Annotated in this window: 46 protein-coding genes and 1 pseudogene (2 of these 47 running past the window's edge); 30 read left to right on the top strand and 17 right to left on the bottom strand. The window is 64.1% G+C overall.

What is annotated here, in order from left to right:
* The 5 genes from D1Y84_RS06850 to D1Y84_RS06830 form a co-directional block, all read left to right on the top strand.
* A protein-coding gene (locus tag D1Y84_RS06850) for a hypothetical protein (RefSeq protein WP_124847853.1) crosses the window boundary here: on the top strand, positions 1–555 show its 3' portion. Its footprint begins 117 nt before the window's first position; only the last 555 of its 672 coding nucleotides appear in the window; its start codon lies off the left edge, out of view; it ends in the stop codon at positions 553–555.
* Between the two features lie 120 nt (positions 556–675).
* Complete coding sequence (locus D1Y84_RS06845; RefSeq protein WP_148092684.1) at positions 676–1353, top strand: zinc ribbon domain-containing protein; 678 nt, start codon at positions 676–678, stop codon at positions 1351–1353.
* A 112-nt stretch (positions 1354–1465) separates the two neighbouring features.
* The gene (gene pyrR / locus D1Y84_RS06840) at positions 1466–2068 is read left to right on the top strand and encodes a bifunctional pyr operon transcriptional regulator/uracil phosphoribosyltransferase PyrR (protein WP_124847851.1); all 603 of its coding nucleotides are present in this window, start codon (positions 1466–1468) and stop codon (positions 2066–2068) included.
* Positions 2069–2083: 15 nt separating this feature from the next.
* Positions 2084–3082, top strand: a complete 999-nt coding sequence (locus D1Y84_RS06835; RefSeq protein WP_233581210.1) for an aspartate carbamoyltransferase catalytic subunit — start codon at positions 2084–2086, stop codon at positions 3080–3082.
* Entirely contained in the window at positions 3079–4458 is a 1380-nt protein-coding gene (locus D1Y84_RS06830) for a dihydroorotase family protein (protein WP_233581208.1), read from the top strand. Before D1Y84_RS06835 ends, D1Y84_RS06830 begins: the two co-directional genes overlap by 4 nt.
* Positions 4459–4496: 38 nt before the next feature.
* On the opposite strand, the gene D1Y84_RS06825 is transcribed toward D1Y84_RS06830, so the two are convergent.
* Positions 4497–5027, bottom strand: coding sequence for a DUF1003 domain-containing protein (locus D1Y84_RS06825; RefSeq protein WP_124847850.1), 531 nt, complete (start codon positions 5025–5027; stop codon positions 4497–4499).
* Between the two features lie 62 nt (positions 5028–5089).
* On the opposite strand from D1Y84_RS06825, the gene D1Y84_RS06820 reads away from it, so the two are divergent.
* Complete coding sequence (locus tag D1Y84_RS06820; RefSeq protein WP_124847849.1) at positions 5090–6418, top strand: MFS transporter; 1329 nt, start codon at positions 5090–5092, stop codon at positions 6416–6418.
* 84 nt (positions 6419–6502) lie between these two features.
* On the opposite strand, the gene D1Y84_RS06815 is transcribed toward D1Y84_RS06820, so the two are convergent.
* The 5 genes from D1Y84_RS06815 to D1Y84_RS06795 form a co-directional block, all read right to left on the bottom strand.
* The gene (locus tag D1Y84_RS06815; RefSeq protein ID WP_124847848.1) at positions 6503–9319 is read right to left on the bottom strand and encodes a phosphoenolpyruvate carboxylase; all 2817 of its coding nucleotides are present in this window, start codon (positions 9317–9319) and stop codon (positions 6503–6505) included.
* Positions 9320–9427: 108 nt separating this feature from the next.
* Positions 9428–9883 (bottom strand): hypothetical protein, encoded by a 456-nt coding sequence (locus D1Y84_RS06810; protein WP_124847847.1) that lies wholly within the window; start codon positions 9881–9883, stop codon positions 9428–9430.
* 74 nt (positions 9884–9957) lie between these two features.
* A complete protein-coding gene (locus tag D1Y84_RS06805; protein WP_124847846.1) occupies positions 9958–11922 on the bottom strand; it encodes an ABC-F family ATP-binding cassette domain-containing protein in 1965 nt (654 codons plus the stop codon).
* Positions 11923–11977: 55 nt separating this feature from the next.
* On the bottom strand, positions 11978–12988 hold the full coding sequence (locus tag D1Y84_RS06800) for a PfkB family carbohydrate kinase (RefSeq protein WP_124847845.1): 1011 nt from the start codon (positions 12986–12988) through the stop codon (positions 11978–11980).
* A 66-nt stretch (positions 12989–13054) separates the two neighbouring features.
* Positions 13055–14842, bottom strand: coding sequence for a trehalase family glycosidase (locus D1Y84_RS06795; RefSeq protein WP_124847844.1), 1788 nt, complete (start codon positions 14840–14842; stop codon positions 13055–13057).
* A 115-nt stretch (positions 14843–14957) separates the two neighbouring features.
* Between D1Y84_RS06795 and trpC the strand changes: the two genes are divergently transcribed.
* The 12 genes from trpC (at position 14958) to D1Y84_RS06735 (ending at position 26900) form a co-directional block, all read left to right on the top strand.
* The gene (gene trpC / locus D1Y84_RS06790; protein WP_124847843.1) at positions 14958–15749 is read left to right on the top strand and encodes an indole-3-glycerol phosphate synthase TrpC; all 792 of its coding nucleotides are present in this window, start codon (positions 14958–14960) and stop codon (positions 15747–15749) included.
* Positions 15750–15764: 15 nt separating this feature from the next.
* Entirely contained in the window at positions 15765–16490 is a 726-nt protein-coding gene (locus D1Y84_RS06785) for a phosphoribosylanthranilate isomerase (RefSeq protein ID WP_124847842.1), read from the top strand.
* A gap of 144 nt (positions 16491–16634) precedes the next feature.
* Positions 16635–17729 carry a metallophosphoesterase gene (locus tag D1Y84_RS06780; protein ID WP_124847841.1) on the top strand — a complete coding sequence of 365 codons (1095 nt, stop codon included), beginning with the start codon at positions 16635–16637 and terminating at the stop codon, positions 17727–17729.
* 328 nt (positions 17730–18057) lie between these two features.
* Positions 18058–18762: a hypothetical protein gene (locus D1Y84_RS06775; RefSeq protein ID WP_124847840.1), complete on the top strand. Its 705-nt coding sequence runs from the start codon at positions 18058–18060 to the stop codon at positions 18760–18762.
* Between the two features lie 162 nt (positions 18763–18924).
* On the top strand, positions 18925–20190 hold the full coding sequence (gene trpB, locus D1Y84_RS06770) for a tryptophan synthase subunit beta (RefSeq protein ID WP_124847839.1): 1266 nt from the start codon (positions 18925–18927) through the stop codon (positions 20188–20190).
* A gap of 6 nt (positions 20191–20196) precedes the next feature.
* On the top strand, positions 20197–21027 hold the full coding sequence (trpA, locus tag D1Y84_RS06765) for a tryptophan synthase subunit alpha (RefSeq protein ID WP_124849976.1): 831 nt from the start codon (positions 20197–20199) through the stop codon (positions 21025–21027).
* Between the two features lie 70 nt (positions 21028–21097).
* Positions 21098–21439 (top strand): chorismate mutase, encoded by a 342-nt coding sequence (locus D1Y84_RS06760; protein WP_124847838.1) that lies wholly within the window; start codon positions 21098–21100, stop codon positions 21437–21439.
* Positions 21436–22455, top strand: a complete 1020-nt coding sequence (aroF, locus tag D1Y84_RS06755; protein WP_124847837.1) for a 3-deoxy-7-phosphoheptulonate synthase — start codon at positions 21436–21438, stop codon at positions 22453–22455. The genes D1Y84_RS06760 and aroF overlap by 4 nt, the downstream gene beginning before the upstream one ends.
* A gap of 78 nt (positions 22456–22533) precedes the next feature.
* Positions 22534–23496: a prephenate dehydrogenase/arogenate dehydrogenase family protein gene (locus tag D1Y84_RS06750; protein ID WP_124847836.1), complete on the top strand. Its 963-nt coding sequence runs from the start codon at positions 22534–22536 to the stop codon at positions 23494–23496.
* Positions 23497–23547: 51 nt separating this feature from the next.
* Positions 23548–25488, top strand: coding sequence for a glycoside hydrolase family 2 protein (locus D1Y84_RS06745; RefSeq protein WP_158615356.1), 1941 nt, complete (start codon positions 23548–23550; stop codon positions 25486–25488).
* Between the two features lie 36 nt (positions 25489–25524).
* Complete coding sequence (gene add / locus D1Y84_RS06740; RefSeq protein WP_124847834.1) at positions 25525–26556, top strand: adenosine deaminase; 1032 nt, start codon at positions 25525–25527, stop codon at positions 26554–26556.
* Between the two features lie 86 nt (positions 26557–26642).
* Entirely contained in the window at positions 26643–26900 is a 258-nt protein-coding gene (locus D1Y84_RS06735; protein WP_124847833.1) for a hypothetical protein, read from the top strand.
* A gap of 91 nt (positions 26901–26991) precedes the next feature.
* Here D1Y84_RS06735 and bamA read toward each other — a convergent pair whose 3' ends face one another.
* The gene (gene bamA, locus D1Y84_RS06730; protein WP_124847832.1) at positions 26992–29817 is read right to left on the bottom strand and encodes an outer membrane protein assembly factor BamA; all 2826 of its coding nucleotides are present in this window, start codon (positions 29815–29817) and stop codon (positions 26992–26994) included.
* 440 nt (positions 29818–30257) lie between these two features.
* On the opposite strand from bamA, the pseudogene D1Y84_RS18885 reads away from it, so the two are divergent.
* The 3 genes and pseudogenes from D1Y84_RS18885 to D1Y84_RS06720 all read left to right on the top strand — a co-directional run.
* A pseudogene (locus tag D1Y84_RS18885) lies at positions 30258–30392 on the top strand (NAD(P)H-dependent oxidoreductase); the annotation flags it as partial.
* Between the two features lie 26 nt (positions 30393–30418).
* The gene (locus D1Y84_RS06725; RefSeq protein ID WP_199726370.1) at positions 30419–30877 is read left to right on the top strand and encodes an FMN-dependent NADH-azoreductase; all 459 of its coding nucleotides are present in this window, start codon (positions 30419–30421) and stop codon (positions 30875–30877) included.
* 134 nt (positions 30878–31011) lie between these two features.
* Complete coding sequence (locus D1Y84_RS06720) at positions 31012–32238, top strand: endo-1,4-beta-xylanase (RefSeq protein WP_233581206.1); 1227 nt, start codon at positions 31012–31014, stop codon at positions 32236–32238.
* Positions 32239–32363: 125 nt separating this feature from the next.
* On the opposite strand, the gene D1Y84_RS06715 is transcribed toward D1Y84_RS06720, so the two are convergent.
* Positions 32364–35282 (bottom strand): aconitate hydratase, encoded by a 2919-nt coding sequence (locus D1Y84_RS06715; protein WP_124847831.1) that lies wholly within the window; start codon positions 35280–35282, stop codon positions 32364–32366.
* Between the two features lie 309 nt (positions 35283–35591).
* Between D1Y84_RS06715 and D1Y84_RS06710 the strand changes: the two genes are divergently transcribed.
* On the top strand, positions 35592–36950 hold the full coding sequence (locus tag D1Y84_RS06710) for a glycoside hydrolase family 18 protein (RefSeq protein ID WP_124847830.1): 1359 nt from the start codon (positions 35592–35594) through the stop codon (positions 36948–36950).
* 23 nt (positions 36951–36973) lie between these two features.
* On the opposite strand, the gene D1Y84_RS06705 is transcribed toward D1Y84_RS06710, so the two are convergent.
* The gene (locus D1Y84_RS06705) at positions 36974–38305 is read right to left on the bottom strand and encodes an Nramp family divalent metal transporter (RefSeq protein WP_233581205.1); all 1332 of its coding nucleotides are present in this window, start codon (positions 38303–38305) and stop codon (positions 36974–36976) included.
* A 75-nt stretch (positions 38306–38380) separates the two neighbouring features.
* Between D1Y84_RS06705 and D1Y84_RS06700 the strand changes: the two genes are divergently transcribed.
* From D1Y84_RS06700 to D1Y84_RS06690, 3 genes are all read left to right on the top strand, one after another.
* Entirely contained in the window at positions 38381–38953 is a 573-nt protein-coding gene (locus D1Y84_RS06700) for an HAD family hydrolase (RefSeq protein WP_124847829.1), read from the top strand.
* A 63-nt stretch (positions 38954–39016) separates the two neighbouring features.
* Entirely contained in the window at positions 39017–40318 is a 1302-nt protein-coding gene (purD, locus tag D1Y84_RS06695; RefSeq protein ID WP_124847828.1) for a phosphoribosylamine--glycine ligase, read from the top strand.
* Positions 40319–40372: 54 nt separating this feature from the next.
* Positions 40373–41122, top strand: a complete 750-nt coding sequence (locus D1Y84_RS06690) for a dienelactone hydrolase family protein (protein WP_124847827.1) — start codon at positions 40373–40375, stop codon at positions 41120–41122.
* A 98-nt stretch (positions 41123–41220) separates the two neighbouring features.
* Here the strand turns inward: D1Y84_RS06690 and D1Y84_RS06685 are convergent, their stop codons facing one another.
* The 3 genes from D1Y84_RS06685 to D1Y84_RS06675 form a co-directional block, all read right to left on the bottom strand.
* On the bottom strand, positions 41221–41964 hold the full coding sequence (locus D1Y84_RS06685; RefSeq protein ID WP_158615355.1) for a Crp/Fnr family transcriptional regulator: 744 nt from the start codon (positions 41962–41964) through the stop codon (positions 41221–41223).
* Between the two features lie 175 nt (positions 41965–42139).
* Complete coding sequence (gene gatB, locus D1Y84_RS06680; RefSeq protein WP_124847825.1) at positions 42140–43606, bottom strand: Asp-tRNA(Asn)/Glu-tRNA(Gln) amidotransferase subunit GatB; 1467 nt, start codon at positions 43604–43606, stop codon at positions 42140–42142.
* A gap of 31 nt (positions 43607–43637) precedes the next feature.
* Positions 43638–44918 carry a carbohydrate porin gene (locus tag D1Y84_RS06675; protein WP_158615354.1) on the bottom strand — a complete coding sequence of 427 codons (1281 nt, stop codon included), beginning with the start codon at positions 44916–44918 and terminating at the stop codon, positions 43638–43640.
* A 361-nt stretch (positions 44919–45279) separates the two neighbouring features.
* On the opposite strand from D1Y84_RS06675, the gene mfd reads away from it, so the two are divergent.
* Entirely contained in the window at positions 45280–48837 is a 3558-nt protein-coding gene (gene mfd / locus D1Y84_RS06670) for a transcription-repair coupling factor (RefSeq protein ID WP_124847823.1), read from the top strand.
* Here mfd and D1Y84_RS06665 read toward each other — a convergent pair whose 3' ends face one another.
* Genes D1Y84_RS06665 through D1Y84_RS06655 form a run of 3 tightly spaced genes read right to left on the bottom strand, consistent with a single transcriptional unit; the run spans position 48838 to position 50603 of the window.
* Entirely contained in the window at positions 48838–49404 is a 567-nt protein-coding gene (locus D1Y84_RS06665; protein ID WP_124847822.1) for a hypothetical protein, read from the bottom strand. It lies immediately after the preceding gene.
* A 10-nt stretch (positions 49405–49414) separates the two neighbouring features.
* Positions 49415–50047 carry a hypothetical protein gene (locus D1Y84_RS06660; protein ID WP_124847821.1) on the bottom strand — a complete coding sequence of 211 codons (633 nt, stop codon included), beginning with the start codon at positions 50045–50047 and terminating at the stop codon, positions 49415–49417.
* Positions 50037–50603 (bottom strand): RNA polymerase sigma factor, encoded by a 567-nt coding sequence (locus D1Y84_RS06655; RefSeq protein WP_124847820.1) that lies wholly within the window; start codon positions 50601–50603, stop codon positions 50037–50039. Before D1Y84_RS06655 ends, D1Y84_RS06660 begins: the two co-directional genes overlap by 11 nt.
* A gap of 111 nt (positions 50604–50714) precedes the next feature.
* Here D1Y84_RS06655 and D1Y84_RS06650 point away from each other — a divergent pair, with 111 nt between their 5' ends.
* From D1Y84_RS06650 to galU, 4 genes are all read left to right on the top strand, one after another.
* Positions 50715–51830, top strand: a complete 1116-nt coding sequence (locus tag D1Y84_RS06650) for a DHH family phosphoesterase (protein ID WP_124847819.1) — start codon at positions 50715–50717, stop codon at positions 51828–51830.
* Positions 51831–52067: 237 nt separating this feature from the next.
* Positions 52068–53225, top strand: coding sequence for a UV DNA damage repair endonuclease UvsE (uvsE, locus tag D1Y84_RS06645; RefSeq protein ID WP_199726369.1), 1158 nt, complete (start codon positions 52068–52070; stop codon positions 53223–53225).
* 273 nt (positions 53226–53498) lie between these two features.
* Positions 53499–55247, top strand: coding sequence for a DUF885 domain-containing protein (locus tag D1Y84_RS06640; RefSeq protein ID WP_124847817.1), 1749 nt, complete (start codon positions 53499–53501; stop codon positions 55245–55247).
* A gap of 100 nt (positions 55248–55347) precedes the next feature.
* Positions 55348–56223 (top strand): UTP--glucose-1-phosphate uridylyltransferase GalU, encoded by an 876-nt coding sequence (gene galU, locus D1Y84_RS06635; RefSeq protein ID WP_124847816.1) that lies wholly within the window; start codon positions 55348–55350, stop codon positions 56221–56223.
* 72 nt (positions 56224–56295) lie between these two features.
* Here the strand turns inward: galU and D1Y84_RS06630 are convergent, their stop codons facing one another.
* Complete coding sequence (locus D1Y84_RS06630) at positions 56296–57342, bottom strand: NAD(P)-dependent alcohol dehydrogenase (protein WP_124847815.1); 1047 nt, start codon at positions 57340–57342, stop codon at positions 56296–56298.
* Positions 57343–57419: 77 nt separating this feature from the next.
* Positions 57420–57671: the end of an amino acid permease gene (locus D1Y84_RS06625; protein WP_124847814.1), read on the bottom strand. 1317 nt of this gene lie beyond the right edge of the window; the window shows 252 of its 1569 coding nt (coding positions 1318–1569); its start codon lies beyond the right edge, outside the window — the gene reads right to left on this strand; its stop codon occupies positions 57420–57422.

Below are 57671 nucleotides of genomic sequence, written 5' to 3'. Positions count from 1 at the left end.
GATGGCAAGGAAAAGGACGTGTCCATCCATGTGCCTTTTGGCGGCGTCGAGGTCCACAAGGACAATTCGCGTGGCACGGTGGACGTGGGGCTGCCAATTTATCCCGGCGCCATGCCCGAAGACGACCCCGACGAGAACCACAAGTCCGTTGATGTGCGACTGGGCTTCGGTCCCTGGCAGATGCGTGTGCAGACAGCGAACTACCAGTCGAGCGATGCACAGTCCAAAGTGCAGGACTTCTACACCAAATCGCTGAGCCAGTATGGAGATGTGCTGGTGTGCCAGGGCAAAGTCGCGGTCGGCAAGGTGCACCGCACTTCGGCAGGGCTCACCTGCAGCGACAAGAACGAGTCGGAGCACACGCATGTGAGCAGTGACAGCGATCTTGAGCTGAAAGCAGGCTCGGAGCGCCGGCAGCATATCGTGGCGTTTCGACATGCCGGTGGCGAGGGTACCCACTTCGCGCTGGTCGCGCTGTCGCTTCCCACGGATAGCTCCAGTTCCGATCACATGCTCAGTCGGGACAGCTCAAGCAACCGGGATGCCGAGGAATAGACGGCTCTGGACCTGGCTCCGGACCTGCGTCTGATGGCGATGCGCCACATGTGGATGGGCGGCGCGCGCGGTCTCCGCAGCCCTGATGCGGGAGCCATGTGTCAGACTGGAAGCACCTGCATGATGCGCCTGTGCCACAACTGCCGCAACGCTGTACCGGAACACGCGGCGTTCTGCCCGGAATGTGGAGCGCCGCAGCTCCGGGTTCCCGGGCCGGAGTCGCGCGAAGCCGAAACTGAGACGCCGGGCGGCGATGCACCGGCACGCCTGACGGGCGATATCGCCTGGCCTGCCGCGGTGCAGTCGGCTGCCATCTACGCTGTACCCGCAGGGCTGCTGCTTTCCTTCGTGGCGATTCCATTGGTGGACATGGCCTGGGTAGTGCTGGGCGCAATGTGGACGCTGCGCCGCTACCGTCGCCGAGTGCCCAAGGCGCCCGCGCTGACGCCGCAGCTGGGCGGCCGGATCGGCCTGGTGCTCGGATTGTTTGCCGCGCTGATTACCATGGCGATCCAGGCCCTGGGGCTGCTGAGCGCACGCTTTGTGCTGCACCAGGGGCCATCGCTCGACGCACAGGTGCGCACCGAGATGCAGAGCCGCCTGGACCAGATGGTGGCGATGTACCCCGATACGTTTGCGCAGTTGCCGGAGATGCGGCACTTCTGGCTTTCGGCGGAAGGGCAGGGTGCGGTGCTGCTGGTGGGCGCTGCCACTTCGCTGGCCTCGATCCTGTTCTTTGCGTGGCTGGGCGGCCGCCTGTGGGTGCGTTTCGGCTCTGGGCGCAAGGTCGCAGGCTAGCCGCGAACTAGCCGCGGGCGGGCTGAAGCCCCGTGCACCGGGGCTTCAGGATCGTTCCGGAGCGCTGCTATTCTGGTGCCACGCTCGCAAAGAAAGCCGACGGACCCCACTTATGACCGACACTGTGCAGCAGACCGCCCCCGCCAGGCTTCGCGAAAAAGGCCGCATCCTTTCGCCCTCCGAGATTGAACGAACGCTGGTTCGTCTGGCCCACCAGGTGGTGGAGCGAAACCACGGAGGCGCCAACCTCGGACTGGTCGGCATCAAGCGGCGCGGTGTGCCGCTGGCGAAGCGTCTGGCCGTGCTGATCGAGCAGATCGAGAAGCAGCCGGTGGATGTGGGCGCGCTCGATATCGAGTTTTATCGCGACGACCTTTCGACCCACGATGTGCGCCCGGTCGTGCACCCCGCCGAGATCGGCTTTGACGTTACCGGACGCAACATCATCCTGGTGGATGACGTGCTCTATACCGGCCGCACCACGCGCGCGGCGCTCGATGCCCTGTTTCATCACGGGCGGCCCAACCGCGTGCAGTTGTTAGTGTTGATTGATCGCGGGCACCGCGAGCTGCCGGTCGAGGCCGGTTTCGTGGGCCGCGTGGTGCAGACATCGCGTCAGGAGATCATCGAGGTCAAGCTGCGCGAGATCGACGGCGAGGAGCAGGTGCTGATCGTGGAGCGCGTGCCGGACGACGTCGCCCCGGCGGGGGCGTAGCCGTTGACCGGGACGATGGCAGGTTCGGGGCTTGCCGGAGCGGGCATGCCGGGCGGCTTTGCGCACGACCCGCTGCCGGGTTCGCTGCTGCGCATTGAGGATCTTGGGCTGGCGGATATCAGCGAGATTCTTGCGCTTGCCTCGGAACTGGAATCGGAGGATCCACTGCGGCGCGCGTTTCGCCTCGCCAAGCGCCGTGTGGCGTTGTTGTTTTACGAGTCCAGCACGCGCACCCGCACCTCGTTTGAGCTGGCGGCCAAGGCGCTGGGTGCAGACACCACCCTGATCAGTTCCAAGTCATCCAGCATTGAAAAGGGCGAGTCGCTCAAGGACACCGGGTTGACGCTGCGCGCTTTGGGTGCCGAGGCGATCATTCTCCGGAACTCGTTCTCCGGTGCGCCCTGGCTGCTGGAGCGTGCCACCGGCCTGCCGGTTTTGAATGCAGGCGACGGCATGCACCAGCACCCCTCGCAGGCGCTGCTGGACCTGCGCACCATGCTGCGCGTTCTGCGTGGCGGCACCACGGACATTACCGAAGACCTCCTCGAAGGCGTGACGATCACGATCTGTGGCGACATCCTGCACAGCCGCGTGGCGCGCTCCAACGCACTGCTGCTGCCGCGGCTGGGTGCACGTGTGCTGCTGTGCGGGCCGGCGCAGCTTCTGCCGGAAATCGCGGCCTCGCTTGGCGAAGGCATCGCCATCGAGCGTGACCTGGACCGCGCACTGGCGCAGTCCGACGTGGTGATGATGCTGCGCATCCAGGCGGAGCGGCTTGCCGGGCTACATATCGACCTTGAAGCATACCGAACGGGCTTTCAGCTCAACGAGGACCGCATGGAGAAGTACCCTGCACTGTGGCTGATGCATCCTGGCCCGATGATTCGTGGGCTCGAGATCGCTGACGCCGCGGCCGATGGCCCACGCTCGCTGATCGAGGAGCAGGTGCGACACGGCCTGGCGGTGCGGATGGCGCTGGTTGCGCGCGCGCTGGGCGCGGGGAGCCTCCAGTGAGCGAGGCTACCTCGGTAGCAAATGGCGCACCCGTCGAGGCATGGCTGCTTCAGGGCGGCCGTCTCGTGGACCCTTCGACTGCAACAGATATGCCGCAGGACCTGCTGCTGGTCGCAGGCCAGGTACTCGCGGTGGCAGACCCAGGCACGCTGTCTGCAGCGGCTGCCGAGCACGGTGCGGCGACGCTGGACTGCGCGGGCCTGATCGTTGCGCCGGGGCTGATCGACATCCACGTACACCTGCGCGAGCCGGGCCAGACCTGGAAGGAAACGATTGCGAGCGGCACCCGGGCAGCGGCGGCAGGTGGTTTCACCACGGTGGTCGCGATGCCCAACACTGTGCCCGTGATCGATACGCCCGCATGGGCGAGCTGGCTGCAGGCGCCGGAGCGTGGCGCGGCGATCTCGGTGCTGCCGATGGCGGCGGCGACGGTCGGCAGCATGGGCGAAACACTGACCGACTATGCTGCCCTGCGCGCAGCCGGTGCGGTCGGCGTGACTGACGACGGCAAACCGATCGGCGTGGCCGGCGTGGGCGACCGCATCATGCGCGATGCGCTGGAGCTGGCCGCACGCTGCGGGCTGCCTGTGTCACAGCATGCCGAGGACACCCGCATGACCAGGGGAGCCTCGATGAACGCGGGTGCGCTGGCGTTCCGCATGGGGCTGCGCGGCATGTCGGTGGAGTCGGAGCGGAGCCTGGTGGAGCGGGATATCGCGCTGGTGCGGCAGGTGAGCCGATCGCTTGCGGGCGAAGGCTTCACGCCACACCTGCACGTGCAGCACATTTCGACCCGGGACGCACTGGAGCTGGTACGCGGGGCGAAACAGGAAGGCCTCCACGTGACCTGCGAGGTGATGCCGCACCACTTCGCGCTCAACGAGAGCGCGCTGGCCGGCTACAACACCTTCGCCAAGATGAACCCGCCGCTGCGTTCCGAAGCAGACCGGCTGGCGATGCTGGAAGGGCTGCTCGACGGCACGGTGGACTGCATTGCCACGGACCATGCGCCGCACGCTGCCTTTGAGAAGGAGCAGGAGTTCGAGAAAGCCCCCAACGGCATCACTGGGCTCGAAACCGCGCTGGGGTTGTCACTGCGCATCCTGCACGGGGAGCACGGCATGCCGCTGGCAAAGGTGCTCGCGCTGCTCAGCTGGGCTCCGGCGCAGCTCCTCGCGCTTGCGGGGCGCGGCACGCTCGCGGCAGGCGCCCGGGCAGATGTGGTGGTATTCGACCCGGCAGCGACCTGGCACTTCAATGCCAGGGCAGCACTGAGTAAGTCAAAGAACTCCCCGTTCGATGGCTGGGCCATGCAGGGCAGGGTGCGCTGGACCCTCTGCGGCGGACAGATTGTTTTCGAGCAGGGGCCTGCCTAAAGCAGTTCGCCACGCCGGCGCTGCGTGTGCTCCACCCTTCAGCGCCGCGAGGGCAGGTCTGTCATGATGCGCTCGGCCAGAGTGCCAACCGAAGTCACCTGGCTCATCTCGGAAAGATCGCCGTCGTTGACGGCCTCGCTGATCTCGAGCTTGACGCACACGGCCCGCAACAACTGCAGGGCCTTGGTCAGTTCCTTCTCGGTAAGCAGGTCGATCTGGAGGTTGAGGTGGTCGCGGTGGTCCGTGGCGCCCTGCATGTGGTTCTGCTTGAGCAACACAAAGATGGTCAGCATCACGGCTTCAATCGAGACACACAGGCTCAGGATCGGGAACGGGCGCGGGTCGAACGCGGGCACGCCGGTGATGCGGTGGGTGTTGATCAACAGCCAGCTGCCATACCAGACCACGTGCAGCCCAATGGCAAGCTTGGTGCCGAACAGGGTGCCGATGCTGGCGGCCAGCCGGTCCAACCCACTTTTGGAAGCTTCGCGGTGCTGCTCCATCTCGGCGATGGACCGGATGTTGCGTTCGACCGACCCGCTGACTTTTTCCTTGTTTTCGAGGCCCATGGTGTTTCGATGCGGGCATTTCTCCGGCGGCAAGGGGGTTGGGCAGCGCACAATGGAGAGGTATGTCCGACGGTTCCACTTCTCTCAGCCCTTCCGTAAGCAGCACCGCCGCGTTTGGCTCCCGCGATTTCCGGTTGTACCAGGCAGCGCGCTGCGCCGTGGTGATCGGCGCCGAGGCGCAGGCGCTCGCGGTGGCCTGGCAGGTGTACCAGATCACGCATCGCGCCATCGACCTTGGTTTCACGGGCTTGGCGTTGTTTTTGCCTGGGCTGCTGTTTCTGCTGCCCGCAGGCCACGTGGCCGACCGCTTTGACCGCCGCTCCGTGGTGCTGGTGTGCTATTCGCTGCAGGTGGTGTGCACCATCATTCTGTTGGTGTTTGCCTGGACCGGCCTTGCGCAGGTGTGGCCGATCTACCTGGTGCTCTTTTTCATTGGCTTCGGCCGGGCGTTCAGCGGACCGGCGTCCTCCGCGCTGATCCCCCACCTGGTGCCGCAGGAGCACTTCGTCAACGCCGTGACCTGGGGCGCCACCATCTTCCAGATCGCGACGATCTCCGGCCCGACCATCGGCGGTTTTCTGTACACCATGTCCCCGTGGGGCGGCCAGGCAGCGCACCTGGCGGGCGGTGGTGTCGTGTACGTGTTCACGCTGGCATCGTTGATCTGGTACCTGGTGCTGATCTCGATGCTGCATGTGCGCATCGGGCGCATGGAGAAAAAAGCGGTCTCAAAGGACGTGCTGCTGGCCGGCGTGCACTACGTGTTCAAGACCCCGGTGCTGCTTGGCTCGATCACGCTTGACCTGTTCGCGGTGCTGCTGGGTGGCGCTGTGGCGCTGCTGCCCATCTTCGCTGGAAGCATTCTCCACATTGGTCCGCGCGGCCTGGGCCTGCTGCGGGCGGCGCCCGGCGTGGGCGCGCTGGCGGTATCGCTCTGGCTTACGTTTCACCCCATGCGTCGCGGGGCAGGTGTGCGGATGCTCGCGTGCGTGGCGCTGTTCGGCGCTGCCACGATCGCATTCGGCCTTTCACACTCGCTGTACCTGTCGCTGGCAGCCCTGCTGATCACGGGCAGCGCCGACATGGTTTCGGTGGTGATCCGCTCCTCGATCCTGCAGCTGGCGACGCCGCCCGAGATGCGGGGACGTGTCTCGGCCGTGAACTCGCTGTTCCTGGGCGCGTCCAATGAGCTGGGCGAGTTCGAGAGCGGCCTCACCGCGCAATGGTTCGGAGCGGTGCGCGCCGTGGTGCTGGGCGGGGTCGGCTCGCTCATGGTCACCGGGCTGTGGGCCGTGTTCTTCCCCGCGCTCCGGCAGGTCGACTCGCTGACGGCCGAGGCGCTGCTGCCGGCACAGGTGGAAGAGAACGCGGAAGAGACGTTCCAGTTGTAGAAGCCCGGGCCGCATGGGCTGCTTTCGACGGCTGCTTTCAGAACCAGCCCTGCCTCGACCAGCCCCGCCCGCTGGCAGCGAGCATCAGCCCGTGGTGCGCAGCCCGGCCGAAATGCCGTTGATGGTGCCGGCGATCGCGCGGTTCACTTCAGGGGTATCCTCGCCGGCGCGCTTGCGGCGCAGCAGGTCGACCTGGATCAGCGAGAGCGGGTCCACGTACGGGTTGCGCAGGCGGATCGACCGCGCCAACACTGCGTTGGTCGCCAGCAGCTCGGTCTGCGCCGTGACCGCGAGCACCATTTCAAGCGTGCGCTTGTACTCGGCCGTGAACTTTTCGAACACGCGCGTGCGGGCCTCCACGTCGGGCATGAGCGATGCGTACAGCGACGCGATGCCGAGGTCAGCCTTGGCGAGGCCAACCTCGACGTTGCGGATCAGGTCGATGAACAGGGGGAACTCGCGCATCATGGAGCGCAGCAGTTCCGCGCCACCCGGCCGCTTGCTGTACTCGGTGAGCGCATGGCCCACCCCGAACCACGCCGGGATCAGCAGGCGGCTCTGGGTCCAGCCAAACACCCACGGAATCGCCCGAAGGCTTTCAAACGAGCGCTTGCCGCCGCGTCGCGCCGGCCGTGAGCCGATCTTGGCGTGCTCCAGCTCGGCCATCGGCGTGGCCTGCTCAAAGAAGTCGAAGACCTCCGGATCTTCCAGGATGTGCTCGCGGTAGAACGCGAGCGCGGTGGTGGACAGGGTGTCGAAGCACTCTTCCCACTCGGGCGGCAGCTCGCCGGTGAAGTGGCCGCCGGCCTTGAGGTTGGGGCGTGCCAGCGCATCGAGCGAGGCCGCGATCATCAGCTCGAGGTTGCGCTCGGCCAGCACCGTATCGCCGTACTTCCAGTTGAGCACTTCGCCCTGCTCGGTGATGCGGATGCCGCCGTCGAACGAGTCGAGCGGTTGTGCGTAGATGGCGCGGTGCGTCGGGCCTCCGCCGCGTCCCACGGTGCCGCCGCGACCGTGAAACAGGCGCAGCGTGATGCCGCAGGCGTGCGCAACCTGGTGCAGGGCACGGTGCGCGCGGAAGATCTCCCACGTGCTTGAAAGCATGCCGCCGTCCTTGTTGCCGTCGGAGTAGCCGAGCATGACCTCCTGCACGTTGCCCCAGCTCGCGAGCAGCTTACGATAGTCGGGATCGGACCACAGCGTGCGGCAAACCTCGGGCGCGTTGCGAAGATCTTCCATCGATTCGAACAGAGGCACGGGCATGAGCCCGGGGTCGCGCTCGGAAGCCATGGGATTGATGCCGGAGAAGCGCGCCAGCCAGAGCACGGCAAGGCTGTCTTCGCGGGTGGCCGCGCCCGAAATCACATAGGTGCGGATTGCCTCGGGGATCGCGCTGCGCTTGACCTCGGCGATGGCCTGGAACGTGTTGAGCACGTCCAGCGTCTGCGCGCTCAGCGCGGAAGGTACGCTGTCGCGCGCGCCTTCCCCGCAGCCGGCAATCTCGTCCAGCGCCTTGGCATGGAAGCGCGCGTGTTGACGGACATCGAGCGTGTGCAGGTGCAGCCCGAAGGTGCGCGCGAGCAGCAGCAGGGGATCGACGAAAACCGCAGCGAGCCGCTCGCCATGGTTCTCGATCAGGCTGGTGCGCATCAGGCGCAGGTCGTCGACCAGCTCATGCGCACCGGCATAGGCAGGCAGCGCGGTAAGTGCTGCTTCAAGCGAGCCGGGCTCGCCGGCCGGCAGGCCGAGAGTGTTAGCAAGGCGCGCGCCGATGCAGGCTGCGAAGCGGCGGTAGTTTTCAAACTCGAACGAAGCCGCAAACCGGTCGCCGGAGTTCTGCAGGACCCGCAGGTATCCTTCCACGCGCGCAAGCAAGGCTGCGCTCACGGGCACCTGCTGCGAGGAGGTGGTCAGCAGGCTGATCAGGCGTTCCACGCCGTGCTGGTACTGCGTCAGCAGGCGCAGGCGGGCATCGCGGATCGCATTAATCGTAACGGATGGTGTGACAAACGGATTGCCGTCGCGGTCTCCGCCGATCCACGAGCCGAAGCGCAGCAGCAGCGGAATGTCGTTGAGCGCGATGGTGATGCCGTACTCACTCTCCAGCGCGCCCGCCAGTTCCACGTACAGCGGTGCAAGTGTTGCGAAGATCGAAACCTCGTAGTAGTCGAGGCCCATCTTGATCTCGTCGGACACAGAAGGCTGGCGGCTGCGTACCTCGTCGGTCTGCCACAGCGCCGTGATCTCGGCGGTGAGCTCGGCCTGCAGGCTGCGCAGCTCTTCGTCGGAAAGCGGAATGCTGTCGAGCGACTGCAGCAGCTCGGCCATGCGGCGTCGCTTGAACAGCACGGAGCGACGCGCGATCTCGGTCGGGTGCGCGGTGAACACCGGCGTGATGGCGATCTTGCCAAGCTGGTGCAAGGCTTCGTCCGGGGAGATGCCGGCCGCACGCATGGCGCGCAGTGTGCCGCGTAGCGAACCACGCTGGGCCGCGGCAGCCCCGCTGATCTGCGCAGCCGTGCGGCGGCGCTTGCGGTGGTTGGTTTCGGCGAGGTTGGTCAGCTCGAAATAAAAGGCGAACGCGCGGGTGAGCTGGTACAGCTGCTCCACGGGAAGCTGGCTGATGCGCAGCACGGTGCCCTGCATGCGCTGCTCGGCGGCATGCAACTCGCCGGCTACCTGTTCTTCGCGTCGGCGAATCGCGCTGCGTCGCAGCTCTTCCACCTGCTCAAACAGCTCGGGGCCAGCCTGCTCGCGCAGCACCTCGCCCAGCAGCATGCCGAGCAGGCGCACATCGCGACGAAGCGGAGCCTCTTTTTCTTCGGGTGCCTGTGACTCGAGTTCGGCCAGGCGGGCGGTCCAGCTATCCGGTTTCCAAAGGGGCGGCGCAAGAGTTCCCATGCCTGATTATGCCTCAGCAGGTGGGGCGGCAAGAGGCGTAGCCGGGCAGCTCGGCATCGGCTTGCGCATCCTCCAGCGCCCACGCGACCCCGGCGCTGCGCGCCGCCGCTAGGCAGGCCTGGTGGCCACGTCTTCGGTCGCGGTGCGTTTGCTGAGCGCCTGCAACATGCCGTCGACCCGGTCGCGCGCCGGACGGGAGCGCTCCACCAGCGCTTCTGTCTTGGCCAGGTAGGTGGGCATGCGTTCGCGCAGCGCGGGCAGAAGCGGCAACATCTTGGAATAGATGAAGAACGGCTCGGCATTGCAGTCCACGAAAAGATCGGCGGACAAGGCGCCATGCAGCACAAACGAGATGGCCATGTCCCAGTACGAGCTGACCTGCCGGATGTAGTTATTCTCGAGCGATTGCGCCGCGCCGAAAATGGCAAACACATCCTCGGCCGACTTGGGCCAGAACTGCTGCGTCACCCATGCACGCGCGGCGCGAAGGCCTTCTTCGGTGCGCAGTTCGTAGAGTTTCAGGATGAGTTGAGCTTCTTCGGTGGTGGCGAGTGAGGTGGTCATGGGGCTCCTGTCGGTCCCGCGATTCTACAGGGCATCGCCCGCAAAGACTGTGCAGCGGCGCGGGAGCCCGGCGCTTACGCGCCCTGCTCCTCAAGCTGCAGCATCAGCTCCTCCCACTCACTGCCGAGCGATGCATGCTCGGCACGAAGCCGGTCGAGCTGCGCGGCGAGGCGCTGGGTCTCTTCGGCGGAGGAGTAGTTGCCGAGCTGGCCCTCGGTAACGGTGATGGCTGCTTCACAACGCGGGATCTCTTCCTCCACGGCTTGCAGGCGCTCCTGCATCTGGCGCAGCTTGATGGGGTTGAGCTTCTTGGCGGGCTTTGCCTCCGCCGCCAGCACGGTAGCCGGGGGCGGGGTCGACGGGAGCAACGGCTTCACCAGTTCGCTCGGTGGCCCGGCCGGGACGACATGTGCGCCTGCGCTTGCCGGTGTGGTGACCACTGCCTTGCGGTACAGGTAGTCCTCGTAGTTGCCGGGGTACACGTGCACGTGGCCCTCTTCCACCTCGAAGACCCGCGTGGCCGCACCATCGATGAAGTAGCGATCGTGCGAAACAAAGATCACGGTGCCCTGGAAGTGCTGCACTGCCTCAAGCAGCACATCCTTGGCGCGCATATCCAGGTGGTTGGTGGGCTCGTCGAGCAGCAGGAAGTTCGCCGGGCTCACCAGGATCTTGGCCAGCGCGTAGCGGTTGCGCTCGCCGCCCGAGAGCACGCCCAACGGCTTGTACACGTCATCGCCGGTGAACAGGAAGCAGCCCAGCAGACCGCGCAGGTCGGCATCGGCCACACGCGGCGCAATGCCGCTGATGTCGTCGAGCATGCGCGCCGCCGGGTCGAGCACCTTGTACTGATCCTGCGCAAAGAACTCGGGCAGGACGTTGTGGCCGAGCTTGAGCGTGCCCGCGTTTGGCGGCTCCAGCCCGCTCAGCAGGCGCACCAATGTGGACTTGCCCGCACCGTTCGCGCCAACCAGCGCAATGCGGTCGCCGCGCTCAATGGTGAAGTCCACGCCGCGCAGGATCTGCTTTGTGCCGTAGCTCTTGTGCAGCGCCTGCACCTCGACCACGGTGCGGCCGGAGGCCTGCGGCTGCGGAAAGGAAAAGTGGATCGCTGACTCTTCCTCGGGGATCACGATGCGCTCGATCTTGTCGAGCTCCTTGATGCGGCTCTGCACCTGCTTGGCCTTGGTGGCCTGGTAGCGGAAGCGGTTGATGAAGGCTTCAAGGTCTTCGATCCGTTCGCGCTGGTTCTTATACGCAGCTTCAAGCTGGGCGCGGCGATCGATGCGCTGCTGCTCGTACTTGGCGTAGTTGCCGGTGTAGAAGTGCAGTTGCTTGTTCCACACCTCCACGATCTTGGTCACCGTTGTATCGATGAAGTAGCGATCGTGCGAGATCAGGATGAAGCCCTTGGGGTAGGTGCGCAGGTAGGTTTCAAGCCAGGTGCGGGTTTCAAGGTCCAGGTGGTTGGTGGGCTCGTCGAGCAGCAGCAGGTCGGGCTTGGCCAGCAGCAGCTTGGCCAGCGCAATGCGCATCTGCCAGCCGCCTGAGAACTCCTCGCATTGCCGCGTCCAGTCTGTCTTGGCAAAGCCAAGGCCGCCCAGCACCGCGCCTACCTGCGCATCGAGCGCGTAGCCGTCGTGCGAGTGAAAGCGGGAACCCAGCGAAGAGTAACGATCGGCGATCGCGGTGTACTCGGCGCTGGCGGGGTCTACTTCCGACAATCGGGTGGAGAGCGTTTCCAGCTCGCGCTCAATGGCGTGCAGTTCGTCAAAGACGCTGAGGCACTCGTCGAAAACCGAGCGGCCCGCAAGCGCAAGGCCGTCCTGCGGCAGGTAGCCGATGCTGGTGCCGCGCACGCGCTGCATGGTGCCGTAATCCAGGCCATCCAGTCCGGCCAGCACCTTCATCAGCGTGGACTTGCCCGTGCCATTCGCGCCCACGAGCGCGGTGCGTTCCGTACCAGTGATGAGCCAGTTTGCGTGTTCAAAAAGAAGCTTGTGGCCGAAGCGTTTGCCGGCATCCGCCAATTGCAGCATGCCCCTAGTTTACGTGCGGATGCGGCCCGGCAGCGCAGCGGACTGCCGGTGCCTGCTAGGAGAGCCTGTCTCCCGTGGCAACGCCGGGGCTCACAACCTGCGCAATGCTGGTCTCCATTGCTGTGCGTGTTGCTTCCTCCAGGGCTGGCATGGCGCCGCTCTGGCTCGCGACCCACGACCCCCAGCGGTTGGCCGCCTCGCTCTGCACCGCCAGGGAAGCGCCGGATAAACGGTGCACTACCAGCGCCGCGGTGAATGCGTCGCCTGCGCCCACCGTGTCCACCACCTTGCAGTGCACGCCAGGGTGCCGCTCCACGTGGTCGCGGGTAACCAGCAGGCTGCCGTCCCCACCCAGGGTGATGGCCACCAGTTCAAGGGCAGGGTGCGCTGCCAGCAGGCGCCGGGCATCGCCGGCAAGTGCTCCGGTACGCTCCTCGTCATATTTCGTGATGTCGGCTTCGTCGCGGCGGTACGGTGTCGCCGTTTCCAGGCCGACCAGTCGCAGCAGCTCCGGCATCTCCGCGTCGTTGAGCTTGAGCAGCGTGGCTTTGCGAATCGAGCGCAGCACCGCCTCGGGTGCAAAGAAGGGCTCGCGCAGGTTTACATCGAACGCCCGCAGGCAGGCGCGGCCGGTGGCTGCGAGGAAGTTGTGGATCGTCTCCTCGGAGCGTGCGTCGCGCTGTGCCAGAGTGCCCCAGCACACGGCATCGGCGCGCGCGGCCAGCTCAGCCCATGCCGGGGTGAACTCAAGCGCGTCCCAGGCCACTGGCGCGTGGATGGTGTACGCGGGCTGCCCGTCCTGAAGCCTCACGGAAACCGTGCCGGTAGGCAGCGCAGCATCTGTCTGCAGGAAGCGGCTATCCACCGGCATGGAGCCAAGCTGCTCGCGCGCCGCGTCGCCCGGCTCATCCTGTCCGAGGCGGCTGGCCAGGATCCCGTGCACGCCGAGCCTCGAGGCAAGCACCGCAAAGTTCGCCGGCGCTCCGCCCAGCCTGCGCCCTCCCGGCAGCTCGTCCCACAACAACTCGCCCAGTCCCACCACTGCAAGGTCGCGCATTGCCTTCATTCGGTTCTCTTTCGCGTTGCTTCAAAATGCAGGGCTGCGCGGCGCCTTCGACGCCGAGCGCCTGCTTTACGGCGTTCCGATCAGCGCGCCCGTGGCCTTGGCCGCGGGCGCGGCGAGGAACTGTTGCAGCTTCAGGAACACACCATTGGTCCAGCCGAAGCCGATCACGTTCTGCTTGTAGCCGGCGCTTACGATCACGTCGGCATTGCTGCTCACGACGTTGTACTTCTCGCGCAGCGTGCCGTCCTGCGCATACCCGTTGGCGACCGTTTTGAGGAAGCGCTTGGCCACCATGCGCGCGGCCGAGTGGGCCCCGGCGCGCTCCAGCCCGGCCACGGTGAAGAAGGTCGTGGGCGCCCAGCCATAGGGGAGGTCCCACTGCACGCCGCTTTGCTCGATGCTGGTGGCGACGCCGCCCGGCTCAAGAAAGAGGGGCAGGTTGGCTGCGACCGCGCTGGCCTGCTCCGGGCTGGCGGCGCCCGCCCAGAGTGGGTAAAAGGTCGCGATGAAGGTGTAGGTGGACTGCGTGTGCGTGGTGAAGTTGTAGTCGAAGTACAGACCCCGCTCCGCGTTCCAGAGGTACTTGTCCATGGCTGCTTTGCGTGCCGCAGCCTGCCTTGTCCACTCGGCCGACTCCGCGGGCTTGCCGAGGTGGTCGGCCATCCAGGCCAGGTCCAGCTCGTACTTGTACAGCAACGCATTGAGACATACCGGCGCGAACTGCTGGGTAGACCCGGAGAAGGGTCCGAACCGGAAGGTCGTGTCGAAGCCCGACTCCCGCATGGCCCGGTCGCCCTCGTAGAAGCTTCGTGAAAGCCAGTGCAGCCCTACATGGGCATGCTCACAGACCTCGGACTTAGCCACATCGCAACTGGCGGCGGCGAGTTCGGCAAGCTCGGGGTCGTTGGCGGTATCGGCCACGGTCGGGAGGGTCGCCGGACCGTCCACAAGGTAGTCGGTTTTCACCTCGGGATGGCGCAGCAGCCACCGCACGATATCCGGATAGTAGGTGCTGGCATCGGCCATCTCTGGCACCGGTCCTTCGCCCAGGTCATGGAACCGGGCGAGGCCTGTGTCGCCCGCGGCGTGCTCCGGGGTCAGCCAGAGTGCGTGATCCCGCACGGCATAGCCGTACGCTTTCGCAAGCCATGGGTCGGCCATGCCTGAGCCCTGCGGGGCAGCGGCTGACGCGTCGTAGACCATGCGGATCATGGACGAGAGCAGCGGCGGCTGCGAGCGGGTCAGAAAGTACGTGCGGTTGGCATTGAGCAGGTTGCCGTAGTGCTCGATTTCGAAGAAGAAGTTCTCGACCATGCCCTGGGCGAGGCTGAGGCCCTCGGGCAGGTGCTTGTCGGTCACCAGGCCCTGCAGGATGAAGTAGCTGTCCCAGCCATACATCTCGTTGAAGCGGCCACCGGGAACGATGTACGGATTCGGCAGGTACAGCAGCCCAGGCTTCGCAACCTCGGACGGCATCAGCGCGCCGGGATGATCGATGCGCCGGGGCAGGTGCTCGGCGTGCACTCCGCACCCGGCTTCGAGTGCGCGCACCGCTGCCGGCTCCGGCAGCTCCTGCGGCAGGTACAGCACCGGCACGGTCTTGGTCTTGGGATCCACCAGGGACTGGCAGTCTGTCATGGAGCGCTCAAGTCCGGTCCAGGACTGGTCAATGTAGGCCTGGATCGTCGGGCGGGCAACGTGGGCGACGTGGGGGCGTGGGGGCGCCGGTACAGTGGTGGCGGGTGCCTGGGCAGACGCGGCGAGCGCAACTGCCAGCGACAGAACGGCGCAACCGGAAAACAGCCTGCGGATGCCGCGGTGCGAAGGTGCGTGAAGTGCTTGTACCTGCCCCATTTGGCTCCTTACTCCTTGAAGCGAGATGGTACCGTACCGCCCATAGCGGGATCGAGACATAAGGGAAAGTGCGGTCGGCCAAACCGTATACTTAGGCAAGGAGCACCCGCGCGCTATGCACCTCGACCGAATCCTGGCACAGACCCGGCAGACCGTGGCCGAACGCAAGCAGCACAAGCCACTCGTGGACCTGGAAGCCATGGCGGAACTGCACCTGCCCCGCGGCTTTGCCCGGGCCCTGCGCACCCGCGCGTTTGACGGCCCGGCTATCTTGGCCGAGATCAAGCGTGCCTCGCCCTCGCGCGGACTGATTCGCCCGAACTTTGACCCGCCCACACTGGCGCGACAACTGCGATCCGGCGGCGCGACCGCTCTTTCCGTACTTACGGACGAGCCGTTTTTCCAGGGCAGCCTGGAGTACCTGGAGCAGGCCTCCGAGGCAAGCTCGCTGCCGTGCCTGCGCAAGGATTTCATCGTGGACGAGTACCAGATCGTGGAGGCACGCGCCCACCGCGCGGATGCCATCCTGCTGATCGCCGCGGCGCTGAACGATGCGGAGCTCGAGCGCTTTACCGAGCGGGCCCATGAGCTGGAGCTCGATGTGTTGTGCGAGGTGCACTCCGCCGAGGAACTGGAGCGGGTGCGCGATCTTGGCTGTGACGCATACGGCGTCAACAATCGCGACCTGGTGACCTTTGAAGTGGATCTCGGCACATCCTTCGACCTGGTGAGCGACCTTCCACCGGGCGCGGTGCACGTGGCCGAGAGCGGCATTACCTCGCGTGGCGACATCGACATGTTGCGCGAAGCTGGCTTTCACGCATTTCTGATCGGCGAGTCGCTGATGCGGCAGCCCGACCCCGGCGCGGCGCTGGCGGCATGGTTGCAGCCGGTCGGCGTGCGATAGGAACGGCGGCGTCCGATGTGGGTCAAGGTGTGTGGCACAACCAGTCTTGAGGATGCGCGGCTGGCCGTCGATGCCGGCGCCGACGCATTGGGTTTCGTGTTTACCGCGAGCCCGCGTCAGGTAGCCCCTTCGGAAGTGCGCGCTATTACCATGCAGCTGCCAACGGCGATCGAGCGCTACGGCGTCTTTGTGCATCCGTCGTTCGAGCAGGTGGTCGCCACGGTGGACGAGGCAAACCTGAGCGGCGTGCAACTGCATGCCACCGATGACCCGACCCTGGCCCCGCGGCTGCGCGAACACTATGCCGCGCTGCAGGCCACAGGCCGCCGACGACTGGCACTGGTACGTGTGCTGCACCTTGATCCGCAGGCGGCAACACAGGATGTTCTCGAGGAGCAGCTTGCCGCGCTGCATCCCGACCATGCAGGCCACGTGGTGGACGCGATCCTGATCGACTCGCGCACGGCCGTGGCGATGGGCGGCACCGGGCTCCGCTTCGACTGGGCAGAAGCAAGCGGCTCCTTTCTGCGTGCGGCGCCGCACCTGCGCCTGGTTGTTGCGGGCGGGCTCAACCCCGAGAACGTGGCAGAAGCAATCGCCACACTTCGACCCTGGGGCGTGGACGTGGTGACCGGCGTTGAAGCAGCGCCGGGCCGCAAGGATCCGCGCAAGGTGCGCGCGTTTGTGGAGCGTGCGCGCGCTGCGGCGCGTGCGATGGCGGCCACCCCGGGCCTCGCCTAGCCCGGGCATCGCGAACATGGTTTGCGGAAGAGTCGAAAGTCCTGGCTTGATCAATCCAGGCTTGCCCGTCAGCCAAGGCCACAGAGGCAGCATCGAGGCGCGCTGTTCAATCCGTATTCACTGGCCGCTGCTATAGGCTTTGGTATGACCCGGATCGATCCCACGCTCCCTGGCGCACTGTCGCGTCGCCGCTTTCTCCAGCAGAGTTTCGCCTGGAGCGCCTTTGCGGCGCTGCCTGCGCTGCCTGCCCGTGCTTTCCCTGCGGCACCCAATGCGCTGGCAGCGCATGCGTTGATCGTGGGTGACTGGGGCTGGGCCGCCGAGGAATCACCCGACGCCGCGATTCGTGCCGGAGGTGGCTATGCCGCCCAGTCGCAGGTGGCGCGGGGCATGCGCCGCTTTGTGCAGCAGCATTCGCTGCGCCCGGACGCGCTGTGGATGCTCGGCGACAGCTGGTACGGCGATCTTGAAGGTGGCGATGCATCGCCACGCTGGCTGAGCCAGTTCGAGCAGATGTACCCGGCCGATGCCTTCCCCGGACCCGCGTATTCGATGCTCGGCAACCATGACTATCAAAGGCTGCCGTCCACGGTAAACAAGGTGGAGGCCGAGCTTGCCTATGCGCGCACCGGCCGCGGCGCAGACGGCAAACCCACGCGCTGGACGCTGCCAGCGCGCTGGTACACCTTTGACTTTCCCGCGCACAACCCGCTGATCCACTGCATTGTGCTGGACAGCAACATGCCGAGGCCCGATGGCAGCTGGGACCATGGCGCGAACTTTACGCTGAAGCCGGAAGAGCAGGCGGAGCAGCTGCGCTGGCTTGAAGAACAACTGCGCAAACCTCGCACCACGCCGTACCTTGCGGTGCTGGCGCACCATCCCGTGTACTCCAATGGTCCGCACGGGGATCATCCCGTGCTGGTGCGCGAGTGGGATCCGCTGTTTCGAAAGTACAAGGTGGACCTGTACATGGCGGGTCACGATCACGACCTGCAGCACCTGGAGTTCGAGGGCAACCCGACCACGCATTTTCTCTCGGGCGCGGGCGGCGCGGACCTGTACGTGCTCAAGGTGGATGGCCTGGAGCGCGGCCCCTACGCGCAGGAGGTGCACGGTTTCTCGCATCTTGCGGTGACTGCCAGGTCGCTGGAACTGCGCCACCTGGATGCCGACGGACGGTTCCTGTACGGCGTGTCGCGCACACCTGCCGGCAAGGTGAGCGCACTCAGCAGCTGAGTGCGCCGCAGGGTTGTGGGTCACCCGAAGCGGGCGCCGTTTGCAGAAGCCGGGCCGCAACGCAAGGCATGCGTGTGGGTAAGCCGCTGCGAGCGCATCCCCGTTTAGTCACCGGATGCACGATGGTAAGTCACAAGCGACAGGTCACGGATGCGCGGCTTGAAACGCCGAAGGGTGCCTGCTGTTACATTCTGGGTCACTTTGCTGCCTCCATGCAGTACGTATCGCCAGATTATTCGCCGGCTGCAGCAAGTGTTTCTTGATCAGGGTATGTGGGTGCGTGCTATGTTGCCGCACATTGCTGGATGGTATCCAGCGGAGCATACCTATGAGTCTGACGCTGCCCCACTTGAGCGACGCGGCGGTCCGCGCGCTTGTTGCCGATGTGAACCGCAAAGGCTTCGCTTGTGTCCCTAACTACATCGACCCCGAGAGCCTGGCGCGGATGCAGGCGTTTGTGCATGGCGCAGTGCGTGAGGCGGGCAACCAGTATGTGGGGTTTGCCGGGCCGGACGCGGTCGCAGGCTCGGGTCTCGACGAGGTGTACCACTCACCGGAATTCGCCAAGCTGATGCGCAATATGTACGAGTTCGGCACGGGCAAGAGCGCGCCCAGGGAGGACTTCTACCAGGTGCTGCGCTGCCTCGCCGGTGAAACCGGTCAGCGGCATGCCTGGATGTTTCACTACGACTCGTATGTGGTCACAGCACTGGTGCCAATTGTGATTCCGACTGAAGGCAAGAGTGGCGACCTGCTGATGTTTCCGAATACGCGCTCGATCCGGCCGGCGTACCTGCTCAACGCTGCGGACAAGGTGCTGCTCGACAACCGGTTGACCCAGAAGCTGCTGCGCCGCTCGGTGGAGCGCGATCCCGACCGGCCCACGCGCATCAAGATGCAGCCCGGCACCCTGTACTTCTTCTGGGGCTATCGCTCCATCCACACCAACGAGCCCTGCGATCCGGACAAGGTGCGCGCCACGGCGCTGTTTCACTACGCCAACCCGCACAGGAAGGTGAAAGCGGCGAGCTAGCCGCGCACTGCGTGCATTCCGGCGGCCCGCGGAGCTGCACGCGCCCGGCTGTTTCTTTCTCTATTTCGATGACGAGCGGCACACGGGGTTCTTTGTGATGTGCCCCACCTGGTTGAGCAAAGCCGGCCGGCGGCGTACCCTGTATAGATCGAGGGCGAGCGCATGGGTACGGCCGTGGACACTGCTGTTCTGCACCAGGAAGACTCTTCGCAGGGAACTGCAGGCGGGGCCGCAAGCACTCCAGGCCGCTTTGGCGCCTACGGTGGTCGCTACGTTCCGGAAACATTGATGGCGGCGCTGGAAGAGCTGGAGCATGCCTACGCCCTGGCGCAGGCCGACCCCACGTTCCAGGCGCGACTCGACGACCTGCTGAAGAACTACGCCGGACGCCCCACTCCCCTTTACTTTGCCGAGCGCATGAGCCGCGAGCTCGGCGGCGCCCGGATCTACCTGAAGCGCGAAGACCTGCTGCACACCGGCGCCCACAAGATCAACAACTGCATTGGCCAGGGCCTGCTCGCCGAACGCATGGGCAAGCACCGCATCATCGCTGAGACCGGCGCCGGCCAGCACGGCGTGGCCACAGCCACCGTGTGCGCGCTGCTGGGCATGGAATGCGTGATCTACATGGGGCAGGAGGACATGCAGCGGCAGGAGCTGAATGTCTACCGCATGCGCCTGCTCGGTGCCGAGGTGCGCGGCGTGTCCAACGGCCAGAAGACGTTGAAGGACGCGATCAACGAGGCGATGCGGGACTGGGTCACCAACGTCCGCACCACGCACTACCTGCTCGGCAGCGTGCTGGGCGCCCACCCCTACCCGACCATGGTGCGGGATTTCCATCGCGTGATCGGCAAGGAAGCACGTCGCCAGATGCTGGAACAGGAAGGCAGGCTTCCCTCCGCAGTGGTCGCGTGTGTGGGCGGCGGCTCCAATGCCATCGGCGCTTTTTACGACTTCATCGCGGACGAGAATGTGCAGTTGATTGGCGTCGAGGCAGGCGGTCGCGGCACGGGCCTTGGCGAGCACGCCGCCCGTATGCGCGGCGGCCCGGGCGGCGGCAGCCCCGGCATTCTGCAGGGCACCTACTCCTACGTGCTGCAGGACGACGCCGGGCAGATTTCACTGACGCACTCTGTCTCTGCCGGGTTGGATTACCCCTCGATTGGGCCTGAGCATGCCATGTTGAACGACGCAGGGCGGGCCGAGTATCGCAGCGCCACCGACGACGATGCGCTCAAAGCGACCGTCGCCCTTTCGCGTACGGAAGGTATTATCCCGGCGCTCGAGAGCGCGCATGCCATCGCGGAAGCCATGCGCATCGCGCCCACGATGAGCCCGCGTGACATACTGTTGGTCAATCTTTCCGGTCGCGGCGACAAGGATCTCGGCATCCTGACGCGCGAGCTGAAGTTGCAGGGAGCGTAAGTGCCGATCCAGTTCAACCAGTCGCCGGGGAGCAGCGGGGGTGCAGGCGAGTCCCGCACCGGGCGTCCCGGTCTTGTGGCGTACCTAACCATTGGCGACCCCGACCTCGACGCTAGCTACGACATCGCGCTGGCCGCGATCGACGCCGGCGCGGACGTGCTGGAGCTGGGCGTCCCGTTCTCAGACCCGCTTGCTGATGGGCCCGTGATCCAGCGGGCCAGTGAGCGTGCCGTGGCGCGCGGTGTGTCGCTCACCGATGTGCTCGCGATCGCTGCAAGGCTCCGCGCGGCCCGGCCCGATTGCGGGCTGGTGCTTTTCTCCTATCTCAACCCGGTGGTCCGCTTCGGGCAGGGTGCCGGCTTCGAGCGCTTCTGCGCAGCCGCAGCCGCGGCCGGCATCGACGGCGTCCTGCTGACCGACATGATCGTGGAAGAAGCGGATGCGTACCTTGCCGCCATGGCCCGCCACAGCCTGGCGCCCATCTTTCTGGCCGCACCCACGAGTCCCGATGCGCGCCTTGAGAAGATCGCCCGCGTGTCCCGTGGCTTTGTGTACGTGATCTCACGCGTCGGGATCACCGGGGCGCAGGCAGCGCTCGAAGGTGATGCGGAGCAACTGGTCAAGCGGCTACGTCGGTATACGGACTTGCCCCTGGCCGTAGGCTTCGGCATCTCCAGCGCGGAGCAGGTAGAACAGGTGGGTCGCTTTGCCGACGCCGCGGTGGTCGGTTCTGCGCTGGTCGCGATCATCGAGGCTTCCAGCCGCGAGATCGCCGCGGAGGCCGTTGGCCGATTTATCGGGGGCCTGCGCCCCGTTGCCGCGCTGGCCCGCTCCTAGCCGCCCCTTCTTTCCGGCAGGCTTCTCGCCTTCGCAGGACCACGCCCACCCACACCCGTGTGAGGAACTCATGGACATTGCCGCCTGGCGTCTCAAAATCGATGACCTGGACCGCCAAATCGTGGAGCTGATCTCGGAGCGCGCTCGCGCCGCCCAGGCCATCGGCCGCCTCAAGAAAACAAGCACCCTGCCGGTGTACGAGCCCAACCGCGAAGCCGTGATCTTTGAGAATGTGCGCGCCCATAACCAGGGCCCGCTCCCGGATATCGAGCTGACGCACATCTATGAACGCCTGATCGACGTGATGCGCGCTCTGCAGCAGGAAGAGCTCGCCTCGGAACGGGCAAAGGCAGCACTGGAAGACACAGCCTCGCTGAAAGCACGCGAAGAAGCACAGGAAGGCCAGCAATGATCGTAGCCATGCAGGAAGGCGCCACTGCCGCGCAGATTGAACATGTGGTGGAGCGTCTGGTGGAAGACGGCTTCAAGGTGCATCGCACCACGGGCACAACCCAGACCATCGTCGCGGGTGTGGGCCGTCCCGACGCGTTCGACGTGAAGGAGTACGAAGTACTCGATGGCGTCAGCGAGGCATACCGCATCTCGTCGCCCTACAAGCTTGCCGGTCGCTCGTTCGCTCCGGACGGCACCGTGATTCGCTACGCCAACGGCGTCACTGTCGGTGGCGAAGAGATCGTCGTGATGGCCGGCCCGTGCGCCGTGGAAAGTCGCGACCAGCTGTTCACCGTGGCGGCCCAGGTCAAGGCAGCGGGCGGCCAGTTCCTGCGCGGCGGCGCGTTCAAGCCACGCAGCTCGCCGTATTCATTCCAGGGCATGGGGCTGGATGGTCTGAAGCTGATGCGTGAGGCCGGTGATGCCACCGGGCTGCTGATCATCTCCGAGGTAATGGAGATCTCGCAGATCGAGATGATGCTGCCTTACGTCGACACTTTCCAGGTGGGCGCGCGCAACATGCAGAACTTCAACCTCCTGCGTGAGCTGGGCCATATCCGCAAACCGGTCCTGCTCAAGCGCGGTCCGGCTGCGTCGGTAGAAGAGCTGCTGCTCTCGAGCGAGTACATTCTGTCCGGGGGCAACTACGACGTGATGCTCTGCGAGCGCGGTATCCGCACCTTCGAGACCTACACCCGCAACACGATGGACATCTCCGCGATTCCGGTGGTCAAGAAGCTGTCGCACCTGCCGATGATTGCCGACCCGTCACATGGCTGCGGCCGTCGTGATCTGGTGCCTGCCATGGCCCGTGCCTCGGTGGCGGCCGGGGCCGACGGTCTGATCATCGAGGTGCACCCTAACCCGGAGAAGGCTGTCTCGGATGGTGCGCAGACACTCTATCCAGAGCAGCTGGAAAAGTTGATGACGGAAATGCGCGCCATCGCCCCGGCCCTGGGAAGGCGTCTTCGGTAACCAGGAAAATGGCGCCGGGCAGTGACGCTGTGCGGCGGATCAGGGTCTAATGAGCGCAGAACGTCCATAAGGAGCAGCATGCAGCTGCATAGCAACGTTGTTGCAGAGTTGGGAAGCGGCATTCGCCGCGTTGCGATCTTCGGGACAGGTTTGATAGGCACCTCGATCGGACTGGCTCTACGTGAGGGAGGCTTCACCGGAAGCATCCTGGGCTGGGACCCTGACCCGGCGGCGCTTGCGGCAGCGCGTGCGCGTGGCGGCGTAGACCCTGCCGTGGTCGGTGAGCCCGATGAGGATCCGTTCGTATGCGCACTTGCGGCGGATCTGATCGTGCTTGCCGGTCCGGTTTTCTCAATAGCCGAGTGGCTGGAACAGCTTGCCCCGGTGCTCTCCCCCTCGCAACTGGTTACGGACGTAGGAAGCGTCAAACGCTTCCTGGTGGAGCAGGTGGGTTCGCTTTACAACGGCGAAGCACAGCCGAGCTGGTTGCCAGGCCATCCCATGGCCGGCAAGGAGCAGGGTGGGGCTGCCCACGCCGAAGCTTCGCTCTTTGTAGATTCGACCTGGCTGTTTACCGGCGCGAACCAGGATGCGCCGGAGACGCTTACGCAACATCCCTATGCTGCGGAGTGGCTGGCGCTGGTGGAGCGGTTCGGAGCGCGCACGGTTACGCTTTCGCCCGCGCGCCACGACCTGCTCTGCGCCTCAATCAGCCACCTGCCCCAGATGGTAGCCACCGCGTTTGCCGCGATGCTGCAGCAACAGTTCTCCCATGAATTTGCAGGCAAGGACAATGCCTTGATGGGCATGGGCGGCCGGGCGCTGCGCGAGATGACGCGGCTCGGGGCTAGTCCGTATTCCATGTGGCGCGATATTGCCCTCGCCAATGAACCGGCGGTGGCAGCTGCCATGCTCGCCCTGGAGCAGGAGCTGATTCACCTGCGCGAGAACCTGAAGACGCCGGAGTTGCGCGAGATGTTTGTGCAGGCCAACGCTTTTCGGGTGGCACTGTCTGAGGCAGACGCGCGCCGGCACGCGTAAAGCTCTGCCTTGGATCGCGCGCGGAGGAGCGTGCGCGCTAAGATGGCGGGCATGCGTAGGTTCTGCTCGACACGTCGCCTGTTTTCAGCTCCCTCCCTGCACCTGTACGCGGCGCTCTTGCTGGCGCCGCTTTTCACCGCGGCTCCGGGCCTGCGGGCGCAGAGCCCTGCCGCGTCCCCCATGCCCATAGAACAGCCGACGGTGCTGGTGTCGGCCACGCAGCGCCACGCCACCAGCCTGAATGGCCCTTGGCATTTCATTCCAGATCCCTACCGCAATGGCTGGGGAGGCTGGCCGGATGAGCCGTCAGCGCCCTCTCCGAACGGATTTGTTGCCGACAAGCACTTCGATCCGCGCGGCCCGGTCCAGGAATACAACTGGCCCGACGAGCCCGAACTGGCGGTGCCCGGTGACTGGAACAGCCAGCGAGCGGAGCTGCTGTACTACGAAGGCCTGGTCTGGTACCAGCGGAACTTCACGTACCATCCTGCGGCCGGTATGCGCTCTTTTCTGCACTTCGGCGCGGCGAGCTATCGCGCCAACGTTACCGTGAACGGGAAGAATGTCTGCGAGCACCAGGGAGCGTTTACCTCCTTCGACTGCGACGCCACGGCGGCGCTCAAGGATGGGGACAACTCCATCGTGGTTGCGGTCGATAACGTGCGCAAACGCGAGCGGGTGCCGACCACCAAGACCGACTGGTGGAACTACGGCGGTCTGACCGGCGAGGTCTCGATCGTGGAGGTTCCGGCTGCTGGCTTTATCGACGAGGATCGCCTGTGGCTCGAGCGTGGCGCAGGGGATCACGTCAGCGGTCGTGCGCACGTGGAAGGCGTTGCAACCGGCACGCCGGTGCACCTGCGCCTGCCGGAACTGCACGTGGATGTGAACGCCAAGACCGATGCGCAGGGCATCGCACACTTCAGCTTCGAACCCAAAGGGCTGGAGCGCTGGTCCCCGGAGCATGCACGCCTGTACCGGGTGGAGTGGCAGGTCGGCTCGGATCAGCTTGCCGACACCATCGGCTTCCGCACCGTGGAGGTCCGCGGCGGCGAGATCCTGCTCAATGGCAAGCCGATCTACCTCAAGGGTGTGAACATGCACGCCGAAGCGCCGCGCAGCTATGCCGCGTACCCGGAGAGCAAGAGTGGGCGTGCGTGGTCCGAGGCGGATGCCCGGCTTACGCTGGGCTACGCACGCGCACTGGGCTGCAATTTCGTGCGCATGGCGCACTACCCCTACCCGGATGCTTTTCTGCGCGAGGCTGACCGTGCAGGTCTGCTGGTCTGGTCCGAGATTCCGGTGTACTGGTCTATCGACTGGACCAGCCCCGAGGCGCTGGCCAGCGCGAAATCACAGCTGCATGAGCAGATCCTCCGAGATGGCAACCGTGCTTCGATCGCGCTCTGGTCCATGTCGAACGAGACGCCGCCATCGCCTGATCGTACGGAGTTCATTCATAAGTTGATTGACCAGGCCCGTGCCGAAGACCCCACCCGCCTGATCACATCGGCCATGGTCACGCCGTTCCACAAGGATGCCGAGGGAAACTCCACCGCCACGCTGGACGATCCGCTGGTGCCGTACCTCGACGTGCTCGGGTACAACGAGTACATCGGCTGGTACACAGGCAAGTCGGACGATGCACCGTCGTATCGCTGGTCCGATCCTTCAGGCAAACCGGTCATTGTGAGCGAGTTTGGCGCGGGTGCCAAGACAGGTATGCACGGCGACGTGCGCGATCGCTTCACCGAGGAGTTCCAGGCCCACCTGTTCGAGAAACAATTTGAAATGATCGACAAGATGCCTTTTGTGCGTGGCACCACGCCCTGGGTACTGATGGACTTCCGTTCACCGACGCGCCTGCTCCCGGGCATCCAGGACGGCTATAACCGGAAGGGGCTGGTCAGCCTGTCTGGCGAGCATAAGGCAGCGTTCGAGGTGGTCAGGCGGCAGTACGCCAAGACGCCTGCGCAGATGACTGCGCACTAATGCAGCCGGCAGCCGCGCGTATGCTGAAGCGAGACAATGGCAACCGATCTTTCCATGTATCTGCGCAGGCTGCCCAAGGCTGAGCTTCACCTGCATCTTGAAGGCGCCATCTCTCCGGAGACACTGGTTGAGCTCAGCGAGCGTCGCATCGCCAGACCCGGGGCTGCGAAGCTGCCGGTGCTCACGCTGGACGAGGCGCGCGCGCTTTACCGCTACACTGACTTTTCCGGCTTCCTCCTGGCGTTCAAGGCGATCACCGAACAGCTGCACAGCGCAGAGGACTACGAGCTCGCCTCGCTGCGCATGCTGGAGCGCCTGCATGCACAGGGCGTGGTGCATGCCGAGGTGTATGTCTCGGTGGGGGTGGTGTATTACTGGCGGCGCACGAGCTTTGAGCCGCTGTTTGCCGGGATGGAGCGCGCCCGGATCGCCGCAGAGCAGCAGTGGGGCATCACCTGCTTCTGGATCTTTGACGCTGTGCGCCACTTCGGCCCGGAAGAAGCAGCGCGAGTCTTTCGCAAGGCGGCGGAGATGCGGCATGAATTTCCAAGCATCATCGGCATCGGCATCGGTGGGGATGAACGTCGCACCGGCGCCGAGCCATTTCGCGAGCTGTACGAAGAAGCGCGCGCGGCCGGGCTGCGGCTCACTGCACATGCCGGTGAAACTGTCGGGCCGGGCGGCATCTGGGGCGCGATCAACATCGGAGCCGAGCGGATCGGGCACGCGCTCACGGCAATCGAGGACGCAGACCTGATGGCCGTGCTCGCGGAGCGACAGATCCCGCTCGAGATCTGCATCACCTCGAACGTGCGCACCGCCTCCTGCGCCTCGCTTGCCGAGCACCCGGTGCGATCGTACTTCGACGCGGGGCTGATGGTGACGATCAACTCCGATGACCCGGCACTGTTCGGGAGCGACCTGGAAGACGAGTACCGTCTGGCAGCGCAGCAATTCGACTTCACTCGTGAGCAGCTGCGGGAGCTTGCGTCCAACTCGCTCGAAGCCAGCTTTTTGCCGCCCGAACGTAAGGTGGCATGGCTGCAGGCACTCGAACAGGTTGTATGACCTTGGTGTGCCCAATCCGGCCCGGCAACAAGCGCCCAGTCGGGATTGCAGGCAACGAATGAGGGCTCTGCGCTATCATCAGGGGCATGGATCCGCTCAAATTCTTCAAACCTGAGGCTGGTGCATTCGCCGAGTTCGACACTCCGGATGACCTGGAGGACACGACGTTTTCGCCCCTGCGGGCTGTTGGCCTGGCCACCGTGATGCTCGGCGCCGTGACCCTCGGGCTTTACATCGGCCGCGAGCTTCGCGTCCGGTACAAGTTCCGCCGCCGTACCCCGTCTGACTTTTTCTCCAATGCCGGCGACCCGATCACGTACTCCGAATTCGGCATGGGCGTGTAAGCTGCCGCGGTAGGAACGCCGGCGTCACAGCAAATACATACGCAAAGAAAAGGCTGGGCTCTCGCCCAGCCTTTTTGTGTGCCTGCTTCTGTTAGAAAGTCGTGCCCACCGTGAGCCGGAAGGTCTTGGCCGGCTCGCGCAGCTGGTACAGGGCGCCGTAAAGCTGGACGGCCTGCGCGTAGGTGAAGTCGCCTGCAGAACCCTGCGGGAACAGTTCGCGGGTGATGAGCTGGGTGCTCTCGCTCGCGACGCTCTTGTCGAGACGCAGGGGATTGTAGGCGTAGTAGATACGGAACGGTGCGTTCACGATCGGCAGCAGCACCGAGATCTGCGCGCCGATGGAGTCGCGGGGCACAAAGTTCGTCCCATAGATCGGACGTACATTGTTGTCGAACGGGATCTGCACGCCGCCCTGGCAGGAGCCGTTGACATACGTACGGCAGCCGTACAGGGGCGAGTCGAGCGTGGCGATGCCTTCAGGACTCTGGCGCAGCTGGTTCTTGTTCAGAGCCACGTTGATGCCGAAGTCGTTGAAGAGCTCGAGCGCCGCGGTGCGACCGACCAGCGGGATGCGGTACTCGATGTTGTTGACGAGCGAGGTATCGCCGCCGGCGGAGGCGATGCCGTAGACAGGTAGCGGTACCTGGACGCACTGGCCGGTCTGGGGAGCGCCCGGCTGGCGGGTCACGCAGGTGCCGTCCGGGTTGTTCAGGTTGAACAGCACGCGGGTCGGGATAAAGCCGTACGGGGTGCCCGAGCGGATGTCGAAGCCGCGCAGATCGCTCTCACCACCGGTGTAGAAGCGCTGGAATGGCGGCGCGACGTCACCGGAGATACCCTGTACATACGAAGCCTGCAGGCGGATGCCCAGGGCATTCCGGCCCTGCGGATCGATGTGGTAGCCACGCATGGGGTGCCATGACTTGTACTCCACCGTGGGCAGGATGTAGCGGACGTTGCCGTACAGACCGGCGATCTGGAACAGGCCCTGCAGCGAGGAGCCGGAGCGCGGAGCGAAGTTCGAGTCGAGGTGATTGTAGGAGTACGAGAACGATGCCTTGCTGGTGATGATGCCGGTCAGCGCGTTCTGTCCCTGGATGCCGGAGCGGAAGGCCAGGGTCTGGAACAGGTTCTGCGAAGCACCGGAGAACGCGGTCACCGCCGAACGATCCCACGAGTAGGTCAGGCCGACGCGCTTGAACGAGCGGCGCAGCGGGTAGCTGGCGGACAGCGAGAAGCCGGTGGAGGACTGGTTGTAGTTCTGCTGCAGCGAGTTGGTGGCCGCCGCGGCGTTGGCGCCCAGTCCGGTGACGTTGTAGGCCTTGTTGGAGTTGTAGTCGGTCTTGTTCGAGAAGAGCTGGAAGCCCACATCGATCGGCTTGTTGCGCACGTAAGGCTCGTTGAAGCCGAGGCTCAGGTTGCGAGCCAGGTTGCCCTGGCTGGCCTGCACGGAGAGCGTTTCGCCGAGTCCGAGGAAGTTGTTGGTCTGGTAGTTGAGGCCAAGGAACGAGCCGGAAAGGCCGGAAACGCCGCCGTTGAGACCGATCGAGTTCTTGCCCTTTTCATGCACCTTGAGCAGCAGGTCGACGGTGCCGGCTTCGGCGTTCTGGTGGGTTTCGGTATCCTGATCAACCTTGAGCGGGTCGAAGTACTCGAGCTGGTTGAGCCGCTGCAAACCGGCTTCCCACAGCTTGGAGTTGTAGACCTGGCCTTCTTCGAGCAGGATCTCGCGGCGGATCACGAAGTCGCGCGTGATCTTGTTGCCGGTGAACTCGATGCGCGAAACCTTGAACTGCTTGCCTTCATCGAGATCGATGTTGAAGGACAGCGTGTGGTTCACGTCGTCGTACTTGGGCGTCGGTACCGGCGAGAAGTTGATGTAGCCGAGTCCGTTGTAGGCCTGGTTCAGGTTCTTGAGGCCCTTGCCGAAGGCAGTGGCGTCGAACCAGTCGCCGTCCTTCATCTGGAACTGGGCGCGCAGGGCCTTGGTGTTGATGTTGATCTTGGAGCCGCTGAAGGTGATGCCGGTGAAGCGGTAGCGTCCGCCTTCTTCCACGGGGATGTGGATGTCCATGCGCTTGCCGTCCTTGGGACGGAAGGTGAACAGTGACAGCCCGCCTTCGTTGCGGATGTGGGTGTCCGGGTCGGCAGTGTTGGCGCGGAAGTAGCCGCGATCGCGATAGGCCTGGCGTACCCGCTCGGTGTCTTCTTCGAGCTTGGTCGCGTCGTAGGTCTTGGCGAACAGGTTCTCGAGCACGATGGAGTGCGGCACACCGATCGGCTTCAGGTTCTTCATCGAGGCGCGCAGAATGCGGGAAGGCACCTTCTCGTTGCCGGTAAAGGTGATGTTGCCGACCTTGACCTTGGGGCCTTCCTTGATCGTGAAGTTGAGCTGCACGCTCGACGGCGGAATGACCTTGACGTCTTCGCGCACGCTGGCGAACTGGTGGCCGTGCTCGGACTCAAGCTCCTTGATCACCGTGATCGCCTGCGCGATATGCGTCTGATCGAACTGTGACTCCTGCGCGAGAGAGACCTTGGCCTTCTTGTACGCGTCCAGGATGTCGGACTGCGTGATCGAGTTCAGGCCCTTGTAGTTGATCTCGCGGATCGTCGGTTTTTCATGGACATAAATATCGAGGACCACACCCTTGGGTGTGTCTTCCCGCTCGATACGGACATCTTCAAAGTAGCCGGTGTTCCACAGCGAGTTGAAATCGCGTTCGACCGTAGCCGGGTCGTAGTTCTCGTTCTCGCGCGAAAACAGCCGCGCCAGCACGGTTTCCTTCGGGATCCGGCGGTTGCCGATGACCCGAATACTGGAGATGATGTTCCCTTGTGCCGACGCGACGGGCGCAGTGCCCGGCAGGACGGAAGAGCAGAGAAGCAGCAAAGCGATGAATCGCAGGCTACGCATCGTACGCGCAGGCCGGCGGGTGAGGCTTCGGGGAGTTTGACTCCCACAGATTTCGGGAAAGATAGGCACACCCTCGGCTACAGCAAAAATCAGAGCAAGCTTGAGCGAAAGCTGATTATAGAAGACGCAGGCAACAGTTCCCAACCTTGAGGCATACGCGCATCGGGGGAGCAACGCCCACGTCCATTGCCTGTCACGCTGCCCTGCCGCGTAGCCTTCGCTTCACAAACCAACGCGAATCGCTCCAGAACCAGTCCAAAGACTAGGTTCCCAGTAAGGGTACAGCCTTGGGCTGCCCTTGCGCAGACTCGCAGGCCCAGATTGGAGCTGCGCAGGATATTTACGCATCCTCCGGAGCCCCGCGCCATCCAAACCAGAGAACGCGCGTGATCACTCGTACTTCAACGATCCATGCCTGACCAACCGCCTCAAGGAGAACTATGCCTACACTTCTGCACATCGATGCCAGCCCCCGCGGGGAACATTCCATCTCACGCAAGCTCAGCAAGACCTTCGCCGAGGAGTGGCAGAGCAAGAACCCCGGCGGCAAGGTCATCTACCGCGATTTAGTCAAGACGGATCTGCCGTTTGTGGACCTGCAGTGGATTGGCGGAGCCTACGCGCCACCCGAGCAGCACACCCCGAGCAGAAGGCAGCGCTCCAGGTTTCCGACAACTTCATCGCGGAACTGCTCGAGGCGAACGAGATTGTGCTGGCGACGCCCTTGTATAACTTTGCGGTACCCGCCAACGTGAAGGCCTGGATCGATCACATCGTGCGCCATGGCAAGACCTTCTCGATTGGCGAGCAGGGCTATGCGGGTCTTGTGAAGGACCGTAAGGCCACTTTCATCCTCGCCAGCGGCGGCGTCTACACGCCCGGCAGCCCGGCGGAAGGCTACAACCAGGGGACCCCGTATCTCAAGGCGATCTTTGGCTTTATCGGCATCACCGATACCAAGGTGCTTTTGGCGGGCGGCACTACTGCCCTGGCGCAGGGCAAGGTGCAGGAATCGGACTTCCTGCAGCCCCTGTATGCCGAGGTTGCGGCAGCGGTCTAGTTGCGGTCAAGGTGCGTAACCCCAGAGGGCGGCCACTCGGTCGCCCTTTGTGCTGTGTGCTGTTGTAGTTTGCTTGCAGGCGCGAACACCCTTAGCTTCTCTAAGCGGGCGCGCCGAGGCAGGAGCAGGCTTACGTGGAGAACACAAAAGCAAAGGACACACGTCGCACCTTTGGGAGAAAGCTAATGCTGGGTGGTGCCGGGCTTGCGGCCTTGCAGGCGGTGCCGGGCTGGCTGCACGCAGCAGGAGCAACTGGGACAGCCGAGGCCTCGAGATGGGCCCAGAGCGCAGCGCCGGGGCAGCCGGAGCCAACGGCCTCGTTTACAGGTGACGCTTCGCTCAAAGCGCACGCAGCGGCCCGCGGCCTGTTTGTTGGCGCTGCGGTCAACCTGGGGCTGCTCACCAGGGAGCCCGGCTACCGGCAAACGCTGATCGACCAGTGCAACATCGTGGTGGCCGAGAACGCCATGAAGTGGGCTCCCATGCGGCCTGCGCCTGACCAGTTCTTCTTCGACGATGCCGACCGCTTCGTGGCCTTTGCCGAGGAACACGGCATGGCGGTCCGCGGGCACAACCTGTGCTGGCATGAGCAACTGCCGCCCTGGTTTGCCGCAACAGTCAACAAGCAGAACGCCGAGCAATACCTCGTGCAGCACATCAAGACGGTGATGACGCGGTACAAAGGCAAGATCCGCGCCTGGGACGTGGTGAACGAGGCGATCAAGCCCGAAGACGGGAAGCCCGAGGGGCTGCGCGACAGTCCCTGGTACCGGCTGCTCGGGCCGCGCTACCTCGAGATTGCGTTCCGTACGGCCCGCTCGGTCGACCCGGCGGCGCTGCTCACGTACAACGACTACGACATCGAGACCGACGGGGCCGCGCAGGGCGCCAAGCGGCAGGCCGTGATGGGGTTGATCACCCGGCTGAAGCAGGGCGGAGTGCCCATCGATGCGCTGGGCGTGCAGTCGCACCTCTCGGCTGGTTCAGCTTCCAAAATCGATGGCGGCCTTGCTGCACTGGTGGCGCAGACGCGCGCCCTCGGCATGAAGGTGTTCATCACCGAGCTCGACGTGAACGACGACAGCCTGGAAGGTGACGACGGAGCGGACAGGGAAAAGAGCGTCGCCGGCATCTACGGCAGCTACGTGGGCAGCATGCTGAGCAGCCCGGCCGTGACAGACGTGCTGTGCTGGGGCGTGGCGGACCGGTACTCGTGGCTCAACAGCAAGGGCAAGGACGGCAGCAAATGGCGCCCGAAGCATCCGGACCGCGAAGAGGTGTGCCTGCCGTTCGACAACAACTACCAGCCGCACCCGGCGTTCTTCGCGCTCCGCGCCGCACTGGGATCGCGCAAAGCCTAGTTTCACTTTCGGGTACACCCGTCCCGAAGGGACCGCCAGCCGCGCAGGCGGTTTGCTTTGCCCCTGCCTGAAAACAACGAAGCCACGGCTCCTGGGCCGTGGCTTCGTTGTTTTTCGCGATCCAGCTACGCGACGCCGGCCAGTTGGCGCAGCACGTACTGCAGGATGCCGCCGTGCTGGTAGTAGAGGATCTCGCCCGGCGTATCAATACGCACCCTGACCCGGAAGTGCTTCTCCTGGCCGTCGGGGGCAGTGGCGCGCACGATCAGGATGTGCCCTGCTTCCAGCTTGTTGTCCAGCAGCATCCTGAGTCCTGGGAAGTCGAACACTTCTTCGCCAGTGAGTTCCAGCGATGCTGCGGAGTCGCCGCCCGCGAACTCGAGCGGCAGGATGCCCATGCCAATCAGGTTGGAGCGGTGGATGCGCTCGTAGCTTTCGGCGATCACGGCGCGCACGCCGAGCAGCTTGGGCCCCTTGGCTGCCCAGTCGCGAGACGAACCCGAGCCATACTCCTTACCGGCCAGGATGATCAGCGGCACCTCGCGCCGGGCGTACTCCTCGGCGGCCTCAAAGATGCTCATCGGCGCGCCCTCGGGCAGCAGGCGGGTGACGCCGCCTTCAGTTCCCGGTGCCAGCTTGTTGCGCAAACGAACGTTGGCAAAGGTGCCGCGCACCATCACCTCGTGGTTGCCGCGACGCGATCCGTAGGAGTTGAAGTCCGCCGTCTTGACCCCGTGCTCCGTGAGGTAGAGCCCTGCGGGGCTGTTGTGCTTGATCGCGCCTGCGGGCGAGATGTGGTCGGTCGTGACCGAGTCGCCCAGCACCGCCAGCACGCGCGCACCATGGATATCCTTGACCGGGGCCGGCGTTGCGGGCATGCCGTCGAAATAGGGAGCGCGCCGGATGTAGGTCGAGTCCGGCTCCCACCCGTACACATCGCCCTCTGCGAACTGCAGGCGTTGCCAGTTTTCGTCGCCAGCGGTGACGGTCGCGTACTCCTTGCGGAAGGAGTCGCTGGTGAGCGATCCGCTGACGACCTCGGCAATCTCGGCCTGGGTCGGCCAGATGTCGCGCAGGTACACGTCCTGCCCATCCTTGCCGCGGCCCAGAGGCTCGGTCTCGAGGTTGCGCTGGATGCTGCCGGCCAGCGCATACGCCACGACCAACGGCGGGGACATCAGGTAGTTGGCGCGGACGTCCGAGTTGATGCGGCCTTCAAAGTTGCGATTGCCGCTCAGCACCGACACGGCGACGAGCCCGTGCTCGTCGATCGACTCTGAAACATCGGAGGGCAGAGCGCCCGAGTTGCCGATGCACGTGGTGCAGCCGTAGCCGATCACGTGAAACCGCAGCTTCTCGAGGTACGGCAGCAGTCCGGCGCGCTGGTAGTAGTCGGTGACTACGCGGGAGCCCGGGGCGAGCGAAGTCTTGACCCAAGGGGGCATGGTCAGGCCACGCTCCACCGCTTTTTTCGCCAGCAGCCCGGCGGCGATCATCACCGAGGGATTGCTGGTGTTGGTGCAGGAGGTGATCGCGGCGATCACGATGGAGCCGTGCGCGAGGTACTGGTCCGGGTCGATGCCGAAACGCTCCTTGACCGAGTTGCTGTATGCCGGGGCCGCGCCGCCCAGCACCATGTCCGCGCTCCCATTGCCTGCGGAGATGGTCGCCAGTGGTGCGGCTGCCGGGGTGCCGGGTTCACGCGAGCCAACCGTGCTTTCCACGTCGCCATTGGCCGAAGTGTGGCCGCCTTCACCCTCCCAGCGCTGCCCTTGCCGCTCACCGAACTGCCCGGCCTTCGGGCCGAACAGCGACGGCAACTGCTTCAGGAAATCTGCCGCAGTGTCGCCCAGCAGCACGCGATCCTGTGGACGCTTAGGACCGGCAACACTTGGCTGCACGGTCGCAAGGTCCAGCTCGAGCTTCGAGGTGTACTCGGCTTCCGGCGTGTCCGCGGTGTGGAACAGGCCCTGCTCCTTGTAGTACGCCTCGACCAGTTCGACCTGTGCCTCTGGCCGGCCGGTAAGCCGGAGGTAGCGCAGTGTCTCCTGGTCCACGGGGAAGATGCCGCAGGTGGCGCCGTACTCCGGCGCCATGTTGGCGATGGTGGCGCGGTCGGCGAGGGACAGCTCCGAAAGCCCCGGTCCGTAGAACTCGACAAACTTGGAGACGACGCCATGCTTGCGCAGCTTCTCGGTGACGGTCAGCACCAGGTCAGTCGCAGTGGCGCCTTCACGCAGCCTGCCGGTGAAGCGGAAGCCGACGACCTGCGGCACCAGCATCGACACCGGCTGACCCAGCATGGCGGCCTCGGCCTCGATGCCGCCGACACCCCAGCCCAGCACACCCAGCCCGTTGATCATCGTGGTGTGCGAGTCGGTGCCGACCAGCGTGTCGGGGTAGGCATACTGCTCGCCGTCAATCTCGGTTGTGAACACGCCGCGGGCCAGGTACTCAAGGTTGACCTGGTGACAGATGCCCATGCCCGGCGGCACTGCGCTGAAGTTGCGGAACGCGTGCTGGCCCCACTTCAGAAAGGCATAGCGTTCACGGTTGCGCTGCACTTCCAGCAGCGAGTTGATGTTGTATGCGCCGGAGGTACCGAACTCGTCGACCTGCACCGAGTGATCGATGACCAGCTCTGCCGGCTGCAGCGGGTTGATCTTTTCCGGGTCGCCGCCCAGCACCTTCATTGCGTCTCGCATGGCGGCAAGATCGACGATGGCGGGAACGCCGGTGAAGTCCTGCATCAGCACCCGCGCCGGCATAAAGGCGATCTCGCGCGAAGGCTCGGCCGCGGGATCCCAGTTCGCCAGGAAGCGGATGTCGTCGACCTTGACGCTGACGCCGTCTTCCAGGCGCAGGAGGTTCTCAAGCAGGATGCGCAGCGAGTAGGGCAGGCGCTGGAGGTTGACGCCGCGCTCGGCAAGCGCGGCGAGCCGGAAGATCTGGTAGGTGCTGCCGCCGGAGAGAAAGCTGCCCCGCGCATGGAAGCTGTTGCTGGTCGCGATGCTGTTCGTATTGGTGCCGATAGCGGTGCTCATAGGTCGTATGTCCTTGTGGCGAAAAGAAGGGAAAAGCAGAGAAACACGGAAAGCAGGTGTCAGCGTGCGCCGGGGCCGCGATCGCGATGACCATGGCGGAACCGCTTCAGGAGCGGCGTGCGTGGGAGCTCACACGGGAGTGTGGAAGGCGACGCAGGGAACATGTGGCCACTATTTTAGCGTGCGGCGACGTGGTTTGCCGTGCCGGGGCGCCCGGGGTGATTCAGGGTGCCGGCGCATGCACGGGAGTGCGGCGTTCTGACCCACGCGATGCATCCGCGTTGGGCCGCGACTCGTCTATGAGGCTAGATGATCAACCTGCGCGCGCTGCTTTTCCTGTTCCTTGCCAGCCCCGCCCTTGCCCAGCAGCCCGCCCTGGTTGGCTACCTGCCGCAATGGGGCGAGACCAATGATCCACCGTGGGCGGCAAAGCAGCTGGTAACCAGCGGATCGATGAAGCTGCTGACCCAGATCAACTACTCGCAGGCCTTTATCAACGATGGGCGCTGCGTGGTGGCCAATCCGGAAACAGACCTGAACCACCGCTACGACGCCGCCAACAGCGTGGACGGAACAGCGGACCCGATCGTGCCGGCGCTGGATACGCCTGCGCAGCCGGGCGCCGCCCCTGGCGCACCTGCCTCGGGCCCGTCCGCACCAGGCGTTTCGGGCTCGTCTGCCCCGGTGCTGCGCGGTGCTTTTCACCAGTTGCAGGAGCTGCGGCAGCGCTACCCGCGCACGCGCCTGCTGATCTCCATTGAAGGCAAGGCCTCGGCATTTGCCGACGCGGCGCAGCCGGCGAAACGCGAAGCCTTTGTGGCCTCTTGCGTGGATGTGTTTCTGCGCGGCAACCTGGGCTTCGGCCTCCGGGCGCCCGGGCTGTTCAACGGCATTGACGTGGACTGGGAGTACCCGAACGGGCCGGGCGCGGGCGGCATGAGCGACGGCGCCAACTTTACCGCGTTGATGGTGGAGTTTCGGCGGCAGCTCGACCTGTACGGGGCAGCGACACACACCCGTCCGATGCTGACGATTGCCGTAGGCGCCGGGCTGCGGCGCTACCCGGGGGTGGACTGGCCGCTGGTGGCGCGTTCGGTCGACCAGGTGGGCCTGATGAACTATGACTACAACGGCCCCTGGCAGAAGCTGACTGGCATCATTGCACCGCTTTATCCCATCCCAGGGCAGCAGCAGGAGAGCGGCACCATTGATGGCACGGTCACCGACTATGAGACCGCGGGCGTTCCGCCGGCCAAGCTGCTGATGGGTATCCCGTTCTACGGCTATCACTGGTCAGGGGTTACGGACGCCGGCGCGCAGCATGGCCTGGGCATGACCGGTAAGCCCGACCATGATGATTCTCCGTACTGGAAGATCGCCGCGCTTCCCGGGGTGGCAACGCCGTTCCGCGATCCGCATTCGCAGGCGCCGTGGAGCTACGACGGCAAGGACTTCTGGACCTTTGACGACCCGGCCTCGGCGGCTGCCAAGGCCGGCTACAGCCGGGAACACGCGCTGGGCGGCATGATGATCTGGGAGTTAAGTGGCGACACCGCGGATGGCGCCATGCTCAAGGCGATGGCCCGGGCGCTTGCGCACGGCGGCGCTGCGGCTCACCCCGTGGTCAGCCAGGCGACCGCGCCGGACGCACAGAGCGCTGCCCGGTAAGAGCGTGGCAGCGTTCGCTGGGTTCATGTTGTCGCGATCTGCCAGAGGAGCATGCCATTGAGCGCGATGATCACGGCGGTGATGGCCCAGCCGGCGCGCTGGGTCAGCCTGCTGTTTGCGAACCCCTGCATTACGGAGGCGCGACCGGTCAGCAGCAGCAGCGGGATCAGCGCGAATGGCAGCGCGAACGACAGCACCACCTGCGACAGCACCAGGATTCGCAACGCATCGAGCCCGCTCGCAATGACCAGGATGGCCGGGATCAACGTAAGCAGGCGTCGCAGAAAGATCGAAAAGCGGACGTGGAGAAACCCCTCCAGCACCACCTGCCCGGCCATGGTGCCTACGGTCGAGGAGCTGAGGCCCGAGCACAAAAGGGCCACGGCAAAGATGGTTGCGGAGGCCTGCCCCAGCAGCGGGCCCAGCGTGCGGTGCGCGTCCTCGATCGTCATGTCGCTCGCCGCGCGGTTGCCGGCGAACGCGGCCGCCGCAACGATCACCATGGCGGAGTTCACGAGCCAGGCGCCGTTCATCGCGATCAGGATGTCGATCTTCTCGTAGCGGAGCAGGTGCCGGCGGATGCGCAGATCCTCCTGCGGCGTGGCGGCAAGGGCCGTCTCCTGCTGGACCCTGGGCTGCACCAGCGCCGAGTGGAGGTACACCACGTGCGGCATCACCGTGGCTCCCAGCATGCTGACCGCGGCGTAGATGCTGAGGCGCGCTACCTGGGGAACCAGGATGTGATGGGCCACATCGCTCCAGAGCGGATGCACCAGCGCCAGCTCTGCCCCGTAGCAAAGCCCGATCAGCGCCACAAAGGCGATGATCGCGACCTCGAGCTTGCGGAACCCGCGCAGCTCAAGCGCCAGCAGCGCAAACACCAGCACGGTCGAGACCAGCGCCGCCAGCAGCAGCGTTTCGCGGCGATCCCAGCCGTGCATCAGGAACCATGGGCCAAACAGCAGGTAGAAGCCCAGCGCTGCTCCCAGGAACTCGGCCAGGTCCGTCGCCAGGGCGGAGATTTCAGCTGTGAGCCAGAGCAGGACCGCCGTGCGCCGCGAGAAGTGATCGCGGCAGCTCTGGGGCAGTGTGCGGCCGGTGGCAATTCCAAGCTTGGCCGACAGGTACTGGATCAGGATCGCCATGGCGTTCGACCACAGCAGCACCCAGAGCAGCTGGTTGCCGAACTGCGCGCCCGCGGTGAAGTTGGTCGCGAAGTTCCCCGGGTCGATGTAGGCGATGCTCGCCACAAACGCCGGCCCCATGTGCAGCAGCAGCTGCTTGAGCGGGCGGCGCCCGGGTCGGCTCAAGTCCACAGCTGCGATGGGGGTGTCCGGCACCCCTTCAGTATCCACTACCGCTTTGAGTCCTCTCTGCTGCCTGCGACCGGTTCCGGCAGGGCACGCCCGGGGCAGCCGTTAGCATGGGGCATGGCCGATTTAGAAACGCTTGCGAGTCCGGACGTGCTGGAGCGCGCCCGCAAGATCAAGGTTTTCCTGATGGATGTGGATGGCACGATCACCGACGGAGGCGTCTGCCTGATCGGTGCAACGGACGCCGCCGGCGCTGCAACGGTGACAGAGATGAAGGTGTTCAATGCGCAGGATGGCCAGGGTCTTTCGCTGGCCAACACCATGGGTATCCGGACCGGCTTCATCACCGGGCGCAAGTCCCCCGCGGTGCAGCAGCGCGCCAAGGAGAACAAGGTCACCTACGTCTACCTGGGGCAGGCGAAGAAGACCGATGCGTTCGAAGAGATCCTGGAGCATGCCGGCGTCCGCGAGGACGAGGTGGCGTACATGGGCGACGACCTGCCGGATATTCCACTGGCCCAGCGCGCGGGGCTCGCGATCTGCGTCGCGGATGGCGCGCCTGAGCTGAAAGCGGTGTGCCAGTATGTGACGCGCCGCGCGGCGGGCCACGGTTCGGCGCGCGAAGTGGTGGAGCTGATCCTGAAGGCGCAGGGGCGTTGGGAAGAAGCCGTGCCGAAAGCGCTGGCATAGCCCGGGCGCGCCGGCGCAGCAGGCTTTGTCCAGCCTGCTGTGTGGAGTAGCCTTGGGAACAGAATGAGTGGAGCAAAGGTTCTTTTGATTGGCGGCGGCGGCCGGGAGCATGCGCTCGCCTGGGCACTGCAACTGTCGCCGCGTGTAGGCGAGATCGTCTGTGCGCCCGGCAACGGGGGCATCGCAGGCATCGCGCGGTGCGTGCCCGTAGACACGGACGACCTCCAAGCGATGATCGCCGTAGTGGTCAAGGAAGAGCCCGCGCTGACGGTGATCGGCCCGGAAGTGCCGCTTGCCCTGGGCATCGTGGATGCGCTCACAGCGCGCGGCTTTCGCGTCTTCGGGCCCACCCGGGCTGCTGCCGAGCTTGAGTCGAGCAAGGCCTTCTCCAAGCGGTTCATGCAGCGCCACACCATCCCCACGGCTGCCTATGCCGTGTGCAGCACCGCCGAGGAAGCGCGCACCTCGCTGGAGCTTTTCCACGGCGGGGTCGTGGTCAAGGCCAATGGCCTGCACGCCGGCAAGGGGGTGCTGATCTGCGCAACGCGCGCCGAGGCAGAAACCGCGATCGCCGGCCTGTTCAACGGCTCGCTGCTGGGCACGCCCGAAACCGAGATCGTGCTGGAAGAGCTGCTTGAAGGGGAAGAAGTCTCTTTCCTGATCATGAGCGACGGCAAGCACGTGGCGCCGCTGCTGCCCGCGCAGGATCACAAGCGGATCGGCGAAGGCGACACCGGGCTGAACACCGGCGGCATGGGCGTCTATACGTCGGACACGATCCTCACCCCTGCCATGCAGGAGTGGATCCTGCACCATATTGCCCAGCCGACCATCGATGGCATGGCTGCCGAGTCAACGCCGTTCCAGGGCGTCCTGTTTATCGGCCTCATGATGACCGCACGCGGGCCCATGGTGCTTGAATACAACACGCGGTTCGGCGACCCGGAAACGCAGGCGATCCTGCTGCGCCTGGAGAGCGACCTGTTTGAAGCTTTCGAAGCTTGCGTGGAGGGCCGCCTGAGCGATACGGAGTTTCGCTGGCGGCGTGGCGCGTCTGTTTGCGTGATTGCCGCCTCCGGCGGCTACCCCGGCAAGTACGCATCCGGCATCCCGATCAGCGGGCTGTCCGTGGCCGCGTCACTCGAAGAGGTGGAGATCTTCCACGCCGGCACAAAGCTCCAGGACGAAACCTTCACCACCGCCGGCGGACGGGTGCTTGGCGCCTGTGCGCGGGCGGCCACGCTCGAGCAGGCACTGGCCCGCGCCTATGCCGCGATGGCCGAGATCCGATTCGATGGGATGTACTATCGGCGGGACATCGGGCATCGCGCCCTGCGCAAGGCCCCGACCGCACCGGCCGAATAAACAGGGCGGTCTTACACCCGCGACCCATTCCACATTTTCAAGAGGAGCAAGAGCATGATCCTGAAAGACGACCTGGTGGTCGATGTTGCGACCAGGACCGGCCCCATGCGCACGTATTTCTTTCACCCGGCAGCGCCTGGACCGTTTCCGGGCATCGTGCTGTACTCGGAAATCTTCCAGATGACCGCGCCCATTCGGCGCTTCGCGACCTTCGTGGCCGGGCATGGCTACCTGGTGGCGGTGCCCGAGGTGTACCACGAACTGGAGCCGGCCGGCACCGTGCTGGGCTACGACCAGGCAGGTTCCGACAAGGGCAACTACGACAAGTACGCGAAAGAGCTTTCGTCCTACGACGACGACGCCAAGTCGCTGCTCAGCCACATGGCCGGCATGGAACAGTGCAATGGGCGGCTGGGCGTGATCGGCATCTGCCTTGGCGGTCACCTCGCGTTTCGCGCTGCCATGAATCCTGAGGTCGCTGCGGCCGTCTGCTTCTATGCAACCGACATCCACTGCGGCACGCTGGGCGCGGGCAAGCACGACGATTCGCTGGCGCGGGCAGGCGAGATCAAGGGCGAGCTCCTGCATATCTGGGGTCGGCAGGATCCGCATGTGCCGCTCGAAGGCCGCCGCACGATTCTGAAGCGCCTGGACGAGGTGGAAGCAAATTACCAGTGGGTCGAGGTCAATGGCGCGCACGCATTCATGCGCGACGAAGGGTACCGCTACGACTCGGCGCTGGAGTATCAGCTCAAGGGGATGATGCTCGAGGTCTTCCACCGGAAACTGGCACTGGGCTTGTAGCAGGGCAGCCGACGCGTAACCGCTTGTACGACTCCAGGACGACGGCGGGTGCTGCACAACATCAGCACCCGCCGTGGTCAAAGCGAAACGAAGCCGGGTTAGTACAGGGTCGGGTAAAGCCGCTTGTACGAGTTGCGGATGATTCCGTAGCAGTCGCATGTGACCTGCTCAAGCTTGGCCGGGTCCGCTACCTCGACCAGCCCGCGGCTGTAGGAAATGTAACCATTTCTTTGCAGGACACCGGCAGCCAGCGTTACGGCTGGTCGGCCTACGCCGAGCATCTCCGCCAGAAACTCCTGCGTCAGGTGAATCGCGCGCGTACCCATGAAGTCACAGGCTGTCAGCAGCCACCGCGCCAGGCGCGCTTCCAGCTCATGCAGTCGGTTACAAAGAACAAGCTGCGTGGTCTGTTCCAGCAGGGCATGTAGAAAGGTGTGAAGCAGCCGTGTGACGTCCGCATCCTGCGGCGTGTATTCGCGCAGCGCGTCGGCACGCAGGCGATAGCCTTCGCCCGAACCCTGCATGATGGCGCTGGTATGGGTCAGCGGCTGGCCCAGCAGCGACTGAAACCCCACGATGCCTTCGCGTCCGATCACGCCCACTTCGACCGGGGCGCCCGCACGGTCAAGGCTGCTGACCGATGCCATGCCCCGCTCCAGGAAGTAGAGCCACTGGATCTCGCGGTCCGAGTGAAGCAGCATTGTTCCCGCTGGCAGATCGACGCGGATCAGCTGTGCCTCGAGCTTTTCAAGCACCGGCCTTGGCACGCTCGCAAGAAAGTGATTGCGGAAGCTCGCGTTGATTGCACTGGAGGATGGATCGCGGTCTGGGTTGCTGATCATAAAGGAAGAGCAAGGGGGAGCGCCGCTTGATGCCATCGGGGCGCATTGCTCCTCTTCGCACTCAAACCGTATTGCGAGCGAAGCCAAAAGGTCTGTTCGGCAGCAAACGAAATGCCGCACCCTGTAGCAATGTGATCACAGGGTGCGGCAGTTAGCTGGACGGTGTGTGCAGCGGTCAGGCGTCGAGTTTGCGCGTTACCAGTTCGTTCAGCAGGCCGGGGTTGGCCTGGCCTTTGCTGAGGCGCATGACCTGCCCCACAAAGAAGGCAGCCACCGTCTTTTTGCCACCGCGGTACTGCTCGACCTGCTTGGGGTTGGCCGCGATCACCTCGTCGATCATCGCTTCGATCGCGCCCGTATCCGAGATCTGCTGGGGCTTCTCCCGCTCGTAGACCGGGCCGAAGTCCTCGTTGGTCTCGAAAGCGAGGTCGAACAACTGCTTCAGCTGCTTGCTCGAGAGCTTGCCTTCCTCGGCCAGATCGGCCGCCTGGGCGATGCCCGTCATGGTGATCGGTGACTGTTCCAGTTCGAGTCCCTTGAGCTTGAGCCGGGAGGTCAGTTCGCTCTGCACCAGGCTGGCCACGCGCCGCGGATTGCGTGCCGCCTTGGCTGCTGCCTCGAACTGGTCCGCGAAGGAGCGTGTCGCCGTCAGGGTGGCAGCGTCCTGCGTGGTGATGCCGTACTCAGCCACCATGCGCGCACGCCGTGCCTCCGGCAGCTCCGGCATGGTGGTGCGCACGGCAGCCTGCTGGGCGGAAGATACATGCAGCGCCGGCAGATCCGGTTCCGGGAAGTAGCGATAGTCGTGCGCCTGCTCCTTGGAGCGCATGGAGTAGGTGCGGCCTTCGGCGGCATTCCAGAGCCGCGTCTCCTGCACCACGCGCTCGCCGGACTCGATCAGCTCCACCTGCCGCTCGATCTCGTAGGCCAGAGCGGAGCGGATGTAGCGGAACGAGTTGACGTTCTTGACCTCGGCCTTGGTGCCGAACTTCTGCTGTCCACGTGGGCGAACGCTGACGTTGGCGTCGCAGCGCAGCGAGCCCTCCTCCATGTTGCAGTCCGAGACGCCGGTATACAGCAGGATCTCTTTCAGCTTGGTGAGGTACTCGTACGCTTCGTCGGGGGTACGGATATCGGGTTCCGAGACGATCTCGATCAGGGGAGTGCCACAGCGGTTCAGATCGACCGAGGTATGCACCGCGGAGCCATCGTGGAGGCTCTTGCCGGCGTCCTCTTCCATGTGCAGCCGGGTAATGCCGATCCGCTTCACGCCGCCCGGCGTGTCCACGTCGAGCCAGCCGTTCTCGGCCAGCGGCTTGTCGAACTGCGAGATCTGATAGCCCTTGGGCAGGTCCGGGTAGAAGTAGTTCTTGCGCGCAAAGATGCTGGTCTCGCGGATCTCGGCGTTGATGGCCATCGCGGCAAGCGTGGCAAACTCGACCGCGCGCGCATTCAGCACCGGTAGCGCGCCGGGCAGCCCAAGGCAGACCGGGCAGATCAGCGTGTTGGGCGCGGCGCCGAACTGGTTGGCACAGCCACAAAAGGCCTTGGTGCGGGTCAGCAGCTGCACGTGCACTTCGAGGCCGATAACCGGTTCGTACTTGGAAAGGATCTCAGGCGAGAGTGTTGCCGCGGTTGCCATAGAGGTTAAGTTTACTAGCTTGCACCGGAGATCAAAAGATCACCTTGAGACGTGTGCCCAGGATCACCGTCGAGTCGATCTTTGCGGTGTTTGCAGGGTTGCGCAGCCACTCCACGTCCGGCGAAAACTCCAGGCTGTCGGCTACTTTGAGGCGGTAGAAGGCCTCGGTGAGCTGCTCGTGCCGTCCCGGGGTCGAGGGTCGCGTCCAGGTCGCGGCCGCGCCGAACAGGTCGCCCTTGCGCCCGAACGGCAGCGTGTGCGCGACGCCCACGGTGCTGACCTGCTGGATGGCTGTGCCTGACTTGGTGTCGAAGCCGAGGCGCCCGAATGGCATCCAGTGGGCCAGTCCGCCGTTGTGGAACTCCCAGTCGCCGCCCACCCCGATGCCGTGGCCATGCCCCAGAGCGGGCGGGTTCTGGTGGTAGATGGCAACGCGCAGATCGCGGCCGCCCTCGCCCTGCGTACCGCGCTTCCAGCCGCCTTCGAGCGCCTCGTAGCCGCGCCCGTCGAACAATGTCTGCGTGCCGTCCCACGGCTTGGCCTTGCTGTCGATCACGAGCAGGTGAGAGTAGAAGCCATTGGGTGGCCCCACCTCGAGCGCGATGCCCGGCGCGTAGGTGCCGAGCGCTGTCTGCGCGGCGTCGCCATCGAACGGGCCACCCAGAAACTGCGACGACTCGTCGTTGTTTACCGGGCTCAGGCCGATGTGCTGGTTGGGGTGGAGCTTGCCCACGTACAGGGCGACACGCTGCTGATCCCAGGTCTGCTTGAGATACAGCAGGTTGACCATGATGGGCCGTTGCGCGCCGCTGCCCTGCAGCGAGTTGATGCCCTGGGTGGAACCGAGCGAGTCGTTCAGGTCCCACTGCTGGCTCTGGCCGATGTTGGTGCCGGATCGAACCAGCAGGTTCAGAGTGGTCTGGTCGGCATGGGGCGCCTTGTTCTCGAAGCCACCCTGCTGGTGCATTGTCCAGACGCCTTGAAAGTCGAGCCGCGCACTGACCTGGTCATGGCGCGTGCCCGGCGTGGTGACACCGTACTGGTTGAGCAGCGTGTACGAAGCCTTGAGGGCGAGATGCTTTTTGCTGTCGAGCCATGCCTGGGCGCGATCGGCCGGGCGAAGCAGCGGATCGAGGGGATCAGGCTTGAGCAGCGCATCGGGACTGCGCGTCTTGGCAGCGCCCGTGTTGCCTGCCTGCTGGTTGGTGTCGCGCTGGGCCGCCGCGGGGCGTGCGGTGGTTTGCGCCGCTGCGTTCGCTGCAAAAGCCAGGGCAGCTACGCAGGCAGTGCATCCTCTCATCGGCTTAATCATGCTCCGCGCCTTCCGTTGAAAGTGCTTTGTGCCTCGCGAACTGCCGAGCCAAGTCGGCCACCATTCTGTCGCCTTGCCACGCATACATCCGGCATACCGATAGTAATGTGCGTGCGATGAAAAGGCTCGCGACGCGCGCAGTGGCTCGCTACATTCAGAAACAAGTAGTCAGGCTGCACGATTGGTTGATTGCGCGGAGGCAGATGCATGCATGAAGAAAACGTGAAGTTTGTTGTGTTTCACTGGCCTGACGGGCAGATCACGATTGCACTGGATCGTGAGTACACCTTCGCTGAAATCGAAGCCGTGTAGCCCGGGCCGCCATCGGCGGCCGGGTTGCCACTGCTAGACTCGTAACACCATGATTCTCCCGTTTGTCCGCGAGCTTCTGGCGGATCTGGAGCGATCCACCTCGTTTGAACAAGCCACACGCCACCTGCAGCTTGGTCGTGGGCGTCGTCGTGTCTCTGGGCTTACCGGAACTGCGCGCGCCTTGTACCTGCCGCTGTTTGCGCGCGCGGCCCGCCTGCCTGCGATCGTGCTGGTTGCCGACAACAAGGCCGCCGATGCCCTGCACATCGCGGTGCGTGCTGCCTGTGAGTTGACCGGCGCCATCGCACCCGAGCGCGTCGTGAAGCTGCTGGCCCCTGACGTACTGCCGTTCGAGCACCTGTCGCCCCATGCCGAGGTGCAGGAGAGCCGCGCGGCAACACTGTGGAAGATTGCCACGGATGCTGCGTCGATTGTGATCGCGCCCGTGGAAGCAGCGGCGCAGAAGCTGTTCCAGGCAAAGTATTACGCGGGTCTCGCGCGTACGCTCAAGCGCGGCGAAGAGCATGACCTGGATGAGTTGTGCACGCACCTCGCCAGCGTCGGCTACGATGCGGTGGACCTGGTCGAGATGCCGGGACAGTTCACCCGGCGGGGCGGCATCCTTGATGTGTACTCGCCCGAAGCGGAGCGGCCAGTCCGCCTGGAGTTCTTCGGCGATGAAGTGGAGTCACTGCGCCGCTTCGACCCGGAAACGCAGCGCTCGTTGCAGCCGCTCGACGAAGCCGTGCTGCTGCCGCTGACAGAAACGCCGGTGACCGAGAAGCTGCTGGCCGCGGTGCACGCGCGTTTGTCGGGTTCGCATCTCGACGAATCGGATGTGGATGGCGCGGTAGAACGTTCGATCGCTGCCGGCGCGGTCACGGTGTTCCCGGGGTGGGAATTTTTTGCGGGCGTGGCCGGCGCAGACACAACACTGCTGGGCCTGTTCAAGCGATCCGTGGTGTTTGTGGAAGAGCCGGGCATGCTGCGCAACCACCTCGAACGCTGGTGGAACAAGCTCGAGCAGCGGCATGACCGGTCCAACATCGGCGCGCTGATGACGCCTGAAGATCTGTATCGCCAGCCGGAACTGCTGCTCGCCTTGATCTCGAACCAACCGGGTCTTGACCTGGATCAGCTCGGCATTGTGGATGTGCTCGAGGACGATCTGACGTTGGGTGAGATCGCATTCGCAACGCGGCCCACTCTGCGTTTCCATGGCAATGGCCTCGCGCTGGTGGAGCAGATTCGTTCTGTGCTCGCCGCAGAACAGCGGTTGCTGATCGCATCGGCCAACCAGGGTGAGTTGGAACGCATGGCCGACCTTCTGCGCGAGCACGACATCGCGTATCGCATCGGCTGGCGCTCCGAGCAGGCCACTACCGAGATGGGGCAGAATGAGCGCACGGTGCGGCCGGGCGAGCGTACGGCTCCTGTGCTGGTGCGCGCCCAACTGGCGAATGGCGTCTCACTCGTCGATGCCAACACGGTCATCTTCGGCGTCAACGATGTGTCGGATGACGCCGACGTAGCGGCGCGTCCGGCCGTGAAGAAGTCCAAGACGGCTGCGTTTGTTTCCGATTTCCGCGACCTCGCCGTGAACGATTACGTGGTGCACGTGGAGCATGGCATTGCGCGCTATGTGGGCCTGCGCGAGATCGAACAGGACGGCGTGAACGTCGAGTTCATGATCCTGGAGTTTGCGGATGCGGCGCGACTGTACGTTCCGCTGACGCGGCTTGACCTGATTCAGAAGTACCGCTCGAGCGAGGGCGGACCCGCACCGATCCTGAACAAGCTGGGTTCGCAGGGCTGGGCCAAGACCAAGGCCAAGGTCAAGAAGGCCATGGAGGACATGACCGATGAGCTGCTCAAGCTCTATGCGCAGCGCAAAGCCGCACGCGGTCACCAGTTCACCGCGGACAACGAGTTTCAGCGCGAGTTTGAAGATGCTTTTGACTTCACGGAGACCGATGACCAGCTGGCCGCAATCCGCGACATCAAGGCCGACATGGAGTCGGAGCTGCCCATGGACCGCCTGCTGTGCGGCGACGTGGGCTACGGCAAAACAGAAGTGGCCATGCGCGCGGCGTTCAAGGCCGTGCAGGATGGCAAGCAGGTGGCTGTGCTCACGCCGACTACCGTGCTTGCGTTTCAACACTACGAGACGTTCAAGAAGCGCTTTCGGCAGTTCCCGGTAGCGATTGAAATGATCTCGCGCTTCCGCACCCCCAAGGAGCAGAAGAAGATCCTTGAAGATCTCGAAGCGGGCAAGATAGACATCCTGATTGGCACGCATCGTGTGCTGGCGAAGGATTTGAAGTTCCAGGACATTGGCCTGTTGATCGTGGACGAAGAACAGCGCTTTGGCGTAAAGCACAAGGAACGTCTGAAACAGATACGCGCACAAATTGACGTGTTGACGATGTCTGCCACGCCGATCCCGCGCACGCTGCACATGTCGCTGATCGGCCTGCGCGACATGAGTGTGATTGAAACGCCACCGAAAGATCGCATGGCGATCCAGACCGTGGTGGCCAAATTCGATGAGAAGCTCGTGCGCTCGGCGGTTGAGCTCGAGATGGAGCGCGGCGGCCAGACGTACTTCGTCTATAACCGCGTGGAATCGATCTACGAGATTGCTGCCAAGATTCGCGAGCTGGTGCCTTCTGCCCGCGTCATTGTTGGTCACGGGCAGATGGGCGAAGCGGAACTTGAGCGTGTGGTCCTCGCCTTCATGGATCATGAATATGACGTGCTGGTCGCGACCACGATCATCGAGAACGGCATCGATATTCCGCTGGCGAACACCATCATCATCAACCGTGCCGACCGGCACGGTCTCTCGGAGCTGTACCAGTTGCGTGGCCGCGTCGGACGCTCCAACCGCCGGTCGTATGCGTATTTGCTGATTCCGCCGGAGCAGGAGCTGACCGACATTGCGCGTCGCCGCCTGGCCGCGCTCAAGGAGTTCTCCGACTTAGGGGCAGGCTTCAAAATCGCGGCCCTTGACCTCGAACTGCGCGGCGCGGGCAATATGCTGGGCGGCCAGCAGAGCGGGCACATTGAGTCGGTCGGTTTCGAGATGTATTCGGGCATGCTGGAGGAAGCCGTCAGCAAGATCAAGGGCGAAGTTGCGACCGAACATATCGCGACGCAACTCAACCTTGGTATCTCGCTGCGCATCGATGAGAGCTACATTGCGGAAGAGAACCAGCGCCTGCGCATCTACAAGCGCATCGCTGCGGCCGGGAGCGAGAAGGCCGTGGACGATGTGCGGGTGGAGTTGGAAGATCGTTACGGCGAGCTGCCCGAGGGCGTCAAGCACCTGCTTGAAGCCGCGGCGCTGCGTGCGGAGTGCGAGCGTGTGGGCGTGTCGCAGGTGGATCGCAAGCGGGACCAGGTGCACCTGCGGTTCGCTCCCCATGCAAGCATCGATCCGAACCGCCTGATGAAGCTGGTGGCGAAACACGTGAAGCAGGGTGCGCAATTTACCCCGCAGGGCGTGCTGCGCTACCCGCTTACCGCGAAGGAGCCAGTGCAGATGATCCTAGAGATTCGCTTGCTGCTGGACGAGTTAGTGGTCGAGCAGCCGGTGGTTGCTTAGTCACTGGACCTTCACTGCCGTGAGCTCCACCTGCGTGGTGCGGTCTGAGACGAGATCATCGGATGAGAAGAGCAGCGTTGGTTTGCCGATGTCGAGCAAGACATTGGAGTTCCAGCGCTGCTGCCTGAGCAGCGGCGGCGGCCCGGCGGCTCCAGAGTCGCCCGGGGCGACGCTGGAGATGTCGGCAGATACGTGAAGAAGAATTTTGTTTGTACCGAAAGGCACAACATGCTCCGCTGCATTGGGAAAGCGGAAGTCGAAGTTCACGCCGACGTCCTGGTACTGATATTCGCCGTGGCCTGTCGCTGTTGCGACCTTGTTTCCCGCGCGGATCGCTCCCGGGTCAGCATGTTCTTCATCGCTGTAGAGTGCTGAGTAGCTTCGGCTGCCCGCAACCTTTCCGGCTACCAGTTCCCGCACAACGAATGTGAACTTGTAAGTATTTCCTGTAGCCGGAACGGTACTCGTCGCTGCTGCGGGAGTGTTCTGCACGGCGGGCTCTGCTGCGGGCGAGGGGCACGCTGGCGCAAGCAGCAAGGTAAACAGAAGAAGTCCGTTGATCCGCATAAAGAGCTCCTTAGTTGTTGGGCGTGTTTGCACTGGTGTGCACAATGGGTGCGATCACAAGCGCGCTGATCTGCAGCGGCTCGATTGTGATCGGTTGTGATGGTTCCTGGTAGGCCAAGGGACTCTCCGGCAGCCCCGCAAGCTGGAGCATCAGCCGCTCCTGCTCAGAGAGCGGGGCAGTGGGCAACGGTCTTGACCACGCTGCCGCTCCCGCATGCACTACCTCCAAATGCTTCCATGCCTGCTCGGCAGTGACCCGCCTGGTCCTGCCGGCAGGGGAACGGCCGGCGCCCTCATGTGTTGCAGTGGGGGGCGGTACAAGGTGAAAGCTCACAGCAGCGTCATGCGGGTTCAGCAGGCCGACGTTCCCAGGGCTGACAGGCGCATGCCGCTGCACGACGAGAACGAACCCGCAGAACAGCAAAGCGGCAACGGCAGCAAGGCTCCATGTCCGTGTCCACACCCGCGCTCGCGCCCACGCCCGGACATGCGTATGCGTGCCGCTTGCTTCGATATGCCTGAGCAAACGATCTTCCAATCCCGGCCGTGCATACGAAGCAGCGTAGCTCCGCAGGGCCGCGTCCAGGTGTAGATCGAACTCCCGTTCCTGCTCAAACGAAGAGCTGTTCCGTTCATCTCGCATGACGTTTCTCCAACCTGACCAGCTTCTCTTTGAGCAGCCTGCGCGCTTCCATCGTGCGCCGTCGTATCGTCCCTTCGGGTACTCCGAGAATCGCGGCGATCTCCACAGACCCAAGCTCCTCGAAGGCTGCGAGCACCAGCGGGAATCGCAGCTTCTCCGGAAGCGCATCGATCAATGTGTGGATCCGCGCCTCGCTGGCCGACTGCATCGCCTGCTGCTCCGGGCTTGGGGCGAGGCTGGCTAACTCGACCTGCTCCGTGTTTTCAGTTTCCAGTTGCACGGGGTAGCGCCGCCGCACATCTCCCGCCGTGCGCCACACGGCGCGGGCAAGAAACGCGCGCTCGTCTTCTGCCGATCGCCAGCGCCCTCCCTTGAGCAGCTTCACAAAGCAGTCCTGCACGGCATCCTCCGCGTCGCCCACATGCCGCAGCCGCGCAAACGCCACGCGGTAGGCAAACTGCGCATGCCGCCTGATGAAGCCTGCGAACTCTTCCGCAGCGGCTTCGACGGATTGCTGCGGCAGGGTCAACGGGTTGGCTCCGGCAATGGCACGCATCTGTGTTCCTGTTGTTCACCCACTAAGACTGCGAGCCCAGCGGTTCTGCTCGCCTTTTTGTCGAGCAAACATTGGCTTGTTGCGAAGTGCCAGACGCGCATCCATTTCTACATGACAACTCTTGCTCTTGAGGCAGAAGCAGCCCGGCGCTTCCAGGCTTTTCTTGCGTCGCTGCCTTCCGCCTCGGCAACGCGCATCCACGTGCTGTGCGACTCGGACTGCGACGGGCTGCCCGCAGGAGCCTTGCTGGTGCGTGCTCTTGGGCTTGCCGGCTATCCGCACGTCACCATCGAGCCCAAGCGCAAGGGCGAGTCCGCGTGGAGCCCGGAGGTGATCGAGCGGCTCAAGGCGCGCAACCCGGAGGCGTTGTTCGTGCTGGACCTTGGCAGTCGCGCGGACGCGCTGCTGCCAGGCGTACCCACCTTGTTGATCGACCACCACCTGCCCGGCGGAACGCCGCCCGGCTCAGAGCTGATCACGGGTTATGGCACCGAGCCCACACCGACCACGGGCCTGCTCGTGTACTGGTGCCTACGCGTGCTCATTGCAGAAGAGCAGCGAAAAGCATTGCTTTGGCTCGCCGCGCTGAGCATCCTGAGCGATCTCGGCGACAAGGCTCCCTTTGCCGAACTGGCCGAGGCGCGCACCCTCTGGCCGACCGGGCCCATGCGCGACGCGGTGTCGCTGCTGAACGCACCGCGTCGCACCGCAAACGCCGACGCAACCGAGGCGTTGCAGACCCTGCTGATTGCAGTGAATCCGAAGCAGATCAGCAAGGGTGAGCTTCCGCAATCCACCGCGTTGCTCGCCGCGAAAGAAGAGGTAGCGGTGGCGCTAGCCGCCGCGAAGAAGGCGGCGCCCAAGTTCAGCCGCAAGTATCGCGAAACGCTTGGTGCCGACCTCGTGGCATTGCGCATGGACACCCCTTGCCAGGTGCACCCGCTGGTGGCCCAGACCTGGCGGGGCCGCTTTCGCGACAGCATCGTGATGGGCGTGAACTTCGGCTTCCGCCCGGGGTACGTGCACTTTTCCGCGCGTGGTCCCAAGGGCGTGAACGTGATCCAGTTTCTGCGGGCACACGCTCCTGCCGGGGCCGACCAGGGCTACGGCAATGGGCACGACCAGGCAAGTGGTGGCGCGGTACCGGTGGCCTCGTGGAATGCGTTTGCCGAGGACCTCGGCTTTGGCCCGGAGCTGCAGTTGGCCTCCCCTGACCCAGCCGCCTGAAAGAGACGCATCTAACCGGATACTGACATGGCGAAAAAAGCAGCAACACCGCAGGGGCCTTCCCCTGCCTCAAAGCCGAAACCAACTAAGGCCATTGCAGCGACGAGCAAGAGCGCGCCGGCCAAAGCCGTCCGCAACGTGAGCGCCCTCCCCCCTGCGATCGCAACAACCAAAGCGGGCGCTAAAAAACAGGCGCCGCTCGCTGCGAAGAAGTCTGCAGCCAGGAACAAATCGGCCGTGAAGGCGCCAGGCAAGAAGGAGCTTGCGGCGGCTGACCTGGCTCGTCGCCTTGCCGACCCGCTGTTCCCCTGCGCCGCCTTGGAAGCGATGCCACCCGTGCAGTGGCCGGCAGCGGCGATGCGGCTGGGCTTCGCCGTGAAGGTGATGGGGCAGCAGGGTCTCAAAAGCAACGACACGCGTCGCTGGCAACAGGACCCGCACCTGCGTGTATCGCTCGGTTACCTGTGCGAGATCTTCAGCTATCTGCGCAAGCAGAAGATCCACATGTATCGCATGAGCTCCGACATGGCGCCCTACGTCACGCACCCGGACATGCCGCAGTTTCACTCCATGCTGCGCGACTCCGCTGCGGACCTGGAGCATGTGGGCAGGCTGGCGCGCGAAGCAGATATCCGGTTGTCGTTTCACCCGTCGCAATTCATCGTGCTGAACAGCGAAAACGAAGACCTGACGCAGCGCAGCATGCGCGACCTGGAATGGCAGGCCGACATGCTTGATCGCATGGGCTGCGGACCGGAAGCGCGCATGGTGATCCACGTAGGCGGTGCCTACGGCGACCGAACCAGCGGCTGCGCGCGCTGGATCCAAACCTGGAAGCGGCTGAGCGAGCCGGTGCGACGCAGGCTCGTGCTGGAGAACGACGACATCCGCTACAGCGCTGCGGATGTGCTGCATATTCACGAGCACACCGGCGTCGCGTTGATCTTCGACTATCAACATTTCTGGTGCTTCAACCCGGAGAAGCTCGAACTGCTGCCGACCGTTGAGCGCATGCTTGCATCGTGGCCCGCGGGTGAGCGGCCCAAGATGCATCTCTCCTGCGCACGCACGGAGATGCGCGAGATCAAGCGCAAGAATCGCAAGACGGGCGCAGCTGAAACCGTGCTGCAGCCACCTATCTGGACCGGCCACGCGGACTACAACAATCCCTTCGAGACCATCACGTTCCTGCGCTCCATTGCGCACCTTGACACGGACATCATGCTCGAGGCCAAGGCGAAGGATCTTGCGTTGCTGCGCCTCCGCAGTGACATCGCCCGGTATGCGCCGGACCTGATGAGCCGCTACGGAATCGAAGCAGCGGAAGCTTCGGTGCCTGTGCAGGAGTTGGTCCATGAGGAGGACGCGGAAGAGCAGGCAACGGAGTCGTTGTAGGCAGTGCTCAGTGCCTGTGAGCCTGCAATGTACGAGTGATCGCGACAGATCAACGGATCGGCAGGCACGGGTGAGGATCCTGTGCACTCGGGTTCGAGCGCACAGGATCCTCGGGCTTACAGGGGAAGCACAGCGGCAATGCGGTGAAGCAACGCCGACTGCGCGACTGACAGCTTTATCGGCTCGCCTGCGCACAACATGAGTGCGGCGCGCGAAAAAAAGCAACGCCGGTATACTGATCCCCTGAAAACTTCAGCAAGGGGCCTTCACTGCATGCGTTTGAGCTGTCTGCGTTTTTTGTGCGGTTTTGCCGTAGTGTTCGCGGGCAGCGTGTGTGCGCAGGCGCAGACGGCTGCGTTCAACTCGCTCGTGGATCGCTTCTACCAGGCGGCGATGCTGTATGAGCCCACGCAGGCTACCGCATTCGGTATCCACGCCTATGACAGCAACCTGGAGGACTGGAGCCCGGCGACGATCCGCTCCGAGATCCAGGGCATCACCTACTTCCTGAAGAAGTTCGACGCGTTCCCCGCCAACAGTCTTGACCAGTCGACGCAGGGCGACCTCGAGATGATGCGCAATCACCTGCGCTCGCGCCTGCTTGACTTCCAGACGATTCGCATGTGGCAGCGGAATCCGGACCTGTACTCGAGTGGAATCACCTCTTCGGCCTTCTCGCTGATCGAGCGCAACTTCGCCCCGCCTGAAGAGCGCATGCGCAACCTGATCGCCCGCGAACAGCAGATGCCCAAGGTGCTGGCCGAAGCAAAGGGCAACCTCGATAACCCGCCGCAGATCTACACGGAGATTGCGCTCGAGCAGATCGCCGGCGATGTGTCGTTCTTTCAGAACGATGTGCCGGCGGCGTTCACCAATGTGAAAAGCCGCTTACTGCAGGCAGAGTTTGCCCGCTCCAACGCGGCTGTGATCGCTGCGCTCAATGACTACGCGCAATGGATGAAGGCCGACCTGCTGCCGCGCTCGCACGGCGACTTTCGCTTTGGCGCCGATACCTTCGCGAAGAAGCTGCAGTATGACGAGATGGTGACCACGCCTGCGCCCGAGCTGCTCGCGATCGCCATGAGCGATCTGCACAGGAACCAGGCCGAGTTCAAGAAGGTCGCGGCGCGGGTCGATCGCACCAGGCGCCCCAGCGAAGTGCTGGCGGAGCTGGCAGCCGACCATGTCGCCCCCGACCAGCTGCTCGAGGATTTCCACGCACAGTTTGCCGGGCTGACTGCTTTCATTCGAGACCGGCACATCATCACTATCCCGTCAGACGTAGAGCCTGTACTCGAGGAGACGCCGCCGTTTATGCGCGCCACCACGCAGGCGTCCATGGATCCGCCGGGGCCATTTGAAGCCCACTCCAAGACCGCATACTTCAACGTGACGCTGCCGGACAAGAGCTGGACGCCGGAGCGGACTGCGGCATACATGGCAGCCTTCAACGTCGGCACGGTCACAAGCACCGCGGTGCACGAGGCCTACCCGGGACACTACGTGCAGTTTCTGTGGGTCAACACGGCCGGGTTGAGCAAGGTGCGCAAGCTGGTCACGGCCAACACCAACGTGGAGGGCTGGGCGCACTACTGCGAGCAGATGATGCTCGACGCAGGCTATGGCCAGCCGGGTACCGGCGCGAAGACCACGCGCGACGCCAACCTCATCCGCCTGGGGCAGCTGCAGGATGCGCTGCTGCGCGATGCCCGCTTCGTGGTGGCCATCCAGATGCACACCGGGGATATGTCGATGGCCCAGGCGACTGACTTTTTCGTGAAGCAGGGGTACCAGTCCCGACCCATAGCCGAGGTGGAAGTGAAGCGCGGTACATCCGATGCAACGTATCTGTACTACACTTTGGGCAAGCTCATGATTCAGAAGCTTAAGTCCGACATGATGCAGAAAGAGGGCAAATCGTTCTCTCTGCAGGGCTTTCACGATGCATTCATGAAGCAGGGCGGCGCACCGCTCCCGATTGTCCGACAGGCCTTGTTGGGGGATAATTCACCGAGTCTGTAGGCTTTCTGTCAAGACACTACCGTTCAGCTCTTCTAAGCTGAGGTCTGGCACAATAGCGAGAGTGTGTGCACGACTGTGAGAAGGGAACACCATACAGCACATGAAGCAGAAGGTACGCAAAGCAGTTTTTCCCGCAGCCGGTCTCGGCACTCGTTTTCTTCCCGCCACCAAGGCCGTCCCCAAGGAGATGCTCGCCCTGGTGGACAAACCTATCATCCAGTACGGCGTTGAAGAAGCAATCGCGGCAGGCATTGAAGAGATCATCATTGTCACGTCGCGCGGCAAGAGCGCGATCGAGGACCATTTCGACACCAGCTTCGAGCTGGAAGCAAGCCTCGAAAAGAAGGGCAAGACCGCGCTTCTCGAGATTGCGCGCTACTGCGCCAGCATGGCCAAGATCGCGTACGTGCGGCAGAGCGAAGCGCGCGGGTTGGGCCACGCCGTATTGATGGCAAAAGAGTTGGTGGGGGATGAGCCGTTCGCCGTGTTGCTGCCCGATGATGTGATCGCGGGAACCGTACCCTGTATCAAGCAGATGGTGGAAGCGTATGAGGATGTGCAGAGTTCAATCATCGCGACCCAGATCGTTGATGGTCCTGCCATCTCCGCCTATGGTGTGCTCGACGGCAAAGCGGTAGAAGGCAAGCCGAAGCTGTTCGATGTGAGCGGCATGGTGGAAAAGCCGAAGCTCGAAGACGCGCCGTCCAAGAATGCGATTATCGGCCGCTATATCCTGACGCCGGCGATCTTCGACAAGATTGAGAACCTCACGCCTGGCGCAGGCGGCGAGTTGCAGCTTACCGATGCGATCAAGGGGCTGCTCGAAACCGAAAAGGTGTACGGCTTCTCCTTCGAGGGCATTCGTCATGACGCGGGCGACAAGCTCGGCATGCTGCAGGCGATGGTTGACTTTGCACTGAAGCGCGACGATGTTGGTCCGGGCTTCCGTGACTACCTGAAGTCGCTCTCGCTGTAGTTGCAACGCGATTGCAGCAGTAAGTAGAAAAACGCCCGGCGCATGCGCCGGGCGTTTCTTTTTCCATCAGAGCTACTTCTTCAGCGTCTTCATGTCGATCACGAAGCGGTACTTCACGTCGGCCTTGACCACGCGCTCGTAGGCTTCGTTGATTTGGTCCATGGAGATGATCTCGATGTCAGACACGATGTTGTGCTCCGCGCAGTAGTCCAGCATCTCCTGCGTTTCCCGCATGCCGCCGATGCCGGAGCCGGCCAGCGAGCGACGGTTGGCAAGAAGGCTGAACGCGGCGACCGGTGCCGGCTCCTCGGGAATACCCACCAGGCACATCGTGCCATTCCGCTTGAGCAGGCCGAGGTATGCATTCAGATCGTGCGATGCCGACACCGTGTCGAGGATGAAGTCGAACGTGCCCTTGTGCTTCGCCATCTGCGCTTCGTCCTTGGAGTTGACGACTTCGTCGGCTCCAAGACGCTTGGCGTCTTCTGCCTTGCTCAGCGAGGTGGTGAACTGCACCACGTGCGCGCCAAAGGAGTGCGCGAACTTGAGCCCGAGGTGACCCAGGCCACCAAGGCCGACAACACCAACCTTCTGGCCCGCCTTGACGCCCCAGTGACGCAGCGGCGAGTACGTAGTGATACCGGCGCAGAGCAGCGGCGCCACGGCCGCTGGATCGAGCTTCGGCGAGATCGTGTGCACGAAGTACTCGTTGGTGACGATCACGTTGGAGTAGCCGCCGTACGTCGGCGTGCCGTCGTATTCCTTGCCGTTGTAGGTCTCGACCGCGCCCTTGAGGCAGTACTGCTCATCGTGCGCCTTGCAGTTTTCGCACTCGCGACAGCTGTCCACGATCACGCCGACCGCAGCCGCATCGCCTACCTTAAACTTTGTAACCTCGGCGCCAATTGCGCTGACTTTGCCGACAATCTCATGGCCCGGGACCATGGGGTACTTGGAATTCTTCCACTCGTTGCGCGCCTGGTGAATGTCCGAGTGGCAGACACCGCAGAACTCGATCTCAACCACAACATCATGGGGACCTGGCTCCCGGCGTTCAAACGAAAAAGGTGCGAGCGGCGTGTTCGATTCCTGGGCTGCGTAGCCGTAGGCCTGTGACATGTGTGTTGATCTCCAGAGATAGTCTGTGTGTTCGATGCAGGGAGAGGCGCATGAGTCGCTGCTGCGGCGCTCTGTCCTTATTTGACGGCGAACTCGCTGCGCTTGCGGCTGTAACCGAAGTAGATCAACAACCCGATCCCGAGCCAGACAAAGAAGCGCAGCCAGGTCATGATCGGCAGCCCGGCCATCAGAAGGGTGCAGAAAAGGATGGACAGTACCGGCAGCACCGGGCCACCCGGGCACCGGAACGAACGGTGGCGGCCAGGATCCTTGTAGCGCAGGATCAGAACGCCCACCGACACCAGCACAAACGCAAACAGGGTGCCGAT

Source organism: Acidipila sp. EB88, assembly GCF_003858395.1.
Classification (GTDB): Bacteria; Acidobacteriota; Terriglobia; order Terriglobales; family Acidobacteriaceae; genus EB88.
The sequence above is the reverse complement of the archived record's forward strand: the minus strand, read 5'-3'. Positions and strand labels throughout refer to the sequence as shown.

Bases quoted from the DNA above. Each gene is read 5' to 3' on its own strand.
- D1Y84_RS06745 (WP_158615356.1), top strand. From the start codon at position 23,548: ATGCGTAGGTTCTGCTCGACACGTCGCCTGTTTTCAGCTCCCTCCCTG.
- D1Y84_RS06810 (WP_124847847.1), bottom strand. From the start codon at position 9,883: ATGACCACCTCACTCGCCACCACCGAAGAAGCTCAACTCATCCTGAAA.
- D1Y84_RS06710 (WP_124847830.1), top strand. From the start codon at position 35,592: ATGATCAACCTGCGCGCGCTGCTTTTCCTGTTCCTTGCCAGCCCCGCC.
- D1Y84_RS06655 (WP_124847820.1), bottom strand. From the start codon at position 50,603: ATGCGTGCCATTGCCGGAGCCAACCCGTTGACCCTGCCGCAGCAATCC.
- aroF (WP_124847837.1), top strand. From the start codon at position 21,436: ATGATCGTAGCCATGCAGGAAGGCGCCACTGCCGCGCAGATTGAACAT.
- gatB (WP_124847825.1), bottom strand. From the start codon at position 43,606: ATGGCAACCGCGGCAACACTCTCGCCTGAGATCCTTTCCAAGTACGAA.
- D1Y84_RS06630 (WP_124847815.1), bottom strand. From the start codon at position 57,342: ATGTCACAGGCCTACGGCTACGCAGCCCAGGAATCGAACACGCCGCTC.
- D1Y84_RS06835 (WP_233581210.1), top strand. From the start codon at position 2,084: ATGGCAGGTTCGGGGCTTGCCGGAGCGGGCATGCCGGGCGGCTTTGCG.
- D1Y84_RS06780 (WP_124847841.1), top strand. From the start codon at position 16,635: ATGACCCGGATCGATCCCACGCTCCCTGGCGCACTGTCGCGTCGCCGC.
- galU (WP_124847816.1), top strand. From the start codon at position 55,348: ATGAAGCAGAAGGTACGCAAAGCAGTTTTTCCCGCAGCCGGTCTCGGC.
- D1Y84_RS06760 (WP_124847838.1), top strand. From the start codon at position 21,098: ATGGACATTGCCGCCTGGCGTCTCAAAATCGATGACCTGGACCGCCAA.
- add (WP_124847834.1), top strand. From the start codon at position 25,525: ATGGCAACCGATCTTTCCATGTATCTGCGCAGGCTGCCCAAGGCTGAG.
- D1Y84_RS06675 (WP_158615354.1), bottom strand. From the start codon at position 44,918: ATGATTAAGCCGATGAGAGGATGCACTGCCTGCGTAGCTGCCCTGGCT.
- D1Y84_RS06685 (WP_158615355.1), bottom strand. From the start codon at position 41,964: ATGATCAGCAACCCAGACCGCGATCCATCCTCCAGTGCAATCAACGCG.
- D1Y84_RS06785 (WP_124847842.1), top strand. From the start codon at position 15,765: ATGTGGGTCAAGGTGTGTGGCACAACCAGTCTTGAGGATGCGCGGCTG.
- mfd (WP_124847823.1), top strand. From the start codon at position 45,280: ATGATTCTCCCGTTTGTCCGCGAGCTTCTGGCGGATCTGGAGCGATCC.
- D1Y84_RS06800 (WP_124847845.1), bottom strand. From the start codon at position 12,988: ATGAAGGCAATGCGCGACCTTGCAGTGGTGGGACTGGGCGAGTTGTTG.
- D1Y84_RS06650 (WP_124847819.1), top strand. From the start codon at position 50,715: ATGACAACTCTTGCTCTTGAGGCAGAAGCAGCCCGGCGCTTCCAGGCT.
- D1Y84_RS06700 (WP_124847829.1), top strand. From the start codon at position 38,381: ATGGCCGATTTAGAAACGCTTGCGAGTCCGGACGTGCTGGAGCGCGCC.
- D1Y84_RS06805 (WP_124847846.1), bottom strand. From the start codon at position 11,922: ATGCTGCAATTGGCGGATGCCGGCAAACGCTTCGGCCACAAGCTTCTT.
- D1Y84_RS06750 (WP_124847836.1), top strand. From the start codon at position 22,534: ATGCAGCTGCATAGCAACGTTGTTGCAGAGTTGGGAAGCGGCATTCGC.
- D1Y84_RS06690 (WP_124847827.1), top strand. From the start codon at position 40,373: ATGATCCTGAAAGACGACCTGGTGGTCGATGTTGCGACCAGGACCGGC.
- D1Y84_RS06815 (WP_124847848.1), bottom strand. From the start codon at position 9,319: ATGGGAACTCTTGCGCCGCCCCTTTGGAAACCGGATAGCTGGACCGCC.
- pyrR (WP_124847851.1), top strand. From the start codon at position 1,466: ATGACCGACACTGTGCAGCAGACCGCCCCCGCCAGGCTTCGCGAAAAA.
- D1Y84_RS06845 (WP_148092684.1), top strand. From the start codon at position 676: ATGATGCGCCTGTGCCACAACTGCCGCAACGCTGTACCGGAACACGCG.
- bamA (WP_124847832.1), bottom strand. From the start codon at position 29,817: ATGCGTAGCCTGCGATTCATCGCTTTGCTGCTTCTCTGCTCTTCCGTC.
- D1Y84_RS06660 (WP_124847821.1), bottom strand. From the start codon at position 50,047: ATGCGAGATGAACGGAACAGCTCTTCGTTTGAGCAGGAACGGGAGTTC.
- trpC (WP_124847843.1), top strand. From the start codon at position 14,958: ATGCACCTCGACCGAATCCTGGCACAGACCCGGCAGACCGTGGCCGAA.
- purD (WP_124847828.1), top strand. From the start codon at position 39,017: ATGAGTGGAGCAAAGGTTCTTTTGATTGGCGGCGGCGGCCGGGAGCAT.
- D1Y84_RS06665 (WP_124847822.1), bottom strand. From the start codon at position 49,404: ATGCGGATCAACGGACTTCTTCTGTTTACCTTGCTGCTTGCGCCAGCG.
- D1Y84_RS06825 (WP_124847850.1), bottom strand. From the start codon at position 5,027: ATGGGCCTCGAAAACAAGGAAAAAGTCAGCGGGTCGGTCGAACGCAAC.
- D1Y84_RS06735 (WP_124847833.1), top strand. From the start codon at position 26,643: ATGGATCCGCTCAAATTCTTCAAACCTGAGGCTGGTGCATTCGCCGAG.
- D1Y84_RS06715 (WP_124847831.1), bottom strand. From the start codon at position 35,282: ATGAGCACCGCTATCGGCACCAATACGAACAGCATCGCGACCAGCAAC.
- D1Y84_RS06820 (WP_124847849.1), top strand. From the start codon at position 5,090: ATGTCCGACGGTTCCACTTCTCTCAGCCCTTCCGTAAGCAGCACCGCC.
- trpB (WP_124847839.1), top strand. From the start codon at position 18,925: ATGGGTACGGCCGTGGACACTGCTGTTCTGCACCAGGAAGACTCTTCG.
- D1Y84_RS06640 (WP_124847817.1), top strand. From the start codon at position 53,499: ATGCGTTTGAGCTGTCTGCGTTTTTTGTGCGGTTTTGCCGTAGTGTTC.
- D1Y84_RS06775 (WP_124847840.1), top strand. From the start codon at position 18,058: ATGAGTCTGACGCTGCCCCACTTGAGCGACGCGGCGGTCCGCGCGCTT.
- D1Y84_RS06795 (WP_124847844.1), bottom strand. From the start codon at position 14,842: ATGGGGCAGGTACAAGCACTTCACGCACCTTCGCACCGCGGCATCCGC.